Here is a 57,671-nt window from a genome sequence, read left to right as displayed (position 1 = left end):
GGTCATGCCGAAGGCTTCGAGCGCTATGTCAAATCGGACCGTGTCTCGGCCCAGTTGAAGACAGTGCTGCCCGATTGCGACCTCATCGTCGGCACCGAGGAAGAGATCATGATCGCGTCGGGCGCCGACGACTGCCTGAGCGCGCTGAAGACGATCCGCTCGCTGTCGTCCGCCACCATCGTCTTGAAGCGTGGCGCCATGGGCTGCATCGTCTATGACGGACCGATCAGCGACGATCTCGAGGACGGCATCGTCGGCAAGGGCTTTCCGATCGAGATCTACAATGTGCTCGGCGCCGGCGACGCGTTCATGTCCGGCTTCCTGCGCGGCTGGCTGGGTGGCGAAGACCATGCGACGGCCGCGACCTGGGCCAATGCCTGCGGCGCCTTCGCCGTGTCGCGGCTGCTCTGCGCGCCGGAATATCCGACCTTCGAGGAGCTGCAGTTCTTCCTCAAGAATGGCAGCAAGCATCTCGCCTTGCGTAAGGACGAGGCGATCAACCACATCCATTGGGCGACGACGCGCCGGCGCGACATTCCCTCGCTGATGGCGCTCGCCTGCGACCACCGTGTGCAGCTCGAGGATGTGGCGGCGAAAGCTGGCGCCAATCCGGCGCGGATCGAAGAATTCAAGGTGCTGGCGGTCAAGGCGGCAGCGAAGGTCGCCGCCGGCCGCGACGGCTATGGCATGCTGATCGACGAGAAACATGGCCGCAAGGCGATGTTCGAATTCGCCCGCCATCCCTTCGCCTGGCTCGGCCGGCCGGTCGAACTGCCCGGCTCGCGGCCGCTGCGCTTCGAATTCTCGCAGGACATCGGCTCGCAGCTCACCGAATGGCCGGTCGATCACTGCATCAAGTGCCTGTGCTTCTATCATCCCGACGATCCGGCAGCCTTGAAGGAAGAACAGCAGCAGAAGCTGCGCGCGCTGTTCGAAGGCGCGCGGAAAGTAGGCAGAGAACTTCTCATCGAGATCATTGCCGGCAAGCATGGCAAGCTCGACGACACGACGATCCCGCGCGCGCTGGAGGAACTCTATGGGCTCGGCATCAAGCCGGACTGGTGGAAGCTCGAGCCGCAGGCGTCGAGCGGCGCCTGGGCCAAGATCGAAGCCGTCATCCTGAAGCACGATCCCTGGTGCCGCGGCGTCGTGCTGCTTGGGCTGGAAGCGCCGCAGGACGAGCTGGAAGCGGCTTTCGCAGCCACCGCCAAGGCGCCCATCGTCAAGGGTTTTGCCGTCGGCCGCACCATCTTCGTCCACGCTGCCGAACAATGGCTGGCCGGCAAGATGTCGGATGAAGAGGCTATCGCCGACATGGCGCAGCGCTTCGAACAGTTGACCGAAGCGTGGCTTGCCGCGCGCGGCCGCAAAGCGGCATAAGAAGCGCGGCACAACGACTGCGGAGGAGACACCATGAGCAAGACAATCCGCCTGACGATGGCGCAGGCGCTGACCCGTTTTCTCAGCAAGCAGATGACCGAGATCGACGGCAACAAGGTCCCGATCTTCGGCGGGGTCTGGGCGATCTTCGGCCACGGCAATGTAGCCGGCATAGGCGAGGCGCTTTATCAGGTGCGCGACGAATTGCCAACCTTCCGCGCCCACAATGAGCAGGCGATGGCGCATGCTGCGATCGCCTACGCCAAGGCCAACTTCCGCTGTCGCTTCATGGCCGCGACCTCTTCAATCGGTCCTGGTGCGCTCAACATGGTGACGGCCGCGGCGCTCGCCCATGTAAACAGGTTGCCCGTCCTGTTTCTGCCCGGCGATGTCTTCGCCAACCGCATCCCAGATCCGGTGCTGCAGCAGGCCGAGGACTTTTCCGACGGCACGGCGACGGTCAACGACTGCTTCCGTCCGGTGTCGCGCTATTTCGACCGCATCACCCGGCCGGAACAGGTCATTCCGGCGCTGGGCCGAGCCATGGCTGTGCTGACCGATCCGGCCGAGTGCGGGCCGGTGACGCTGTCGCTGTGCCAGGACGTGCAGGCAGAGGCCTATGATTATCCCGAGAGCTTTTTTGCCGAGCGGGTCTGGCACCAGCGCCGGCCGCGGCCGGACCGCCACGAGCTTGCGGCTGCTGTCGCGGCGCTGAAGGGAGCAAAAAAGCCGCTGGTGATCGCCGGCGGCGGCGTCCTCTATTCGCAAGCCTCCGACGAGCTGGCGAAATTCGTGGAGAGCGCCGGCATTCCGGTCTGCGAGACGCAAGGCGGCAAATCCTCGCTGCCGGACGACCATCCGCTCAACATGGCGGCGGTCGGCGTCACCGGCACTTCCGCCGCCAACCGGCTGGCCGAAGAAGCCGACGTCGTGCTTGCCATCGGCACGCGCCTGCAGGATTTCACCACTGGCTCATGGGCGCTGTTCAAGAATTCGGGCAAGACCATCATCGGGCTCAACGTGCAGCCCTTCGACGCCGGCAAGCACCGCGCGCTGCCGCTGGTCGCAGATGCGGCCGAGGTTCTGGCCGAACTCGGTGCGGCGCTGAAGGGCTGGAAGGCGCCGGCGACCTGGACCGACAATGCGGCCACCGGCAAGAAGGCCTGGCAAGCCGAGGCGGCAAAAGTGACAGCGTCGACCAATGCCGCCTTGCCGTCGGATGCGCAGGTGATCGGCGCCGTGCAGCGCGCGATGGGCTCCGGCGTCACGCTGCTGCATGCCGCCGGCGGTCTGCCGGGCGAGTTGCACAAATTGTGGCAGGCTGGCGCGCCCGGCTCCTATCACGCCGAATACGGCTTCTCGACCATGGGCTACGAGATTGCCGGCGGGCTGGGCACCAAGATGGCGAAGCCCGACGAAGAGGTCGTCGTCATGATCGGCGACGGCTCCTATCTGATGCTGAATTCCGAGATCGCCACCTCGGTGATGCTCGGCCTGAAGCTGACCATCGTGCTGCTCGACAACAGGGGCTATGGCTGCATCAACCGGCTGCAGATGGCGACCGGCAGTGCCAACTTCAACAACCTCCTGAAGGACGCGCGTCACGAAGTCCTGCCCGATATCGACTTCGCCGCGCATGCGGCGAGCATGGGGGCGATTGCCGAAAAGGTGCCGTCGATCGCCGGATTGGAAAACGCTCTGGAAAAATCCACGAAGAACAACCGCACCACGGTGCTTGTCATCGACACCGACCCGCTGGTTTCCACCGATGCCGGCGGTCACTGGTGGGATGTGGCGGTGCCGGAAGTATCGGCGCGGCCGCAGGTTAACGCGGCGCGCAAAGCCTATGATGAGAAGCGGCAGATGCAGACAATCGGCGATTGATGTAACGCGGCCAAGCCCCTACCTCCGCCTTGTGGGGAGGTCGGACCGAAGGTCCGGGTGAGGTCCGGCGCCGCACCCCCACCCGCTGCTTCGCAGCGACTTGCCGGGGCGAGCCACGGGTCTCGCCCGTCCTTCGGACCCCCACAAGGGGGAGAGTGAATACGAACTGAAACTGGAGTGACGACTTGAAAGCCAAACTGGGCATGTCCCCCATTGCGTGGTGGAACGACGATCTCGCGGAACTCAGCGATGACGTGTCGCTGGAGGAGTGCTTGCGCCAGTCGCGTTCGGCCGGCTTCACCGGCATGGAAATGGGCCGGCGTTTTCCCAACGACCCCGATGTCATGCTGCCGATCCTCAAGGCAGCAGACGTGACGCTGTGCGGCGGCTGGTTCTCCGGCACGCTGGTCGATGGGGGGATGGCTGACAATAAGGATCGCATCCAGCCGATGATCGACCTGTTCAAGGCGGTGAACGCGCCTTGCATCGTCTATGGCGAGGTCGGCCGCTCGATCCAGGGCGACCGCTCCAAACCGCTGGCCACCAAGCCGAAGCTGTCGGACGACGAGATGAAGGCCTATGCGAAGCGCCTCACCGAATTCGGCGAATGGTGCGGCGAGCAAGGCATGCCGCTGTCCTACCACCACCACATGGCGGCGGTGGTCGAGACCGAGCCGGAGCTCGATGCCTTCATGCGCTATTCGGGCGAAGGCATTCCATTGCTGCTCGATGCAGGCCATCTGGCATTCGCCGGCGGCGACGTGCTGCGCGCCATCGACAACCATCATAAGCGCATCAGCCATGTTCATGTGAAGGACGTGCGCATGGGCGTGATCGAGAAACTCGACCGCACGAAACAGTCCTTCCTCGACGCGGTGGCGCTGGGTGCCTTCACGGTACCGGGCGACGGCTCGCTGGATTTCGGCGCCATCGTGCAGCGCTTTGCCGACCATGGCTATGAGGGCTGGTTCGTGGTCGAGGCCGAGCAGGATCCGAAGAAGAACCCGCCGCTCAGGATGGCGCAGGTCGGCTACAAGGAATTGATGCGCGTCATGACCGCCGCCGGCTACACGGTCGAAACGCAAGGCTTTCCAAATTTCTGATCAAGGGAGGCCTGATGCGATGGGTTCCCGGCGAAGCCGATTGCTGTAGATTGGCCCGATGAAAGATTACGAACACCCCTTCTTCCGGCCTTTGTGGCGGCGTGTCGCCGTCGTCGCGGTCTGCGTCATCTGGTCGATCATCGAGTTCGCCACCGGCACGCCGTTCTGGGGCGTCATCGCGCTTGGTTTCGCCGGCTACGCCGTCTGGCAGTTTTTTTACCTCTATAAGCCGGCCGACGAGGGCAAGGCCGAGGCCGAACCGAAGGAGTGACTGATCGCATGCGTTGGCGATTAGCTTGCGGCGCTTCTCGCTTCGTCATCCTGGGGCGGAGTAAGGAGCGAAGCGACGCAGCGCAGACCCCGGGATCCATGCCGCGACATCAAAACAGCCGCCGCGGTGCAGAATTCCGTTCCGCTGCGCTCTTGGACTGAGGTTACGGCATGGATCCTAGGGTCTCCGCGACGGAGCTTCGCTCCTGCTACGCCCTAGGATGACGAAGTTGGGAGACTTCGGCCAATTCTCGAAGATTTGCGATAGGAGAGACACAATGTCGAAGCTGCTCGTCAAAGCCAATAAGGGCCATGGCCGCGTTGCCCATGTGACGCCGGAGAACGCCAGCTGGACCTATGTCGGTTTCGACCTGCATCGGCTGAAGCCCGGCGAGAGCGCTTCCGGAAAAACCGATGATCGCGAAGTCTGCCTGGTGTTCGTCACCGGCAAGGGCACGGCTTCCGCCGGCGACAAGGAGCTCGGCCTGCTCGGCGAGCGCATGTCGCCCTTCGAGGGCAAGCCGTGGTCGGTCTATGTGCCTGAGGGATCCGACTGGTCGGTGACGGCGGACACCGAGCTGGAACTCGCCGTCTGCTCGGCGCCGGGCCTTGGCGGCGGCCTGCCGGTTCGCGTCATCGCGCCGAACGATCTCGGCCAGGAGGTGCGCGGCAAGGGCACCAACACGCGCTACGTCACCAACATATTGCCGGAGGGCAAGCCGGCCGATTCGCTGCTGGTGGTCGAGGTCATCACACCCGGCGGCCATACGTCGAGCTATCCGCCGCACAAGCATGACCAGGACAATCTGCCTGAGGAATCCTATCTCGAGGAAACCTACTATCACCGTCTCAACCCGCCGCAGGGCTTTGCCTTTCAGCGCGTCTACACCGACGCCGACAAGAATGGCCATCGCGCGCTCGACGAAGCGATGGCGATCGAGGACGGCGATGTCGTGATGGTTCCCAAGGGCTATCATCCCTGCGCTGCCTGCCACGGCTACGACCTCTATTATCTTAACGTGATGGCCGGACCGAAGCGGACGTGGAAATTCCACAATGCGCCTGAGCACGAATGGCTGATGAAGGCCTGATCGATCGTCTCTTCCGGGTAAAGCTGTTGGTCCAACCCGGAAAAAACGTCGGCTAAAGACCGGAAGGCTCGATTTGCCTTCGAAAACCCGTCAAAGCTTCGTCAATCCGTCATGGAAATCACCTATGGCAAGGGACTGACGAGGACTTCCTCATGCGCTACGCCCTCTATTTCACCCCCCGGCAGGACGAGCCACTGGCGCGGATCGCCGCCAACTGGCTTGGCCGCGACCCATTTGGCGGCGCGACAACGCCGGCAAAGGCGGTGGCCGACCTGTCGGCGGCGGAGGTTGCTTTCCACACAGCTTCGGCGCGCCGCTATGGTTTTCACGCGACGCTGAAAGCCCCTTTCCGCCTGGCCGCCAGCGAAACCGACGCCTCGCTGCGCGCCGCACTCGACCATTTTGCCGAGGCGACGCCGGCGGTGAGCATCCCGCGTCTCATCGTCAGCCAGATCGATGGCTTCTTCGCACTGGTGCCGGAAGGCCCGCTGCCGGCGCTCAACCGCTTCGCCGATGATGTGGTGCTCGGCTTCGACCGGTTTCGTGCGCCGTTGACCGAGGCGGAAATCGAGCGGCGCAGCCCGGATTCGCTGAAGCCGGCCGAGTTCCGCAATCTCTGCCAATGGGGCTACCCCTATGTATTCGAGACCTTTCGCTTCCACATGACGCTGTCCGGCCGAGCGGGGCCACAGGAAAGCCCTCGTTTGCGCGCAGCAATCGACAGTCTGTTTGCGCAGGTGCTGCAACAGCCGCTGCTGGTGGATGCGCTGACGTTGTTCGTCGAAACCGAACCGGGCGCACCGTTCATGGTGCTTTCGCATCATGCGCTCGGGCGCCGCCCGGCCAGAAAAACTGCCTGACACCCAGCCGGAATAACCCCAGCCGGAATAACCAAGGGCTGCCTGAAATGACCGCCGAGACTGTTCTCCACAACGCCCGCATCGTGCTTGCCGACGAGATCGTCGAGGGTTCGCTGGTGCTGCGCGACGGCTTTATCGCCGGTATCGACGCCGGCGCCAGCCAGACTAATGGGAGCATGGCCGGCGAGGATATGGGCGGCGACTACATCATTCCCGGGCTGGTCGAGCTCCATACGGACCACCTCGAAGGCCATTACGCGCCGCGGCCCAAGGTGCGCTGGAATCCGATCGCCGCCGTGCTCGCCCATGACGCGCAAGTGGCGACCGCGGGCATCACCACCGTGCTCGACGCCTTGCGTGTCGGCATGGACGAGGACGCCGACCTGACATCCGCCGACATCCGCAAGCTGGCCGATGCGATCGAGGACAGCGTACAGCAGGATCGTCTGCGGGCCGACCACTTCATCCATCTGCGCTGCGAGGTTTCGGCGCCGGACTGCCTCAAGGCGTTTGCCAATTTCGACGGCGACGAACGGGTGAAGCTGGCATCACTGATGGACCATGCGCCTGGCCAGCGCCAGTTCGTCAATCTCGAGACCTATGCCTATTATTACCAGCGCAAGCTCAAGCTGACCGATCGTGACTTCAAACTGTTCTGCGAAAAACGCATGGCGGAATCGGCGCGCAATTCGGTACCGAACCGGGCAGTGATCGCCGCCGCCTGCCACGAGCGCGGCATCGTGCTGGCAAGCCACGACGACGCCACGCTTGGCCATGTCGGCGAGGCGATCGAACAGGGCGTGCGCGTCGCCGAATTCCCCACCACGGAGGAAGCCGCGAGGGCCTCGAAAGAGGCTGGGCTTGGCGTGCTGATGGGTGCGCCCAACGTCATGCGCGGCGCATCGCATTCGGGCAATGTCTCGGCCCGCACGCTGGCCAGCGACGGCCTGCTCGACATCTTGTCGTCCGACTATATCCCCTTCAGCCTTATCCAGTCGGCGTTCTTCCTCGGCGACGTCGTCGACGGCATTTCCCTGCCGCAGGCGGTCGCCATGGTCTCAAAAAACCCGGCCGAGGCGATTGGCCTGACCGACCGCGGCGTCATCGAGCAGGGCCGCCGCGCCGACCTCGTGCGCGTGCGCGTCGACGACCATGTCCCGGTTGTACGCACCGTCTGGCGCCAAGGACGCCGCGTCGCATGATGGTCTCGGCATCGATCGAGCGTGAATTGTCGGCCGAGACGTTTCCGATCCGCGATGGCGTCTTCGTCGCCGTCGTCGGCCCAAGCGGCGCCGGCAAGGACACGGTGATCGGCTTTGCCCGCGCCTGCTTCACTGACGAGACCCGGCTGGAGTTCGTCCGCCGGGTCATCACCAGGCCGAGCGATGCCGCCAGCGAGGATCACGACACGCTGGCCGAGGCCGCTTTCGTGGAAGCCGAAGCCGATGGCGCCTTCGCCATTTCCTGGGAGGCGCACGGCTTGCGCTATGGCATCCCCGTCGATGTCGACTGGTCCGTCGCCAATGGCCGTGTCGCGGTTGCGAATGTGTCGCGCGCGATTATCCCGACGCTGCGCGAGCGCTATGCCAATCTGGCCATCGTCGAGATCACCGCCTCGCCTGAAGTGCTGGCCGAGCGGCTGGCGATGCGCGGCCGCGAGTCACGCGGCGAAGTGCTGGCGCGGCTGGCGCGAAGCGCCAATGTCACTCTGTCCGGCCCTGGCGTCACCTCGATCGACAATAGCGGCCCGCGCGACGCGGCCGGCGAGCGCTTCGCCGAGGTACTGCGCAAGGCGATGGCCTTTTCCGATATGTCGGGGCTGATCTAACCTGCTTCGAGCCCGGCCTATTCCGCGGCCGCACCAGCGGCGCTTTTGCGAGTGGCGTCGACCATCAGCCGCCGTTCCCGGAACACGCCCCATTGCTGGTCGACCAGCACACCGATGAGGATGACGCCGCCCATCACCGCGAAGTTGAGCGAGGACGGGATGCCGAGCAGGTTGACGAGGTTCTGAAGCTCCTGCAGCAGCACCGTGCCAAGGATGACGCCGATCAGCGAGCCCTCGCCGCCGCGCAGCGAGAAGCCGCCGAGCACGGCCGCCGCGATGGCGTAAAGTTCGTAGAACTGGCCGTGGCTGGCCGGCGAGATCGAGCGCGTGTACATGGCGAAATAGATCGCCGACAGCGCCGTCAGCACGCCGCAGATGACGTAGGCGGCCATGACGACGCGGCCGGTGCGGATGCCCGAATATTTCGCCGCCTCCTCGTTCTTGCCGATGGCGTAGAGATAGCGGCCGAACACCGAGCGGTGTAGCACCACCCACATAACGATGGCGATGACGATCAGCGCGATGAAGCTGTTGGGAACGCCATATGAACGCCCGGCGGTGAGGAATTCGAGGCTCGGGAAATTCTGGCCGAAAGCAAAGCCGGCGGTGCCGTCGGCGGTGTAGAAGCGGGCGACGCCGCGGTAGATCAAGAGGCCGCACAGCGTGACGACGAACGGCTGCAGCTTGAGCCGCGTGATCAGCCAGCCATGCACCAGGCCGATGATGGCACCGAGCAAGAGGATCAGCACGAAGGCCAGCGGCCAGCCCACCTCGCGCACGGCGATGAAGTCGATGAACAACGTCCCCAGCAGCGCAACAACCGAGCCGACCGACAGTTCGATGCCGCCTGTGATGATGACGAAGGCCTGGCCGATCGACAGGATGCCGAACAGGCCGATCAGGTTGGAGGTGTTGGCGAGGTTGATCGGCAACAGGAAGCGCGGATTGATGATCGCCACGATGGCACCGACCACCAGGATCAGGATCAGCAGGCCGAGATCTTTCTTGCTCATCGTCTTCTCCCCATGCTGAGCGGCCCGCGCTTGCGCGAGACCCCGGCAAAACCCTATTTCGGCTGCTTGCCCACCGCCAGCAGCAGCACGTTTTCCTGGCTGAACAGGTCCTTGTCGAGAATGCCCGAGATCTGGCCTTCATGCATGACGGCGATGCGGTCGGACACGCCGATCACCTCTTCCATGTCGGAGGAGATCATCAGCACGGCGACGCCGGCATCGGCCAAAGCGCGCATCAGCCCGTAGATTTCCGCCTTGGCGCCGATGTCGATGCCGCGCGTCGGCTCGTCGAGGATCATTACTTTCGGATTCATGGCCAGCCATTTGCCGAGCACGACCTTTTGCTGGTTACCGCCCGACAGAGTGCCGGTGCGCGTCTGCACGGACGGCGCCTTGATGCCGAGATCCTTCTTCTGCTTCTCGGCGGTGGCAATCTCGGCACTTGTGGACACCAGCGAGCGGCGCGCATGCGCCGGCAGATTGGGCAGCGAAATATTCTGGGCGATCGACAGGTCGAGCAGGATGCCGGTCAGCTTGCGGTCTTCCGGCACCAGGAAGATGCCATGTGCGACGGCATCGGCCGCCGAGCCCAGCACAAGCGGCTTGCCGTCGAGCTCGAGCGCGCCGCCAAGGCTTGAGTCGATGCCGAAAAACACCCGCGCCAGCTCGGTGCGGCCGGAGCCGACAAGGCCGGCAAGGCCGAGGATTTCGCCGCGCCTGACGTCGAGATCGACCGGCCGGCCGGGATAGGCAGGGGTGCGGATGGCCTTGGCCGAGAGGACGGTGGCGCCGGGCGCGCGCGCGGCCTCGGAGGCCTTTTCACGCTCCTTCAGCATGCGGCCGATCATCAGCTTGACCATCTGGTCGTGGCCGATGTCGCTCTTCGGCAAGGTGCCGGCCAGCATGCCGTCACGCAGCACGACGACGCGGTCGGCGACGCGCTCGACCTCGTGCAGGCGATGCGAAATGAAGATGACGCTGATGCCGTCGGCCTTCAGCGCCTTGATGACGTCGAGCAATTTGTCGGTCTCGGCGAGCGGCAGACTCGATGTCGGCTCGTCGAGGATGACCAGCCGCGCCTCGATCGACAGCGCCTTGGCGATCTCGACCATTTGCTGCTGCGCCAGCGACAGGGTCGCAACCGGTGTGTCGGCGGAAAAATTGGCGCCGACGCGCTTCAACAGCGGCGCCACCATGGTGCGCAGTTTTGCGCGGTCGACGAGCTTGAACGGCCCGGCGCGCAACGGCTCGCGGCCGAAGAAGATGTTGGCGGCGACGTCGAGATTGTCGAACAGATTGAGTTCCTGGTGGACGAAGGCGATGCCCGAGCCCAGGCTGGCTTCGACCGTCAGGCCCTTGTGGGCGGTGCCGTCGACCGTGATCGTGCCGGTGTCCGGCGTGGTGACGCCGCCGAGGATCTTCATCAGTGTCGATTTGCCGGCGCCGTTTTCGCCAACGAGGCCGATGACCTCGCCCGGCCTGACCTCCATGGAGAAGCCATCGAGCGCCACGACGCCCGGATAGGTCTTGCGCACGCTCTCGAGGCTGAGGAACGGGGTGGTTGTAGCGATGGATGTGTCGGAATAGTTCATCATGCCTGACAGCAGTTGGCGGGCTGACCTTGTGGCAGACTGACGATCCTCGCGCGGTTCGTCAATGCGAGCAGCCGGCCCAAGCGAAGTTGAGCCGGCTGAACTGCTTCAAGTTTTAGTTTCCAGACATTGCCTTCAGGTTGGCGGCATAGGCGTCGACATCATCCTTGCCGATGATCTTGGTGGGAACGATGATGAGGCCGCCTTCCGGGATGCCCGACTTGTCGCCCTTGAGATAGGAAGCCATCAGCTTCATGCCCTGATAGGCCCATTCGAAGGGCTGCTGCACGACGGTTGCGGCAACTGTGCCTTCCTTGACGCCGCCCAGCGTGATCGGATCGTCATCGAAGCCGACGACGGTGATCGAGCCGAGCTTGCCGGCGTCGCGCAGCGCTTCATAGATGCGCGGCGTGTTGTAGGAGTAGAAGCCGACCATGCAGGTGACGTCGGGGCTGGCGACCAGCGCGTCCTCGACGTTCTTCTTGGCGCGCGCCTGGTCGATATCGTCGCCGCGCACGTCGATCAGCTCGATCTTGGTGCCGGCCAGGCCGTCCTTCATGCCCTGGATGCGCTCCTTGGCATTGTCGGCGCCGAGCAGGCCGACGAAGCCGAGGCACTTGCCGCCATTGGGCATCGCCTTCTTGGCGATTTCAGCCGCCTGCTTGCCGGCATCGACGTTGGACGAGCCGATATAGGCAACGCGCTTGGTCTGCGGGGCGTCGCTGTCCGTGGTGAACAGAGCCGTTTCCGAAGCGATCTTGTTGAGCCCGTCTGTCGAGGTCTTGGGATCGACGGCCGAGACCATGATGCCCTTGACGCCAGCCGTCACGAGATCGTCCATCAGCCGCTGCTGGATGGCGACCGAGGACTGCTCGGGATATTTGAGTTCGAGATTGTAATCCGGCAGTTCGCCTTGCGCCTTCTTGACGCCGGCTTCGGCGGCCTTCCAGAAATCGGAAGCGCCGTTGACGACGAAGGCCAGCGTCGGCTTGTCGTCGGCGCGCGCGATTGCCGTGGCCGACAGGCCGAGCAGCAGCGCCGCGGTGGCCACGGATGCATTTCGTATCAAAGATTTCATGTTCAACCTCCCATTTGGTTTAGTCATCAGACAGACTGGTCTTAGTCACCTGAATTTGCCGTTTGCAGCTTGGACGCCCCTCCTCCTCAAAGGGTTTCCGGCAACGAAAGAATGGCGCCCTTCCAGCCACGATCATGGACCTTAGAGACTCATCTCTCGTTCGTAAATAGTCCGATTTGTCTGACATATCGTATGCCCGAGACAAGGCTCGCGGAGATGATATCCGCTCGCCATCGGCCATTTGCACACACTGCAGCCGGGCCCGGACCCAGGCGGCCCGGACGCGACAAATTGACGGTACAGCGCATTCTTGTATTAGTAAACAGTATTAGTTTCGAGGTGGCATCCGGGACGGGATTGCGGTTTCGCGGCGTATCTGGCGCGAGCAGTCGCCTGGCTGCAACAACGCCCGGACTTTGTGGCGCTTGAGTTGTGAGTTGTCCAGATTCGCATGGCGAGTGGACCTCAAGGTTGCTAATACATATAAATGAGTTGTGGCGATTTCTATAAGCCGACAACGTCCACGCCATCTTGGCGGCCCGACAGGCCGTCGCCAGACAGGCTGAGGGAGCGACATGAGCGATAGTCCGGCCATCGACAAAGCGAGGCGCCGCAAGGCGGTGGCGAAGGGCGCAAGAGGTCGTGTCACCATGACCGATATCGCCAGGGCAGCAGGCTGCTCGCAGGCGACCGTCTCCTTCGTGCTCAACAATTCGCCAGGGATCAAGCTGTCGCAGCAGACCCGCGAACGGGTGATCGAGGCCGCGCGGACCCTTGGCTATACGGCGCCCGCCTTCTCGGCGCTTCACCCGGCGTTGCCTGCCTTCGAGGAGCCCGCCTTCGAAGGACTCGACGGTGTGATCGGCTTCGCCGTCGACCAGCTCGCCACCAGCCCGGAAGCCGTCGTCGCCATCGAGGGCGCGCGGCAGGCCTCGTGGAATGCCGGAAACGTGCTCTTGGTGGCGCAGACGCTGGGCGATGCCGTCATGGAGCCGCGCGCCATCGCGGCACTCACCAAGCGGGGCATTTCGGCGCTGATCTACATGACTATCTTCACCCGCGAGATCACCGCGCCCGATTATCTCTACGGCCTCGACATCCCGGTGATCCTGCTCAACTGCTACACATCAGACTACGCCTTCCCGGCCGTGGTGCCGAGCGAGATCGCCGGCGGCCAGAACTCGACCCGGCATCTGATCAGCCACGGCCACCGCCGCATCGCGACCATCACCGGCGAGCCGTGGATGCAGGCGGCACAAGACCGGCTGAAGGGCTATCGCCGCGCACTCGCCACCGCCGACATCCCGTTCGATCCCGAGCTGGTGGTCGAGGGCGACTGGTCGGCCAGTGCCGGCTATGCCGCGACCGTCAAGCTCTTGGCGCTGAAGGACCGTCCGACCGCCATCTTCTGCCAGAACGATCGCACCGCGATCGGCTGTTACGAAGCGCTGAAGGAAGCCGGCCTGCACATCCCCCAGGACATCTCCGTCGTCGGCTACGACGACGAGGAAATCGCCCGGCACTTGTTCCCGCCGCTGACCACCTCGATCCTGCCGCACATGGCGATGGGCCAATGGGCGATCGAGCAGCTGGAGGCGCCGGCGGTGCCGGGGCGAGGACGGTATCCGATCACCAAGCTGGAGTGCCCGCTGGTGGAGCGGGAGAGTGTGCGGGCCATGGTGGCCGTGTGATAGGAGATATCGCATCGCCGACGCGGCTTCTCGGACACGCTGACGACGTAGTTTGTTACCGGTTTGTCGGTCATGGCTTCCCTTGGTGAGTTGATAAAATAAAGCCCGCGCCTCTGGCGGAGAGCGCGGGCCGATCGGGGCTGTCGCCCCAATCTTCAGCAGGCGATGGAGGGCACCGCCTGCCGCACACATCAACATTTAGAAACTGCTAATGTTCCATCGAGGCTGTTTGATCGAAACGAAATCCGCTTCCAATCGCGGTTGTCGCTTCTCGGCATTGTAGCGGAACCCCACGGCCATACGACCGTTTTTCCACCAGAGAAACGAAGGAGTTCGCCACCATGGACTGGAACCGCGTCGAAGGAAATTGGAAGCAGGTCAAAGGCAAGGTGAAGGAACANGAAGGAGTTCGCCACCATGGACTGGAACCGCGTCGAAGGAAATTGGAAGCAGGTCAAAGGCAAGGTGAAGGAACAGTGGGGCAAGCTCACCGATGATGATCTCGATCGCATCGCCGGCAAGCGCGATCAGCTCGAAGGCAAGATCCAGGAACGCTACGGCTTGGCGAAGGATCGCGTACGCCGAGACATCGACGAATGGTACAGCCGACAAGGCTGGTAGACAGCTTTGAGCCAATCAATTTTGAGGCGTTATGGATTGCGCCGCTTTCGTTGGAGCGATCTCGACGATGCACGCGGTTCTCGACCGCCACGGGTTTGGTCGAGCGCCGTAAATTTTTGCCAGTCGCTGCCTGATTGCCTGCGAGCAGTCGACCGCCAAGGGCGCTTCAACTTGCGCCGAGCTTCGCAAATCCACATCGTGGCTAGCGTTCGAAGGGTTCGCCAAGCGAGGCGACGCCGTTCAGCCTGAGCAGGCGGCGGTCCGCCGAGATGATACCGAGCACGACGATCGTAACGAGATAGGGAAGGCTGGAAAGCAGTTGCGACGGCACGTCCAGACCGGTCGCCTGGGCGGCGAGGCTCATCAACGAAACCGCGCCGAAGAGGCAGGCACCCAGGAAGATGCGGCCAGCAAGCCAGGTGCCAAAGACAACGAGTGCGATCGCGATCCAGCCACGTCCGGCAATCATGCCGTCCGCCCAAAGGGGCGTGTACACTGCTGCCGCATAGGCGCCGGCAAAACCCGCCATCATGCCACCAAAGGCTATCGCCGCGACACGGATTGCGATGACCGGATAGCCGATGGCGTGGGCAGCCTTGGGATTCTCGCCGATTGCCCTCACGACAAGGCCGACCCTCGTATAGGCAAACATCGCCCAGATCGCGAACGTCACGGCAAGGGAAAGCCATACCACGACGTCCTCGACAAACAGCCTGCCGACTACCGGGATTTCCGAGAGGCCGGGAAAGGCAAGTTTCGGCAGCCCCTTGACCGTCAGGCTCTCGTAGCTTTTGCCGAACAGCGCCGAAAGGCCCTGGCCGAGGATGCCGATCGCAAGGCCTGTGGCGACCTGGTTTGCCCTGAAACCGAGTGCCAGCGCTGCAAAGACGAGGGACAGGACGGCGCTGCCGAGACCGGCGGCGACGAAGCCCAGCAAGTGTCCACCGCCATGGTAGACAACGATGAACGCGAGCACCGCGCCGAGGGCCATCAGGCCCTCCACGCCAAGGTTAAGGACGCCGGCGCGCTCGACCACCAGCTCGCCGAGTGCGGCAAGCAGAAAGGGGGTTGCGGCTGCGAGCATCCCCGAAATAATGAACTCGACGGCGTTCATGGCTGGCTCCAGAGATGAGGGCGGCGCCACTCGATGCGGTAGCGCACGAAGGCCACAGCGACGAGATAGGCAAGCAGCAAGCTGCCTTGGAAGACCCGGACGGCGGCGATCGGCAGGTTTGCCGACACCATCGCATCGTCGCCGCCGATATAGAGTACGGCCATGAAGAGCGCAGAAAAGATGATGCCGATCGGATGCAAGCCGCCGAGATAGGCGACGATGATGGCCGCATAGCCGTAGCCGGTCGAGATCGAGCGCTGTAACTGGCCGAGCGGCCCCGCGACTTCCGCGGCGCCTGCCAGTCCCGCCACGAAGCCGCCGATCAGAAGCGACAGCCAAATCGCACGCGCTTCGCTAAAGCCGGCGTAGCCGGCCGCGCGCGGGGCAAGGCCGCCGACCTGGAGCTTATAACCCATGAAGCTTCGCTGCATGAAAACCCAGGCCGCCAGCGAAAGCGCGAGTGCGATGAGCAGCGAGACGTTGACGCGGGTACCCGCGATCAGGGTCGGCACCATCGCGTCGTTCTGAAACATCACGGATTGTGGGAAATTGAAGCCGGCCGGGTCCTTCCAGGGGCCGAGCAGCAGGTAGTTGAGGACTTGCGCGGCAACGAGGCTCAGCATCAGGGAGACCAGGATCTCGTTCGCATTGAACCTGACGCGCCAGAAGGCGGTGATAGATGCCCAAAGCGCACCTCCGAGGGCCCCGAGAAGCAGCATCAACGGCCAGATCCACTGCCCGGTCACCTGCGGAAACCAGACAGGGATCGCCGAGGCGAAAATAGCGCCGAGGATGAACTGGCCCTCCGCGCCGATGTTGAAAACCTTTGCGCGGAAACCGATCGCCAGCCCCTGCGCGATGAGGAGAAGAGGCCCGGCCCTGAGCAGCACCTCCGCGAACGATGTCCAGGAGAGGAACGGCTCGAGAAGCATCGCGTACAGCACGGTCGCCGGATCGCGGCCTATCAGCGCATAAAGGCCCACATTGAGGAAGATCGCGATGCCAAGCGCGGCAACCGGGGCCAGCATGGCCGCGACGAGCGAGGCATGCTCCCGGCGGACGAGCGCGGGGAGGAACGTCGCGGCCGAAATGTTCATGCAGGAACCTTCTCTGGCGAGGCATGAGCGCCGATCATGTATCGGCCGATGTCTTCGGGGCGCGCGTCCCGCGTGACCAGAGGCGGACTGAGCATGCCATGATGCAGCACCTGGATGAAATCGCAGAGCTCGAAGAGTTCCTCGAGTTCCTCGGAAATGACGAGGATCGCCATGCCCTCGTTGCGCAACGCAATGAGTCGCCTTCTGATGGCGGACGCAGCGCCGATGTCTACGCCCCAGGTCGGCTGCGCCACGAAGAGCAGTTTTGGCGAGAGCATCATCTCGCGACCGACGATGAATTTCTGCAAGTTGCCGCCGGACAGCGAGCCCGCTTCGGCAGCCGGGCCGGAGGCGCGGACGTCGTGCTGGCGGATGCATTCGCTGGTGAAAGCCGTCGCTCCGGCGTTGTCGATGAGGCCGTGCCTCACGAGATCGAAAGGATGGGCGGTAAGAACGGTGTTGAGCACGAGCGACATTTCAGGGACCGCGCCGCGCCCGAGCCGGTCTTCGGGCACGAAGGCGAACCCGAATCTCCTGCGCGCCGCCGCATCGAGTGTGCCTACGTCGCGGCCCATCATGTAGATCCGGTCGCGCTGTTCCTTCAGCATGGCTTCGCCCGAGATGAGCGCGGCAAGTTCGCCTTGGCCATTGCCCGAGATTCCGGCTATGCCAAGGATCTCGCCCGATCGTACCGTGAGGCTGATACCGGAGAGCGGCGTGGCAAAGGGGTCATCCGGCGTGTAATCCATGCCTATTATTTCCAGCCGCTTCTCCCCCTCGGGCATGGCCAATGCCGGCATCACCTCCGGCATGTCGCGGCCGATCATCATGCGGGCGAGGTCGTGCGTATCGTGGTCGCGCGGGTCGACGGTGCCAGTAACGCGCCCTCCACGCAGGATGGTCGCCCGGTCGCAGATCGTGCGAATTTCCTCCAGCTTGTGGGAGATGAAGAGGATGGACACGCCGCGATCGCGAAGGCGCCTGAGCGTGTCGAACAGCTTCTTCACCGCCTGCGGCGGCAGCACCGAGGTCGGCTCGTCGAGAATGAGCAGCTTCGGGTCCGTCATCAGGCAGCGGATGATCTCCACCCGCTGCCGCTCGCCGACCGAAAGCGCGTGCACATCGGCGAGAGGATCTACTTCAAGGCCAAAATCTTGGCCGAGGATGCGGATGCGCCCCGCCAGCTCCGCCTTGCTGCCGGGCACGACGAGCTGGATGTTCTCGACAACCGTCAGCGTCTCGAACAGCGAGAAATGCTGAAAGACCATGCCGATGCCCCTGCGCCGTGCCTCGGCCGGCGAGGCAAGGCTCAGGAGCTCTCCGTTCCAGACGACGGTGCCCTCGTCCGGTTGTTCAACGCCATAGATGAGTTTCATCAGCGTCGATTTGCCCGCCCCATTCTCCCCTAGAATCGCATGGATCGATTGGGGCGCCACGTCCAGATCGATGGCCTGGTTGGCACGGATCTGGCCGTAGCTCTTCGAGATGCCGCGGAGCGACAGAAGGGGCGGGGTCATGACTTACTTGGGCAGCGGTGTGGTGACACCCTTGACGTGCCAGTCCATCGCGACGATCTCAGGATCCGCTATCGTCGCACCGGCGGCGGCGGCTTCGCTGCCATCGGCCTTGGAGATTGGGCCTGTGAAGGGCGAGAAGCTGCCGTCGGCGATCTTCGCCGCCACTTCCTTGATCTTCGCCATCGTGTCGGCTGGGACATCCGAGTTCCAGTCCACGACCTCTACCACCTTTTCGGCGACGCCAAGGAAGGCGTTGGCGCCCTTGAAGGTTCCGGCGATATGGGCATCCACGGAAGCCTTGAAGAAGGGCGACCAGTCCGTCGCAATGCAGCCGAGATATTTCTTCGGCGCATATTTCTTCATCGACGAATTGAGGTTGAACGCGTAGACGCCAGCCTCCTCGCAGGCCGAGATGACCGAGGGCGTATCCTGCGCGTTCGAGAAGATCACGTCGCAGTTCTGTGCCATCAGCGCCTTGGCGGCTTCCTGTTCCTTGGCCGGGTCGAACCAGGAGTTCACCCAGACGACCGATACCTCGATAGCGGGATTTACGGTCTGCGCGCCGAGCGTAAATGCGTTGATCGAGGTGATCAGCTCCGGAATGGCGAAGGCCGAGACCGAGCCCAACTTGCCGGTCTTGGAAAGAGCTGCGGCGGCCATGCCGAGCAGGTAAGTGCCCTGGAAATACTTCGCCGCGAAGGGCGAGAAATTCGGTGCGGTCTGGAAGCCGGAGGCATGCAGCACAGTGACTGAAGGATCGCGGCGGGCGATCTGCAGTGCGCCATTCTGGTAGCCGAACGAGCCGGCGATCAGGAACTTGTTACCGTCGGCGACGGTCTTGTTCATGATCCGGTCGGCGTCCGGCCCCTCGGCGATGTTCTCGATGACGGTGATCTTCACCTTGTCGCCGTATGCGGCCTTGACCGGCTCGAGGCCGGCGGCGAGCGCATGGCCCCAGCCGACATCGCCGACCGGCGACGGGAGCACGAGCGTGATACCCAGCGGTTCGTCGGCCGCAAGGGCGGGACGGCCGCCAAGCGCGCCGGCAAGCCCCGTCGCGGCAAGGCCCTTCATCAGAGTTCTGCGAGTCAGGTAGTTCAGCATGTCAGTTCCCCTTTTTTAAGTTATCAGAATTCCACCGTAGCAAGCGCGGCTTCCGCGTCCGCGGCAAGCCGGGCCTCGTCCAGCCCGGCAAACGCACCCTTTTCCCAGACGATGCGGCCGTTGATCATGGTCATGTCGGTTGGCATGCCGATGCCGACCTTGGCAATCAGGCTCAACGGATCGTGGCGCGTGCCGACATAATCCATGCGGCGCGTGTCGATCGCGAAGAGATCGGCGGCCATGCCGGGCGACAGTCGGCCGATGTCCTTGCGACCGAGAAGCGCGGCGCCGCCCGTTGTCGCATAGCCGAGGAAATCGGCCGGCGCGGGCACCGGATGAGCGCGCGTCGAGGCCGCCAGGCATTGCAGCATGTAGGCGGAATGGATGCATTGCATGAGGTTGGAATTGTCGTTCGAGGCGGCACCGTCGCAGCCGAGACCGACGCGCAGGCCGAAGGCGGACATGGCGGGAATATCGGTCACCTGCGCACCCACCAGATAGACCGGCTCCGGGCAATGCGAAACGCCGGTGCCGCTCGCCGCCATCAGCCGTAGTTCGTCATGCGTCAGCTCCCAGCAATGGGCATAGAAAGTGTCTTGGCCGGCAAATCCGAGTTCCTCGAGATAGTCCACCGTGCGCATGCCATGGCGGGCTTCGATGACCGGGCTTTCGCCCTCGCCGACATGGGTGTGCATCTGCAACCCGCGATCACGCGCCAGCGAAACCGATTCCACGAAGGTTTCGCGGTAGCAGTTGACCGGCTGGCAGGGAGCGACGACGACCTGGCGCATGCTGAAGGGGCTGGTGTCGTGATAAGTGTCGATGAGGCGAGCGCAGTCGGCGATGAATTCGTCCGTGGTCTCCAGCATCTCGTCCGGAATGGTCGAGCCTTCCGACTTCGGCAGCGTGTTGCCGCCGCGGCCTGCGTCGAAACGCATGCCGAGAAGGTCGGCTGCTTCGAACTGCCGGTCGATGAGCCGCTTTCCGGCATGGCGGGGAAAATTGTACTGGTGGTCGAAGGCCGTGGTGCAACCGTGCTTGATCATCTCCGCCATCGCCGTGATCGAGGCGTGGTAGAAACAATCCTCGTTGAGCCGGGAGAAGATCGGATAGATCCGGTCGAGCCATTCGATGACCGACAGCTTCGTCCAGTCGAGCTCGGCACGGTTGCGCACGAAGCACTGAAAGAAATGATGGTGCGTGTTGACGAGGCCGGGATAGACGAACCAGCCGTCGGCGTCCTGCACGATGGTGCCGGCCGGCAGTTCGCCTCTGTGCAGGCCTTCCCCGATTGCCTCGATCCGCGGCCCATTCGTCAGCACATCGACATTGCGCCGGACGCTCGGACCCTTGCCCTCATCGGTGATGACCGCCGCGCAATTCTTCAGGAGATAGCCGGTCATCTCACGCCTCGTCCGGGCATGGTCGCGGTTCGGGCTTCAGCTCGTGCAGCCGGTGGATACCGGGCATTTCGATGAAGTTGTCGAGGCTGCGGAGCGCTCGCGACCAGAGCCGGATCGTGGGATACGGGTCGAGGGAAACGCCTCCGTCGGGCGCCAGCGCGACATAGGGAAAGCAGGCAATGTCGGCAATCGTCGGCCGGTCGCACGCGAGAAACCGATTGCCACGCATTTTTTGTTCGAAGAGGCCGGCTTCCAGTTCACGCAGTGCCGCTATGCCATTGGCCTGGAGCGCACCGATGTCACCGGGGCGCAGCAGCATCTCGTGCAGGCGCGCGCCGCCGAGGCTGGCGGTCAGCCTGTGCGAGAAGGAAAGCCATTGCTGGATGCGCGCCGTCTCCTCAGGGGCGCCGCTGCCGAGCCAGGCCGGTGCTGCCTTCGCGGCGAGATAGCCAAGCATGGCGGAAGATTCGGTCAGGATCAGGTCACCGTCTTCGAGGATCGGGATGGAGCCTCCCGGATTAAGCGCCATGAGCTCGGGGCCGCGATGCTCGGCGCCGGGATGGAAGTCGACCGGACGGATTTCGAGCTTCACGCCCGACAGCGCTGCCATCAGGCGCACCTTGTAGCAACTTGGGGAGAGGACGTAGTCGTAAAGCCTCATTGTGCCACCAACTGCGCGCCGTAGGTATAATTGTGGCGTTTCAGCCAGCGGCGATAGGCGACCGAAGTCAGGTCGGCGCGCGTCGGGATTTCCATGCCGGGATCGAGCGGCAGAAGCCGCGGGATCTGGTTTTCGAGGATCGAGCGGTCCTGCAGGAAAATCGTCTGCTGGAAATGGATGAGGTCGGTCAGTGGGGTCTCGTCGTCGAAGAGCGCCATCCACGGCCAGACGTCGCAGAGGTCCTCCGCAAGCGGCTGGACGAACAGCGCGATGACATCCCATTCGCCTGGGCGCGGCGGGCAGGTCTTGTAAAGGACCGAGCAGGTCGGAGCCGGCACCCGGTACATATATTCCGTCGTGATACCCCCGCTCGCCGATTTCGCCGCCTGCGGCTGGTAGAACTTCACCTGGGTAGCCCAGACCTCGTCCTCTTCCTCGCGGATCTCAACCTTGTAGTCTTCGACCTCGGTATGCGGCTCCGAGCCGAGAATATCGGTATGGACGAAGGGGAAGTGTGCGATGTCGAGGAAGTTTTCGACGGCGCGGAGCGGCGAGCAGCGCACCCGCACCACACCGACATCGACGAAGCGGCGCCCGGGCTGGTCCGCCTCGGGAATCGGAAAGACCGGTTTCCTGGGTTCGCCGAGCGACGACCAGATATGGCCATAGCGCACCGAGACCGGCAGCACGCGCCCGTCTTCTCCTGTCACTTTCGCCGCGCCATTGGCGTCGAGCGCAACCTTGATCGGCGCGCCCATCAGGGTGGTCTCGCGCCCACCGCGGTCGAGCTGGCTGAAAAGCCCGACCGGATACCATTCGTCGCGCATCGCATCGTCGTTCATGGCACGGCCTCTTTCGCCTCGATCCGTTCGGCCATGCGCCGAAGGCTCTCGGCGGCTCGCGAGGCGGCGACGCGCTCGGACACACCGCAATCGGCTGGAACAAGGACATGGATCAGCGTCTCGCCGGTTTCCTGCGGGACGGGCAGCAGGCGGATTGCTGGCGCGCCGGGCGCCCGCCAGACGAATCCTTCCACGGCGGCCTTCGTACCGGTAGCCGCAGAAAGTGCCGAACCTCCGGCACGGACCGTCAATGAACGGAGCGGGACGTAACCCTCGAAAAGCGGTGGCTTGCCGTCGGGCTCTCCATCAGCAACCCAGACGATGCCGCCTGCCTCTTCGACCGACCGGGTCGCAACGCGAATCGTCTCCGGCGGCGTGAGGCTGGGATGGGCGGGAATGCGCAGGCACCGACCGGCCTGCGAATAGGTCCAGCCGTGATAGATGCAGGAGAGCGCCTCGCCGCGCACGAAGCCATGGGAGAGGCGCATGCCGCGGTGTGGACAGCGATCCGCCGATGCCGCCAAGCGCCCCGATTGGCTTCGCCAGAGGGCAATGGGACCGGCGAGCGTCCGCGCCGGCATTGCCTGTCCTGTCGGCAGATCCTGGGAAAGGGCGACCGGCACCCAGGTGTCCGTCTTGTCGGACAGCATGACCTTACTTTCCGTACTGATACCACTGTTTGCCGGCCAGAGATGCCAGCGCAAGGAGTTGGCGAACCGCTCGATAGTCTGACGTATGCATAATTATTTCGCAACTGCAACATTGATTAAATTAAGTGCAGACGGACGGTAACCACGCGCAAAGCCATGTGTTTTTTGCTCGACAGGCGCGCGGTCGATCGTCTCGACCCAGACCTCGATGGGCCCTAGCGAACACCCCATCTCCATCATGTCGATCAGTTCCGCCGCACCGGCAATATCGAGCTCGATGCGATCGGTACTTGCATGAGTGACATGGTGCGCGAGACCAAGCTTGGCCGCATGGCGCATGATCCAGGGCACGAAGGACGCGGGTTGGAGCTGGCCGCGAATGGTCATCCGCTCATGGTGCTGACCTTGCTTCATCATGACGGACCTCGCGGCTTTGGTATCATGGTCAGCAGCATAGCGTGAGACCGAACGGGCGGAAGTGGTAATCGACGCGTGCAATTGCAGCGGATCCATACGCGAACGGCTGCGAGGGGCGAAAGGGCATAAAAAGCCAAAGCCGATACTGGGAAATGGGGTCGGAGCCGCGGCCCGAAGGCGTGGCTGGCGCCGCGTCTTAGCTCGCGGTGCGAATCACGCCTTTTCGCGCATCGCTGATGGCGAGCCAGATGGCCGAGACGGCGAAATAGAAGGCGCCGAACGCCGCATAGGGGGCGATGTTGGCGATGCCGACCGGGTCTGGTCCATCAAGATCATGAAGACGCCTGCAAGGGCGGACTGGGCGCCGCTCAGGATCATCGCCCACTGGGCGCCGAAGGATTTCCAGCGACCAACGGCGGTGGCGAGTTGGAAGATGCCGGAGAAGCCGGCCCAGATGCCGAAGACGATCAGCACGCTGTGCATGCTGCTGCGAAGCGCGACAGCGACGGCGATCGCGGTGAGAATGCTGAAGATGAAGTTGAGCAGCTGCGATTTGTTGCGGCCGAGGCCGCCGCTGCGCTGGGCATCGATGAAGTTGGCGAGCGCGTCCCAGGCCGGATAGCCGACGAGCATGATCGCGGCGAGCGGTGGCACGCTCTTGGCGACCGAGAAGGCAATCACGACCCACGCCGCCGAGAAGGCGAACCGGGTGAAATAATAGCGCTTGAGCCAGCCCGAGGCCGACGGGGCGGGTCGGTGTTCGATCGTCTGCGTAACCATGTCGAGTCTCCTATTCATTGCCTACCAGCTAGAAGACGGATCGTCGGCACGGAAATCGTTTGTTCAAATACCAGCAATCCAGCTCGGATATTCCTCGCAGGAATCCCTTGATCATCAGTCCCTTGCCGCGAGGCGCCGAGTTCGTCTGTAATCTGCGAACCCCCCGCAAGATCGGCAGAGAAGGCTCCGTGCTAACCAGGTGGTTTATTTGCATTGGTGCTCGAACGGACCTAAAAAGCTAGAAACCCTCGCTCTTATCGGCACATATTGGGGGATCGGATGCATCTTCGAGGGCTCGATCTCAATCTTCTGGTTGCGCTCGATGCGCTCCTCACCGAAAGGAATGTCACCCGCGCCGCGGAGCGCATTCACATCTCTCAGCCCGGGATGAGCGCGGCGCTGCGGAAGTTGCGCCACCATTTCGCCGATCCGCTGCTAGAGCAAATCGGCCGCAATCTCGAGTTGACCGCCAGGGGCCGCGCGCTCGCCGACCCTGTCAAGACTATTCTCTCTCAGGTCAGCGAGCTTAACGATCAGCCGACCAGCTTCGATGCGTCGGCCGCGCGACGTGTTTTTCGGATTTCTGCGACAACCTACTGCTGCGAGCTTCTGGCCACGCATTTGATATCTTCGCTGCGGGAGATCGCTCCGCTGATCAGCGTGCAGTTCGAGGAGCTGTCGGCGGATACCGCAGACCGCATTCTGGACGGTCAGATCGACTTCGCGATCACAATCTCAGCCAGACTGCTCGACAAAATGCAGGCCTATGACGAGTTCATACGGTCGCAGAAACTATTCACTGACAAGTTCGTTGTGGCGATCTCCAAAGATAATGCGCACACCGCCCAGACCATCACTTTCGACGAGCTATGTGTGATGGGATATATCGAGACTCGGTTTGGCGGGGTGATCGCTGGCGTCGCTGAGCAGCTTTGGCGCCAGCAGCCTAAGCAACCGCACACATGCGGGTGGCTGCCGAACTTCCATCTCACTTTGAATACGGTCGGCAGGACTGATATGGCGACGATCCTGCCGTCGCTGCTGGTTGCGATGCAGAGCGACCGCTACAATGTGAGGGCGCTTCCAGTGCCCTTCGACATGCCGATCATCGAGGAACGTCTCTACTGGCACCGGCGGAACGACAGTGATCCCGGCCATCTATGGATGGAACGGACGCTCGAAGAGGTCGCTGCCAGTTTCATAACTTGAGAACTGACGATCACGCGACGCCTCAGCGTGATCTTCCAGAGATCATCGCGCCAAGCGAAAGCTTGTGCGATATTGCCGCCGACTGCCGCATCACCACCGTGGGGTCGAAAACCGCCAATTCGCCAACAAAGGTCAAAGCGGCCAGTAGTCCGGCAAGCTGAGTTATAGCGGTGTATAATCGCCATAGTCCGGTGGATTTGGACAACAACCCTGGAAGCCGAGCCGGGGGCTAGCCGACAACAACTCGCCATCGGTCATGCGCGCACTCGCGTCTGTCAGTCGCCAAGTCTCCCCCCGCGATGGCCCGTCATCATCCGGGAAGCATACATCGTGGGCGAGCGCTTACCCGGCATATTGGCTTCGAGAACGATCTGCTCGACGAACCCCTGGTTCGTTTCGAATTCAATGCACTGATCAAGCTTGTCGACTATCCAAAGCATGTATCTGTCCCCCACATTCGGCTTTTTCTTGTCATAGCCGCAATCGTCGAGTGGAATTTCTTGAGGAAAGGCCGAGATCAGCATTATTTTCGGTTTTGGTAAATCATAGCACTGTCCTTCATAGGAATAACCAACAATAATGCCACAGGAAAGAAATTTCCCTTCCCTTGCTGCCTCTTCGAGTGTTACTAATGTTGATAAAGCAATTTTTCCAAACTTTCGCGTGTCGAGTACAATTTGGTACGACATTCCTGTAGGTAATGGAAACGGCGGTAATGTAATAAGATTCTTGAATATTTCTTCATCAGATAATATATTTCTTCCTTTGCCTCTTAATTCTTCTACGATTTTCTTAACTTCTGCGTTTGCTTTCTCATCTTTTTTGGGATCGCCCGTCGACATGTTTGACGAAATACTTGTATTTTTTGTGCCGACGGCCTTTGAGTTCCCTGGGAACACGAGACCGCCACTCCCGGGGATGCCGTAGAGCCTTACTTGGCTGGCGTTATATGCGCCATCGGGAAAGGTCAGTGTCGGTCGGTGAAAATCGTCGCTCATGTCGTTACCCTCCGTTGCAATCACCAATTCATAAAATTTCCCGCCATCTGAAGTTCTCTTCGAAGCTTGCCGCTATCGCCGGGCGGATGCGGTCGGACACTTCGATGATGGTGGAGGCTGCGATTGCGAATGTGAGATGGTCGGCATCGAGGCGCGTCCACGCGCGCGCGAGCGAAAGCGCGACATCGTCGCGCGCCTTGACTAGCTCGGTCTTGAAAAGGAACGGACTGGCCCGGAATGCATCGCCCGTAAAGTTAGAGATGCGCCGCATGTCGGCTTCACTAACCTGCCTGATGTCGAAGCGAAGCAGGCGCTCGTCGGCCAGGCCCTGCCGCACCAGGCCGGCATGGTAGAGATCGACCAGGGTATCGAACACCGCTCCCGTGAATGGGCGAGACCGGTCATGAATCTCTTCGGTCACTTCCGTCATCTTGCGCGAGTTACTGGCGAGGCGGATCTGTCGGTCGCCCGTCAGTTCGGCGATGCGGTTGAGCTCGTTGAGGACAAGCAGGTTTGCCTGGCTGTGCCGTAACAATCGATCCATCCCGGTGTCGAAATGCAGGAACGAAAGCAGCGAAATAAGATCGGCGTTGGCTTCGTGGAACGGCCCGAAATCGCCGTCCTGCAGGCCCTGCGTGGGCACTCCGAAGAGAGAAAAGAGTATGGAGTGACCCATTTCATGCGCGATCACATCGAAGTTGAGGGCGTACGGATGGCCGCTCCCGTCGGCTCCACGCTCGCGGCCAAGCTCCAGATAGCCATACCCCGATTGCGCATTCTCCCAGTCAACCCAGGGAATGATCTCAAGCCGCTCGTATGTTTCGGCGAAGTACCAGATAATCGGCTTGCCCAGATAGCTTTCCCAGATGTCCAGCACCCGGCTCGCAGCCGCGAACGCATGCGCTGCCAGGAACTGGCGCGACTGAAGAGCGAGGTGGTCGAAATGACCATCAACGCCGGGCTCGGCGGGTGGGAAATACGCGCCGACGAAGGGCGGCAGGTAGGGATACCCGTACGGCTGCTTGTCCAGCAAGGGATCACGCACGTATATGCGATGATCCTCCGGGCCCGGATGGATCAAACCAGGCGATGTTGAAATCCAGACCGCCTCGGGTTGCTCGTACCCAGAAACGTGAGGCGCTTGTGGGTATAGCAGGAAGCGTGTTCCAGCCGACATCCCCGCCCGACCGGCGACATCGAGCGCGTTCACTTGCGCGGCCCCTCTCATGGTCGGCGACACTAGCACGAAGCCTGCATTTCGTAAATTGCACCAGGTATCACCGGCAACTCTGTCGTCAGATTGCTAAGCCGGCGTCCTCCAGATCTTGGGCAAACGCGACCGTCATTCTGAAATTCCTCAATTCCGCCGCCACCAATGCATTTTCTTGCACAAGTTGCAGAGCTGACAGTGCATCGCGTTTCTTTTGCTGAATGAAAGCTCCTGCGAGATTTGCCGGCAGGCTTCGATATCATGGTCACTGGCTTCCCGTAGTGCCTCGCGGACCATTCGCGACAGCGTACGTTCCCTAAAATTGAGGTTCCGCGCCGCATTCTCAAGCCTTCCTGACAAATCGGTGGAGATCAGGTTCCGCCTCCAAGCGGCGCGAACGGTCATTCGCAAATCAACCAAAGCGTGCGTTAGGGGCGAGAAATTCACCGCCTTCGGACCGTACAGCACTGCCACTGCGTCATCAGGCAGGAAAGCAAAGCGGCGGTACCATCGATAGATAAGGCCAACGCCGTGCATGTATGGGTAAAGCTCGGCGGCTCGCAAGGCTCCCATGCTTCCAGCACCAATCACCGGGATGGCCTGGCTGATCGCCCACAGTATCTCCTTGTGCCTCACTGCCGGCTCAGCCTGGAAGGCGCCGTCTATGATGACAATTGCAGCCGGGTCATAACGCTGCACAGCAGCTATGATCGAGCCTTGCACCGCGGGCGCCAGGCAGATCACGTCGGCCACTTGCTGTGCCTCTGGGTGCGATAGCGTGGGGCCGGTGAAAACGAGCCGAGGTCGCATCCGCTCACTCCACCAAAGGGTACAATTGGGGGATAACTATCCTGACGGCCGACAGTCGGTTCCAAGGGCTGGTGTTGAGGCGGATCAGATACACGGCGTTGATTCCGCTTTCCTCCAGTCTCGCGAGAAGGCTACCAAGCAAGGTCTGCCCGCCCGCCACTCGATAGGCAGGCTGACGGGTGAAGCTCACATCCTTGCGGCCGCCGGTGATCAGCTGGCGGTGCGCCTCGATAAGCTGCCAGTCGGGATATTTCGGATAAGACGTCCGTGTCATGTCATCGCGTGCACCCGAGATTGCCGCAAGCCGCGCCTGCGCCGCCTCGTGGATCGCTTGGACGGCGGCTGCCGCCGGATCGAATGCAGCGGCCGAGCCGTCGGCTGGCAGATGGAGCAATGCCGTCTCGCGAGGATTGCTTTCCATCAGATGGCACCAAATCACAGGCAGGCCAACAGGCGACGGCGCAAGCCAAAGGCCGACGATCATGTCCTTTCGTGCAAGTTCATCCAATAGGGCCAAGACCCTTGCGTCATCGATGGTCGCTGGATCGATTCGCTGGTGTTGCAGAAAACCATGTGTCTTGAGAGCGCGGGCGATGGCATCGCGTTCGACGCATTCCAATATTCCGTGTGTGATGGCGTCTGCTTCATCAAGCGCGGCCGCCAGTCCGGTTGTCGTTGGCGTGAAAATTCCGTCACGGGGGCTGGGCGGTACGAGATAGGCCGTGTGCACCAATTCCAGCGGAACGAAGTCGCGGCCGCCGCCCAGCAGGTTCTCCGCCTCTACCCAAGCGTTTTCTCGGCCGCGCCAATCAGCAGGTGCGGGCTCTCGCAGCCACGTCTCAAATCGCCCGTAGGGTATTCCGAGTAACTTGGCCGAAGCGTAAGCTGCATCAAGATGTTCGATGCGCTCGGCGAAAAAGCTCTCAGCGGATTCCAAAATGGCCGATATGGCAGCGCGAGCCAGGCTGGCACCCTTTCCCTGCGCGACCGCATTTGAAAACGAGAACGGCCTCGTTGCCTGCACGACCGGGATGCCGACACGGTCCAGGCCGGTAATGTCCGCAATACGGGTGATGCCCAACGTTTGTCGCATCGACATCAGATAGGTCAGCGCTTCGTCTGCCGGAGGACCAACGCGCTCATATTGTTCCACTATCGGCTGGCCCGCAGTTCCGGCTCAGGGTTCACGACCAGCGGTTCGCCGGGCTCAACCGACTTCCTTGCCGCTTCGACACGGTCGTTGTAGCTCCGAAGCAGTACGGGCGAGAGATTTGACGCGCTGAGCGTCTCGTAGGCCGCGATGAGGATGGGCACGGCATTTTGCTCGGCTGCAGTATTGAGGCTCTTCTCAAGGGCAGCCGCCACCCGGCTGGCTGCCGCCCTGTCAAGGACGAGCAGTTGTGCAATTCGCCGATGTAGTTCCGCCAGCCAATATCGGCTGCCACCAGCCTCGGCCTGCACCACCGCCGAATGAAGCAGCGCAAGCGCATGACCGATCTCACCCGAGCGCGCGAGAAGTTCCGCCAGCATGCCGCAATAGACGGGCTCGTCCTCGGGTGTCTGCACTTGTCCATGCAGCCCGAGGCCCTCACGCATCTTGTCCTTGCCCCGCTCAAGTTGGCCAGCGTTGCCATCGCACCAGCCCTCGAAGATCTGTGCCGAGACGACTATCGAAGGCAGGTGATGAAGCGCCGTCAGCTGTCGCAGATCCTCAATCACGTCACGCAACGAAGCGAAGTCGCGGCGATAGCAACTCAGCATCGCGTCGTTGATACAGGCATGCGCAATGCTGCTGACATGGCCAGTCTGCTGCGCCAAGCGGCGGGCCTCCGACATGGAGCGGAGAGCGCTCGTCGCTCGTCCCGAAAACCACAGCGACAGTGCACGATGCGCCAAGCCGCATACGCGCGCGTCGTGCCCCCCAAAACGCGTGGCATTCGCGTGCCCCTGGCTCACGTCATAGAGCGGCAATCCAGCATCAATCGCGGCTATGCATCCACCATGGTCTCCGCGATTGAAATCGACCGCCCACAAGCAGTGCCTAGCCTGGAGCTGAATCTCGGGGTCGTTAACCTCCTTCAAATCATTGACGACAGCCTGCGCCCGCTCGCCATCAACGACCGAACCCGTGAACCACCAACCCCAATAGATCGGGAACCACTTGGCGCGCTCCGCTATCGGCCGACGCCGTGCGATCTTTACGCCGTCGTCATAGAGCCTGCGGGCGTGTTCGGAATTTGGCCCTTCGACGGCAGTCAGTATCGGCCCGAGCACAACCATCGCCGAGAGCCGCAGCGCATCCCGTTTGTCATGATCAGAAACCTGCCCGCAAAGCGCGATGGCATGCTCGAGCAGCTGCCTTGCCTCAGCCATGGCCGAGCGGGACGAGCTTTCCATGCCGGCATTGACGAACTCGCCGATCGCTTCGTCAAGCAGGCCGCCTCGCTCAGCATGATCGGCAAGAGCTGCCGTTGTTAGCCAGCCAACGAGGCTGCGGTTGCCGCTAGCCACCGCGTAAAGACGCTGATGCAGAGTCTGCCGCCGTTTCCGCAGTGTTCCATTGTAGATCGTCTCTTGGATGAGCGTATGCCGAAACGCGTACACTGTCGCCGCTGCGTGCCTGGCACGTACGAAGCCTGCCTCGGCCAGGGCATCGAGTGCCGCAGAGATCGTGCCCCGGTCAAATTCCGGCAAGAGCGCCGACAGCAAGTCCAGGCTGAATCTGTTGCCCGCGACGGCGGCCGCTCGCGCCACCTCGCGGGCGCGGCCGAGAGGCTCCAGCCGGGCATCTATCACTGTTTCCAATACCGCCGCGCGGCCGAGCGAAACGCCCTGTGGCAGCTGCTCCGTACCGCTAGCGGCATTCTCCGCCATCCATTGGCAAACCTCCTCGATGAACAGGGGTACACCGCCGGTGACGCGCTCGACCAACTCTATCAACTCAGGCGCAGGCGCTCGCTTGCCTTGAGGCCACATCGTTGCGATTGCCCGCAAGGTGTCGGCATGCTCAAGGGGAGCGAGCAGGACATGCTTGCTTCTTTCGTCCAGCCAGTCGCCAGATCCCGGCCTCGTCGTTGCGATCAAGAGCACGGGGGAACTCGGAACCAGCTTTGCAAGTTCACCCAGCAGCTGCTTCGACGTCAGGTCGATCCAATGAATATCTTCAACGATCAACACCACTGGGCCACCGGCGCACGTTGCTTGTAACGCATGGCGCGCGGCCCAATCGGCCTTCTCCCGGATTGCTTCCGGGCCCATCTCATGGAAACCGGACCCCGCGCCTTCCACGCCGAGCAGAAAAGAAAAGATGTCGACGACTTCGGCGTCGTGAACGTCATGTGCGGCGAACGCCTCGGCTAGAAGCGCGGGGGTGAGTGCACCGCCGTCGTCGAAATTGCCCAGCATCGCCTGCCGCAGTGGATACAGCGTCGAACGCGAGTCGCCTGGCATACATTGGAAGAGGAGCAACCTGTTGCGTTGGAAGCGCGTTCGCCGACGCACCTCGTGCAGGATGCGCGACTTGCCAATGCCGGCTTCGCCCTCGATCACGATGACCTGGCCACGTCCCGAAACAGCTTCATTCCAACATTCATGTATCAGCTCGGCCTCGTCCGTGCGGTCGATCAAGGGGCTGGTGAGGCGTCCGAACGCGAAGAAACGGTCTACCCCCCGTTTGTGGCTCAGCGCCTGCCAGACCTGCTCGGGGTGCGCGAAGCCTTTGATGACGTGAGAACCGCAGAAGCTAAATACGTGTGAGCGCCGTGTCAGATTGCGCGTCTCGTTGCACACGACGACGGTATCTGGCCGGGCGATTGCCTGCAGCCTGGTTGCCAGCGCGAATGCAGGGCCGGTTACCGTGTCTTGCCCTACAGCGGTGTCGCCCTTCAGGATTAGCGTCATCGAGGTCGCCACGCCGACCCTTACATGCAGGTCGCTCCTCCCTTTTTCCGCGGCAAGGAGCTTGCACGCCCTGACGATCTCAAGTCCGGCGCTGATTGTCAGCGACGCCGCATCCTTCGCACCCAGATCGACTGGGAACACGGCGACGCCGCCGTCGCCGACCTCGACCCTCACGGTTCCGGAGCACGATACGATTGCTTTCTTGGCGGCCATTTGAAACGCCAAGATAAGTTCCTCAAAATCTTCGATGCCGAGCAGGCCGAGCAACTCGGTGGAGCCTACAAGATCGTAGCAAAGGGCGGTTAATACGCGCCGCTCGTGACGGGACTCGACGCCGTCGTCCATCAACCCCCTGCCGATCGGAAGGCGCGAGCCAGTCCCCGCCTTCGGAACATCAACTCGGCTCTTATGCGACATGTCACCCTCGCTGACAGGGCATACTATCAAAAGTATGACAGAGCACAAATTACAGAGCGGCGATCGCCGGAACCTGCGACGGCTGCTCAGGACCTCTCGCCTGCCTTCAGCTCGCGGCCCATGTTTTTCATCGCCGTCATGCGCTCGGCGATGGTACCCGTCGCCTCTTTGTGCGCCAGCGCAGCGCCTGCAATAAGCACGGCTGCTAACGTCATGGCCGCGAGCTTGAAAACCCAAACCTCCCGTCCACGAGGGTGACCTGCCACTGCGTTAAGCGGCAGGTCTTGCTTGGACTACTTCACTGGAATCATCAGGTGTGCGTAGGGCGTGTCGGGGAACATGACATATGGCTGTGTCTGGTTTGGTTCGTGGGGATATAACGCCATGATTTCCGGTGCGTTCATGATCATGACATGGGGACCGTCATATAGCCATTCGGCCCCTTCCGCCGGCTTGGTTGCAAAGGGGTCGGTATTGCTGGCTGCATCGCCGCCCTTCAGCATGTAGGCAAAAGCGACCTTGCCTTTCGGTGGCTCGCTCTTTGACATGATCGCGTGCATCCACGCCATCCCGTTCTCATCTGTGCACATCGGGTCATCGGCGGGAGTTCCAGGGNCGCTCTTTGACATGATCGCGTGCATCCACGCCATCCCGTTCTCATCTGTGCACATCGGGTCATCGGCGGGAGTTCCAGGGTCGTCCGGGATGCAAGTGAAGCCGTTCGTGCCCTTCCTCAACGTCTTCATCTCCCAGTTCACGACGGCGGCGTTTTTGCCGACAGCCTCCGGTGCTGCCGTAATCGCATTCTCAATCAACTGCTCATCGCTTTTGTCAGCCGCAGGTGCGGGGAATGCCCAAGCGGCGGCAATAGCTGCCAAAAACACAGGGCTTGAATGGATGCGCATTTCCTCCTCCTTAGCGAGCGCAGATTTTGCCGGCGAGTTCGCAACGAGCACAGCTCCCGCTCTTTGGAGTTGGCTGCTGCCCTAGGATCTGGAACGCGCCGCATACATAAGATACTCCTCATATTACCGGGGGTCACTCAGGATGTGACGCCGGTCCGCCTGACGAGCGGCCGCCCGTCAGGCAGCCGGCCGGATGTTTTGGTTCACCCGGAAGAGGTTGTTCGGGTCGTATGTCTTCTTCAGCGTAGCCAGGCGCTCGTAGTTGTCTCCATAAGCAGCCTTGAGCCTTGCATCGCCCTCGTCATCCATCATGAAGTTCAGGTAGGCGCCACCCAGATCGAACGGATGCACCGCCTCCCAATAGGCCTTGGTCCAGCGCGTCACCGGCCCCGCTTTCTGTGGGTCCGGATCGATCCCTGCGATAACCATCGACCAGGTCGCATCACGGCAATTCCAAGCTGTCTCGTCTTTGCCGATTCGATGAACGGCGCCATCGATCGGATAGAGATGCATGAGCGATAGCTCGCTCGGCGTCTTCGCCGCCTGCTTGAGATGAGCGTCAATCGCCGCGTCAGACAGTGTCTTGACGAAATCGCCCCGCCAATACCACTGCATCCCCTTCGGGTAGAGCCCGTCGAACATGCTCTGCACGGCGGGATAGGGCATCGTTCCCATCCAATTGAACCAAGGCGCAGGGAGCGCATCGATGAGCGGGGCCAGCGCCTCTCTACCCTTTTCCTCCGGGCCGCTATAGCAACACATCAGGAGACACATCCGCTTGCCCCAAAACTCTTCCGGAAACGGCGCGCTCGAGAGGATCGTCTTGAGCCCGAGGAAGATCCCGAGTTCCTCGGGCGCGTCCGGCAGGAACTCGCGATAACGCTGCATGATGGTACGGGCGTGTTGTTGATCAAATGCGATCGGCCCCGCAAAGACCATGTTGACCCGGTGAAGCTGGAACACAAAACTTGTGACGACGCCGAAATTGCCGCCACCGCCACGCAGCGCCCAGAACAGGTTGGGGTCCCGTTCCTTGCTGGCAGTGACGAAGCTTCCGTCGGCAAGCACGACATCGGCCTCGATCAGATTGTCGATGGTCAAACCGTATTTGCGCGTCAGATAGCCGTGGCCGCCACTCAGCGTCAGTCCGGCGATCCCAGTGGTCGAGATGATGCCCGCCGGGACAGCCAACCCAAAGGCATGGGTGGCGTGGTCGACGTCGCCCTGAGTGCAGCCCGCGCCTACCCGCGCCGTACAGACGTCCGGATCGACGCGCACGCCTTTCATCGCCGACAGGTCGATCACCAGACCGTCGTCGCAGCTCCCTAACCCCGGTCCGTTATGGCCGCCGCCACGTACCGCAACCAGCAACTTGTTGTCGCGACCGAAATTCACCGCTGTGATCACGTCGGCGACGTCAACGCAGCGGGCGATGACCAACGGTCGCTTGTCGATCATGCCGTTGTAGAGCTTGCGGGCCTCGTCATAGTTCGCGTCGCCGGTGCGGATGACTTCGCCCCGCAGGCTTGCTGCGAATTTGGTGATGTCTTCGTCGTTCATGGCATTCCTCCCTACCGAAACCTGTCGGTCCGGTCGATGGACGCTAGCCCATCCGGTGCTCGCAAAAATGTCACATCGTCCAATTCTGTTGCCCGATCGTTCAGAGTAGGATCGCGCATATGCGCGCTTGCTCATATGGCCGTATTGCTGGATAGTTCGGGATGTCCGGCCGAAAAATTCGTCATTCAGGGAGTAGTCGATCGTTTCCGGAGGTGTAGTGCATGGATGTCCTTTCCGATGTGCTCCGAGCCGTTCGCCTGACGGGTGCGATCTATTTCGACATCGACGCCAGTTCTCCCTGGGTCGGAGAGTCGCCGGGTACCGCCCAGATTGCCGCCGCCATCATGCCGGAGGCCGAGCACGTCATTTCCTTTCATGCAGTGATGTCTGGATCGTGCTGGGCCGCGCTGGGAGACGATTCTATGCCTCCGGTACGGGTTAACGCCGGCGATATCGTCGTCTTCCCCGGAGGTGCCCCGAATGTCATGAGTTCCTCGCCGGGGACGCGGGGCAAAGCCAACATGGCAATGTACTACCGGCCGGTAGACGAGAACCTGCCGTTCGCGGTGATTCATGGCGGTGGTGGAGACGAGCGGACCCGGTTTATTTGCGGGTACCTTGGCTGCGATGCGCGTCCCTTCAATCCCCTGCTCGCCGCGTTGCCGGCCATACTGTGCGCCCACAAACCTGCCGACGGCAGCAGCTGGGTTACTGACCTGTTTCGCCAGGCGTTGGCTGAGGGTGGCAGCGGGCGCGCCGGTGGCGAAACGGTTCTCGCCAAGTTGAGCGAATTGATGTTTGTCGAGGTCATCCGCGGCTATCTTGAGACCCTGCCCGAGGACTCGCGTGGATGGCTGTCCGGCCTTCGCGATCCGCACGTCGGCGAGGCGCTCCGACTCATTCACGCACGCCCTACGGAGGAATGGACATTGGACCGTCTCGCCCGCGCCGTAGGGCTCTCGCGCACTGCTTTTGCGGGCCGCTTTAGCCACTACGTCGAGGTCTCGCCCATGCAGTATCTTGCGCGCTGGCGTCTGCAGCTGGCGGGACGCCTGCTCGAACGGCCCGATGTCAGCATCGCGCAGGTGGGAGCTGAGGTCGGCTACGAGTCGGAGGCCGCGTTCAATCGCGCCTTCAAAAAGTTCGTCGGCATTCCACCTGGTACCTGGCGCAAGGGACGTTCGGGTTTGCTGAAAGCCCAAAAGTTGGCCTCTGTCGTCGTTCAGTAGGCAAAAATGGCGCGTGTTCACGGCTCGGGCTGCGTGCCAAGCCGACGTCGACGCAGAGCTCGAATGCCCGTTTCTGCCGGCAACCAACCGGCCGTCAGCGGACAGCCCAATTACTTGATCGATTCCAGCTTGGCGACGGCGGCCGTGAAGCCGGCCAGCGACACCGGAATGGTGACCGGCTTGCGAGTGACCGATTCCATGCCGATGTTCAGATTTGTGCCGGACTTCATGGCCTTGACGAGGTCCGCCGACAGCGGCGTGGCGGCATAGGCGCCGTTCTGGTCGCTGGTCTGGATCGCGAGGATCGTCTTCTGGGCCTGGTCGATCTGGAAGGAGGCGCCGGACGGCAGGAACAGCCCGTGCGGCAAGGCAAGCAGCATGGCGAGGCCACCGTTGCCGCTGTCGCGGCGCACGGTCACGGTCAGCACGCGCTGTCCGGTCTTGGCTTCGGTCAGGTTCTGCGACACCTGGCATTGAAGCTCGGCGTTCGCAGAGCCGCTGGAGCAGTTCACCGCCCACGGATTGGCATCGGAAGGTTTCGGCTGGGCCGGCTTGGCGTCTTCGGCAAGGGCCGGTCCCGCTGCCGCCAAGGCCAGCCACAGGGCGCCGCATCCCGCCGCCACGCCAAGTAGATTAGCTTGCGCTAAAATAAATACCATGATCTTTTGTCGGATGCCTTGCATGTTTCCTCGCCCCACCAGGTATTCGCCTCGGTAGGGCTTGATACAACAGTCGGGACGGTTCCGAAAGCTGGGCCGGAGACAAGAAAGCCGACTAAGATACTGTGACCTTTCGGGCACACCACGCGACTTTGCAGGAAACTTCTAGAAATTGAAGGGCCAGAGACTCGCTATACAATAGAATTCGAGTAAGAATTTACACGGGGCACGTGTAGTCCCGGAAGGACTCGCCAGGGATGGGAACTACCGAGAATTCTCGGCAAGTTGGTGGGGCGGCGGCGCATGGGGAGGATTTCCACGTGCGCGCCGGCTATCGCAGTTCACGAATTGCAAGGTATCTGTGGAAGACGACGGCGCTTACGACATTGGCGATCGGCCTTTCCGGCATGGCCGCCCATGGCGACCCGAACGGGCTGTGGCAGCCGCAGATCCGCGCCATCATCGGCGCCGACAACAATGGCGGCAACGCCGCGCTCGAAGGCTTCATCCCGCTCAAGCAGACGGCCGAATCAGTGCTGTTCCTGGATGTCCGGGCCAAGCATGATTTCAAGGACAGTTTCGGCCAGGATGTCGGCCTCGGCATTCGCCGCATCGTCAACCCTGACCTGATGATCGGCGGCTACGCCTATCTCAACGTCGAGAACTATAACTCCCACCAGTTCACATCAGCCACGCTGGGCGCCGAGGCCATCACGCCGCATTTCGACGCGCATGTGAACGTCTATCTGCCAATCAAGGGCGACCACACCGATCACTCGTCGAGTTCGACGCTGTCAATGGTCGGCAACCAGCTGTTGGAGCAGATTTCGGTCTTCGACCATCGCGACTACGCGGCATGGGGTATCGAAGGCGAGATCGGCGCGCAGGTGCCGGTCAACCTACCCGACAAGCATTCGCTGCGGCTGGACATCGGCGGCTATCGTTTCGAGGATCCGCACGACAACGACCACAGCGTCACCGGCGCCAAGGCGGGGTTCGAATACACGATCGGCGATGTCTTCGGCAGCGGCACCGAACTGGTGCTCGCCGGCGAGGTCCGCAACGACAATCGCGACGACACCCAGTTCGCCGGCAGTGTGCGGCTGAACATCCCGTTCAATCCAGGCCACGGTTCGGACAATGCCGACGACGGGGCCGACAGCGGGGCCGACAGCGGGCCGGAGCCGGTCTATCCGGTCAGTGAGGGGCTGCGCAAACGCGTCAACGAGCGGGTGCGCGGCGATATCGGCGTCAGGATCCAGTCGCAGGAACTGAACGGCGGATCGACGACGCGCGTCGCCATCAACGCCGCCTCCAATGCGGCCTTCGGAAAATTCTACTTTGCCGATGGCGGCTTGGCGGGCGCAGGCACCCAAGCCGATCCGACAACATTGGACGATGCCGTCACCAAGGCCGGCGGCGGCGGGTTTGTGGTAGCGCTCGGCGGCAACGGCAATTTGACAACCGACGGTGTGACGCTCGCCGATGGCCAGACCGTCATCGGCGGCGGCGAAAGCGTCACCGCCAAGCTTTTTGGCGGCGGCACCAGCACCTTCAACCTGGGCGGCAGCGACGGCACGATCCAGGGCACCAACGTCGCCAACCCGGTCATAACGCTGGGCAATGGCAACACGCTCAACGGCATCACCATCACCGGCGGCGGCGATGGCATCCTGGGCGACAACATCACCGGCGCGACGGTGACCAATGTCACGGTCACTGGCGCGGGCGGCAACGGCGCCGACTTCACGGGCAGCTCGACCGGCATCACCGGTTCCAATTTCACCGCGACCGGCAACGGCCTCGACGGCCTGCACATCGAAGGCGACGGCACCTACAATTTTACCGGCACGACATTGCTGCAGGGCAATCTCGACGACGGCCTCGATATCACCGGCAAGGGCACCTACACCTTCGCCATCATCAACGCGCAGGACAATGCCGACCGCGGCATAACCGCTCAGGGCAGCGGCGGCACGTTCACCACCACTGGCGGTGCCATCTCGGGCAATGGCGGGATCGGCGTCTTCATCGACCCGATCACCGCGCATGTGGTGCTGGATTCGATCGACCAGAACGGCGGCACGTCGGGTGTCGTGCTCGAGAATGTTTCGGGCAGCTTCACCGTCAATGGCAAGACGACGATCTCGAACACGGCCGGACCGGCGATCGCCATCTCGGATTCGCCGGCGGCGATCCGCTTCGGCGACGTCGCCATCTCGGCACCCGGCGGCGACGGCATGTCGTTTGCCGGTGCCAATGCGGCGGTGGTCGCCGGCAACATCGTCATTTCCGGCCTGGGAGTCGGCCAAGCCGGCCTCGACTTCTCCGGATCCAAGACCAATTTCACCGCGCAGTCGCTCAACATCACCGGCCCCGGCGCGGTCGGGTCGATCGGCATCGACCTTGCGTCGCCGAGTGCGGGCGGGGCGACGATCATCATCACCAATGGCGGCTCGATCGCCGGTGTCGACACCGGCGTGCGCTTCGGCATATCGGGGTCGCTGGCCAATTCGGCCAATGCCGAGTTCACCTTCGGCGGCGGCTCCATCGCCGGTATCACCGCTTCGCTCGACGCGCGCGGCCTGAACCAGACGCTCGGCCACTATGCGTTCGGCTCGACCACGTTCAGCGGCGCACAGCTGTTCGATCAGCAGAACGTCATCTTCGTAGGCGCCTCGGCGACCGGCACGGGCACCGGCTCCTCGCTGTTGGACCTGGCCTCGATCGCGACCGCCGACGCCAACACCGACGCCAACGCGATCTTCGTGCTGGTCAATCGCGGCACGGCCATCGACGACACGAACGGCTTCTCGCTCGGCGCCGGTCAGACGCTTGCCTCGTTCGGCAACGGGCGGACCTTCTCGCTCGGCGGCATCCCGGTCAATGTGACCGGCGACAATGTCACCCATACCGGCGCCATCTCGGATGCCGGCGGCGCGGCGACGCTGACCAATTCCGGTGCCGGCGATGTCGTGACGCTGGCCGACAACAGCTCGCTGCTGGACTTCAACGTCTCCGGCGGCAGCGCCAATGGCATCTACGGCAGCGGCGTCAGCAATGTCACAATTTCAGGCGTGTCCGTTTCGGGGGCTGGTCTAAACGGCGTGGTGTTCGACGGCACCAACGGCGTCACTGCTGCCAATTTGAGCTCAAGCGGCAACACCGATGCGGGCCTGTCGATCCAGGGCGACGGCACATATGCATTCAACGGCACGACGATGCTGTCGGACAACGGCGACAACGGTCTGTTCATCGTCGGCGACGGGACATACGCATTCCAGACGCTGAACGCGTCCGGCAATTCCGGCTTCGACGTCAACGTCCTCTCCACCACCGGCACATTCAGCACCACCGACGGCACGATCTCCGGCAATGGCGCGGCCGGCGTCGTCTTGCTCGGCGGCAATATCGACGTGACGCTGACCAGCTTGACGCAGGACGGCGGCGGGTTCGGTGCGATGTTTGCAGGCGTGTCGGGAAATTTCGCCGTTTCCGGCGCAACGACTGTCAGCAACACCATCCTCGGCGGCATCGGGATCTTCGACAGCACCGCCGATTTCACGTTCGGAGCCGTCGACATCTCGGACATCACCGCCCCGGGCGGCGTCGGCATCTTCGTCCAGAATTCCGGTGGCGCGGTCGCTTTCGGCGGGCCGGTGACCCTGACCCATATCGACAGCGAGGGCATCCTCGCCACCGGCAACGCCGGCGCGATCACCTTCAGCGGCCCGGTCAGCATGACCGATCCCGGAGACGGTATCTGGCTGGAAGACAACACCGGCGCCGTTTCGTTCGGCGGCGCGGTCACCATCGACCAGCCGCTCGGAAACGGCATCGACGTCGTCGGCAGCAACGGCACTATCAGCTTCGGCGACATCGATATCACCGGCCTGTGCAACTGCTCCACCGCGCTCGACATGTCGGGCAGCACCTCGACCTTCACCGCCGCCACGCTTGACGTTTCCGGCACCTCCGGCGGCACCTCGCTTGGCATCGACCTGTCCGGCACCAATGGCGGCTCGGTGACCATCGGCAGCGGCGTCATCTCCGGCGTCGACACCGGCGTCCAGCTGGGCACCAACGGCTTGGCCGGAACCACCGCCAACACGGCGTTTTCGTTCGGCGCCGGGCCTGGCACCAGCTCCATATCAGGCACGACGGCGTCGCTCGACATGCGCGGCCTGTCGCCGGGCAGCGGCACCTATGCCTTCAACACCACGGCGTTGAACGGCCCGCAGCTGTTCGACATCGCCAATGTCATCTACGTCGGCGCCGCCAACACGGGCCTCGGCGATGGCTCCAGCGTCAACGACCTGATCAACGCCACCACGGCCGACGCGCTGGCGGCCCCGGCCAACACCATCTTCGTTCTGGTCAACAACGGGGCCGGAAACATCGACACCGATGCCGACGGCTTTACGCTGGCCGACGGCCAATCGATCGTGTCCTTTGCCAATGGCGCTTCCGTCAGCCTTGGCTCGCCGCCCGCCAATGTCACCGGTAAGAATGTCATCAGCGGCACGCAGGTGCAGGACGACCCCTTCGGCAATGGCGGTGCGACGCTCAACAATGCGGCCGGCAAGACCATCGACCTGGCCAACGGCAACGTCGTCGAGAACCTCACCGTCAGCAGCTCCGGCTTTGCCATCTACGGATTGGGCGCTAACGGCGCAACGATCAACGGCGTGACGGTCAGCAGTGCCGGGATAGGTCTTTTCCTCAATAGCGTGACGGGCACGGTCTCCGTCGACGATCTTGACATCCAGAACGCAAGCCAAACCGGCATCGCGCTAGCCAATTCGAGCGCGACGGTCAATTTCACCGGCAGCACGACGATCGCCAATGCCGCCAATGTCGGGCTGTTCGCCAATGATTTTGACGGCACGGCCACCTTCGACGACCTCGACATCAGTGGCGGCGGCGGGGGCGTCGCTATCTGGACCGGCTCGAGCGGCACGCTGACTTTCGGGGCCGCGAGTTCCATCACCAACACGGGCGATGTAGCCTTCAACATCAACGTCGCGACGCCCAACGTCACCTATAACGGTACGATCAACCAGGCGACGGCGGCCAACGCAGTCAAGATCTCTGGCCTGACCGGCGGCAGCGCCACTTTCGCCGGCAAGATCACCGCGAGCACCGGTGCGGCCAACGCGATCGACTTGAGCGGCAATGGCAGCGCAATCAATTTTACCGGCGGGCTCGACCTCACTACCGCCGGCGGCGATGGCATAAACATCAGCAACAATGCCGGCCCGGTGACGTTCTCGGGCGTGACCACCGTGACGCTGGGCGCGTCCGCCAACACGGCCGGCATCAAATTCAGCGGCACCAATGCCAACGTCCTGTTCGGCCCCACGACCATCAACAATGTCGGCACCAACCAGACCGGCATCGACTTCAGCGGATCGTCCACGACCGCCGGTTTCGGCCTGACCACGATCACCGGCACCGGCGACTTGACCTCACGCGGTATCGACCTGTCGTCGACGACGGGCAATAAGACTATCACCTTCCTGCAAGGTTCCAAGATCGACAATGTCGGCATCGGCGTCGACCTGTCGTCGGGCCTCAGCACCGCGACCACTGCCAACGCCACCTTCACCTTCGGCGACGGCGATTCGACCGACGGGCTGGAATCCTTCATCATCGCGGCATCCGGCGGCTACACCGTCAACACTGTCGGGCTCGATCCGACGAAGGGCAGCTATGATTTCGACGACGTGTCCTTCACCGGCAGCGCCAATCTGGCCACGGCGCCCGGTTCGGTCACCCTGGTTTCGCAATCGGGCGGCTTCATCGCGGCCGGCACGACGGGCAATCTCAGCACGGGCGTCAACTCCATCTCGCTCGCCGCAGCCGATGCGCTGACCGGCGCGCAGAACTTCGTCTTCGTCGGCACGATCGATCTCGGCGCCACCGCCTTCACGCTCGACTCAGGACAGACCATTGCCGGCTTCGGCAATAGCAGCGTCGTTTCGACCGGCACGATCCAGCCGGCCAATGTCCAGGGTAATCTCGGCGCCACCGGGGGCAATATCACCGGCGACGAGGCCGTGGTCAGCGGCACGGCCAATCTCATGGAGCTGCTCGGCGACAATGCCGTGCGTAACACCGCCTTCGACTTCAGCGGCGCCACCGGCGCTGCCTTCCTCATCGACCAGGGCGCGGTCGGCTTCAGCAATGCCAGCGGCATCACCATCGAAGGCGTGACGATCAGCAATGTCTCGGTGGGCCAGAGGGCCGTCCAGGTTGCCGGCCTTGATGGCAATCTGTCGGTCATCAACAACAACATCAACGTCGCCGGTACCCTGCTCGACGTGAATGGCGGCACCGGCACCATCTCGGTCTCGCGCGGCTTCCTGCCCAACGCCGGACCGGCAGGCACGCTGACCGGCGGCGGCATCAATATCGCCAACCGCACCGGCGGTTCGGTGACTTTCACCGACCAGGTCACCATCAATGGCGGCGGCGTGGCGATTTCGAGCGGTAGCGGGGCGGCGGCGGTCAATTTCGACGGCGGCCTCGCCATCGCGGCATCGACCGCCACCGGCCTCAGCCTTGCCGGGCTGAACAGCCTGACCGTTGCCGATGCCGGCACGACGACGATCGACGGGACCGGCCAGACGGCATTGTCGCTGCAGGGCACACTCGGCGCTGGCGGTGTCCATTTCGACAGTGTCACTTCGACCAACGCGGGCACACAGGGCGTGCTGGTCAGCGGCGCCAGCGGCGGCGCGGTCGATCTCGACGCGGTCAACGTGACAACTTCCAACGGCGCCGGCATCGAAATCCTCAACTCGGCCGGCACCTACATGTTCGGCAACACGACGATCGACAATTCCCAGTCGTTCGGCCGCGGCGTCAACATCGAGAACGCAACCGGCGTCACGTCAGCCACCTTCGACGGCACACTGGCGATCACCACCGGCACCGGCACCGGTTTGCGTGCCGTCGGTGGCGCCACGCCCGCCAATACGAGCCTGAGCTTCACGGGTGGCGGCATAAAGACCATCACCGCGCAGGCCGGCGAGGCCGTCGACATCACTTCGGCAAACGTCAACGGCACCTTGACCTCGACCAGCGCCTCCTTCGGCGCCGGCCACGGCATCAATCTGCAGAATCTGACCGGCACGCTGAACCTTGGTGCCGGCACGCTGAACAACTTGGGCGCCGGCGCCGCCTTCAATGTCGGTTCGGGCACCGATCTCAGCGGCGGCAACGCTGATATCTCCTACGCCGGCACCATCGTCAGCGCCGGATTGGGTGCAGCCGTCTCGATCCAGGAACTGACCGGCGGCTCGGTAACGCTCTCGGGCAATCTGACCGATACGAACGCTGCCGGCGGCGGCAATATCGTCGTGGCCAACATCAACAACGGCACCGCGGCAAATGTCGCCTTCTCCGGCCTCAGCAAGCAGATCAACTCCGACACGACCGACGCCGTTGACCTGGCTGGCAATTCGAACGGCACTGTCGACTTCACCGGCGGCCTGGCTATCGGCACCACCAGCGGCTACGGCTTCAGCGCCAGCGGTGGCGGCACCGTCAGTGTGAGCGGCACGGGCAACGTGCTGGGGACGACCAGCGGCACCGCATTGAATCTCAACGGCGTGACAGTCGGGTCCGCGGGGCTGAGCTTCTCCTCGGTGTCCACCACCGCCGCGGCAATCGGCATTTTGCTGACCAACGTCTCATCGTCCGGCGGCGGCGCCGTCGCTCTCGGCACGGCCAACCTGAACGGCATCACCCTGGCCGGCGTGGATGTCACCGGCACGCTCGGCGCGGCGCTAAGCTTCGACAGCCTGAACATCGGATTGAGCGGCCCGTTGGCCGTTGGTTTTGACCTCAACAGCTCGATCATCAACGCACCGATCACAGCCGATGATTTCGACGTCGGCGCGGCGGCAGCCGGCAACACAATCGGCATCGACCTGCGCGGCGCCACGGGTGGCCAGATCGTGCGCCTCGGCGACGCCGTTGTCGGCGGCGCCAGCTCGAGCATCTCCGGCGTCAACACCGGCGTGTACCTGAACAGCGCCACCAACCTTGCCTTCACCTATGGCGACGGCGAATCGGCGATCGACCAGAGTTCGACCATCGGCGCCACTGTCGGCATCGACGCCTCCAGCGCGCCGACGCTGGGCACCTATAACTTCCAGGATGTCAACTTTGCCGCCAGCCCCGGCCTCGGCTTCGGCGTCGGCAAGATCTATTTCGTCGGCGCCAGCGCGACCGGCGACGGAACCGGCCGCGATCAGAACAATCTTGCGACGCTTTCCACGGCGGAAGCGGCGGCGGTAACGAGCGATGTCCTGGTGCTGGTCAACGACGGCGGGACCATCACCGCGGCCGGCAGCAATGCGAACGACACGCTGGTGCTGGCCACCGGCGAGCAGGTGCGCGGCTTTGGCAATGGCAACATCAATCTGGCGATGACGGTGCCATCCACCATCCAGCTTGCCAACAACAACATCTCGATCGTCGACGCCACGGCCGATGGCGCCGCCACGCTGACGACGAGTGCCGGCAGCAATGCCATCACGCTCGGCGCCAGCGGCAACTTCATCGACGGCTTCACCCTCGACGGCAGCCCCGCAGGCGCGGCGCGGGGCATCAAGGACAATGGCGGCGGCGCTTCCGGCAACATCATCAGCCACATGACGATCCGGAACTTCGCCACCGCCGGCGTCGAGATCACGCCGTCGACCAGCACGGCGATCGACCATGTGACATTCGCCGGCAACGCCACCGACGTCATCGTCAACGCGCTCAACACCACCATCACCAATGTCAGCAGCACCGGCGCTACCGGGATCGCCTTCGATATCCGCAACACGACCGGCACCACGACGCTGGCCAACCTCAACGTCACCACGGCGTCGACCGGCACCGGCATCGTCTTCGGCGGGGGGACCGGCCCGCAAGGCACGATCACCGGCGCCAATGTCGATGTCACGGGCGGCGCCGGCGGCGGCATCAAGGTTACCGGCGGCAACGCTGCCATCGCGTTCGATGCGGCGAGCTTCGTTGCCAGCACGTCGGGTGGCACGGCGGTCACCATCGCGAACCGCAGTGGCGGCAGCTTCGCCTTTGCCGGCGCGGTCGTGGCGAATGGCGCGGCGAGCGGCATCAGCGTTTCCGGCGCGACGGCCGCCAACACGGTCAGCTTCACCGGCGGCCTTGATTTCGGCAGCAGCTTGGTGCTGACCGGCACCGCCGTTTCGATCGACAACAATGCCACCGCCTCTACGGTCAGCTTCTCCAACCTCGCCATCGCCACCAACGGCACGACCGGCTTCAGCGCCAGCAATGGTGGCACAGTCAACGTCACCACCGGAACCGTGAGTTCCACTGCTGCAGAGGCCGTCGCGGTGAACGGTGTTGCTGCCGGGGTCACGTTCACTTCGACCAATTCGAGCGGCGGCGTCAATAATGTCAACCTGACCAACGTGACCGGCACCGTCGCCCTCGGCTCGGGCACGCTGACAGGCGCGACGGGCACATCGTTCGATGTCAGCGGCGGCAGCGCCACCGTCACCTATGCCGGCACCATCACCCAGGCCACCGCCGGCCAGCGCATGATCGCCATCGCCAACACGACCGGCGGCGCGGTCAATTTCACCACAGCGGTGGCGAACGGCCTCAACAACTCGGCCACTACCGGCACCGGCATCCTGATCGACGGTGCGGCGGGTAACGTCACCGTCAACAATGCGAGCCTGACCGGAGCGCGCGGCATCACCATCCTCGGTGACGCTTTGAACAACGCGACCGGCACCTTCACCTTCAACAATGTCGCCATCCAGACCGCGGTCGGGGCGACGAACCACGCCTTCGTTATCGATGGCGATCAAGGCCTGCCGCCCAACAACGACGTCAGCGCCGTCGTCAACCTGAACAATGTCGACATCACCAACCCTGGCGGCAATGTCGTCAACATCCAAGGCATGAATAGCGGTTCGGTCACTTTCGACGCTGCCAGCACGATCACCCGGACCGACAATGGCCTGGGCATCCTCGCCACCAGCAATGGGGCTGACACGATCACTTTCGGCGGTGCGACAAAGACGCTGACCACAGGCGGCAACAATGCTGTCAGTCTGACCAACAATGGCGGAACGGCGATCAACTTCACCAATGGCGGGCTGGCGATCAACACCACCAACGGCACCGGCTTCAACGCCGTTAGTGGCGGTACGGTCTCCGTGACGGGCGCCGGCAATTCCATCACCACGACGAGCGGCGTCGCCATAAACCTCGACACCGTCGTCGTCGCCGGCGGCGGCGTGAATTTCGCCACGACCAACAAGACGCTGGCCCTCGGCACCAATGCCGTCATCCTGGATACCGTCACCGGCGGGGCGATCGACCTGGGTACCGGCGCGCTACTCGGCGGCGGCGCGACAGGCATCAACGGCGCCGTAATCCGTATCGGCGATGGTCTCGGCACCGCCAACAGCGGCGGCACGGCGGGCTTCACCTATGCTGGCACCATCACCAGCGGTTCGGGCGAGGGGGTCGACATCCAGGACCGCGCGGCGGGCGCGCAGGACATCACCCTGTCTGGCAGCATCGCGCACAACGTGGCCGCCCAGACCGGTATCCTGCTGGACGACAACGCCGCCGGCACCATCACCTTCTCGGGTACGTCGAAGTCGATCAGTTCGACGACGGTCGCAGGCGTCAGTCTGACCGACAACACCGGCGCGACGATCGACTTTGCCGGCGGTGGGTTGGCCATCACCACAACCAGCGGCGCTGGCTTCAACGCCACGGGTGGCGGCACGGTGGCGGTGCAGGGCACCGGCAACACGATCACGTCCACAACGGGCACGGCGCTCAACGTCGCCAACACGACGATCGGCGCGAGCGGGCTGACCTTCCGGAGCATTTCGGCCAACGGTGCCGTCAACGGCGTCGTGCTCAACAACACGGGCTCGGGTGGATTGACGGTGACCGGCGATGGCGCCACGTCAGGCGGCCTGCTCGTGCTAAACGGCACCGGCGGCACAATCCTGAACACCACCGGTGACGGCGTGGTGCTGACCAATGCATTCAACGTCAATCTGCACCAGATGAACATCGCCAATGCCGGCCTAGATGGTGTGCAGAGCATTGGTGGCGGCAACATCAAACTGTCCGCCGTTAACATCACCAGCCCGGGCGCATCCAATCCGGCATCCGATGGATCGAGCGGCAATCCGGCAGGCTTTGGCGGCGGCAATGGCTGGTTCGCCCAGAACATCACCGGCACCAACGCCTTCGATAACAACTCAAAGGTTTCCGGCTGGCAGTCGTCGCAATCGAACGGCGTGCTGCTCTACAACACCAACACGAATTTCACCTCGTTCACTGTCGACCATGCACTGTTCACCACTTCGGCTACGGGCGCGGACGGCTTCCTTGCCAACCTGTTCGGGACGACTTCAGGCACGGTGAACGTGACCAGCAGCGAATTCACGCTGATCGATCAGGACGCTGTGCAGATCAGCAACCAGGGGTCCGGCATCGTCAACGCTATCGTGCAGAAGAACAATTTCCACGATGCTGACAACACCGGCGGCGACGGCAATAACACCCTCTATCTCAGCAATTCCGCCAACGGCATTCTCAATTTCACAATTGGCGGGCCGACCGTTGCGGACGGCAACACCTTCCACAACCTGGCAAGATTGACGACCTTGGCCGGCGTCGTTCAGGTTGACGCCGCCGGTGGCGATGCCTCAACCCCGGATGGTGGGCAGATCAACGGCTCTATCCGCAACAACACCATCAACAACGACGCCGGCTTCGTTAATGGCCGCCGCGCCATCGACGTCCAAGTCGAGGCGGACTCGCACGATCTCGGAAAGATCGCCGTTGCGATATCCGATAACACCATCAACAACGTCTCCAAGCAAGCCGTCCACGTTTCCATTGTCTCGGTTGGCGGCGGCAGCGTGACCGATGCCAATTGGACAATCCAGAACAATCATCTCGGCGACACCTCGCCGGTGGGCACGGAGGGCAATACCGACAGCAGCTCGGCCATCGAGTTCGAAACGAATTTCGACTCATTTACGAGTGGCGCCGACATGGTCAATAATTTGCTGATTCAGGGCAATATTGCCGTAAACAACGACAGTGCCGCTACAGGCGGTACTCTGGACATAACCAACATTGGTGGGACGGCGGCGTCCGGAACGACTGCCGTTCTGAATGCCACGATTCTCAACAACGTATTTGTTAACAACAGCGCGACCGGTCACGTTCTCGATGTGGTGAACAGCAGCGCCGGGGACGGCGAGACGCTTAACTTCAACATATCGGGCAACAACACCACACTGGGCGGAGCGGCGCTCGGCGAAATCCGGCTTAGGCAGTTGAACGGAACGTTCAACATTCAAGGCGGCATCGCCGCGGTAAGTACCAACAACAACGGTGATACGGTCACAACAGGCGGCTCGTTCGGAACTATCGGTTCGGTCGCGCTGCCGACTCTGCCGACCGGCGGTTTCTGAGAGACGGCTCGCGTCACATCACAGTGTCGTCTGCCGAATAGTGGTTTCAGGCAAGGCAAGGGGGGCAGCATGGCTGAACCGTTTTTATCGGAAATCCGTATGATGTCTTTCGTGTTCGCACCCAAGGGGTGGGCGTTGTGCAATGGTCAGCTTTTGCCCATCAACCAGAACCAGGCGCTGTTCTCGCTGCTTGGCACCACCTTTGGTGGTGACGGTCGCGTGAATTTCGCCTTGCCGGACTTGCGGGCGCGCATGCCGATGCATGTCGGCAGCGGCCACACGCTGGGCGAACGGGGCGGTGAGCCGAGCCATACGCTCTCGGTAGCGGAACTGCCCCAGCACACGCACATGGTCAATGCCAACAGCAATCCCGGAGGGGTCGCCAATCCGAATGGAGCGATACTCGCCAAGGCGCCCGCCAATACCTATGGCATAGCCACCCAACTCATCGCCATGGCGCCGGCTGCCGTCTCCAACATCGGCGGGACTCAACCGCACACCAACATGCAACCTTACCTGACGCTGAGTTTCTGCATCGCCCTGCAGGGCATTTTCCCCTCGCCGAATTGACGGAGACGCACCATGGCACAGCCTTATGTTGGTGAAATCCGCATGTTTGCCGGTAATTTCGCGCCGGCCGGCTGGTACTTCTGCGAAGGACAGCTGCTGCCGATCTCGGAGAACGAGACTTTGTTCCAATTGATAGGCACCACTTATGGTGGCGACGGCCAGAGTACGTTCGCCTTGCCCGATTTGCGCGGGCGCCTGCCTGTCCATCAGGGCAATGGTCTCATTCTGGCCGAGACCGGTGGCGCCGAGGGGGTTGCGCTGACGGTCTCCCAGATTCCGGCGCATTCGCATCCGCTGCTGGGATCTGTGGCGACAGCAACGTCCCAGCTGCCGGGCAGTTCGGTATTGGCCAATACGCAGGCTCAGACCTACTACAATTTGGCTGACAACGCGTCGCCCATGGCGGCGAATGCCATTGCGGGGGCGGGCGGCAGCCAGCCCCATGATAATTTTCAACCCTATCTCTGCGTCAATTTCATCATTTCACTGTTCGGGATTTTCCCGTCCCAGACTTGAGAGGACGTCATGGCCGATCCATTCGTCGCCGAAATCCGTATCTTCCCGTTCAATTTCGCACCCAAGGGATGGGCCTGGTGCGATGGCCAACTTCTGCCGCTGTCACAGAACACCGCGCTGTTTTCCCTGCTTGGCACCACCTATGGCGGCAACGGCAAGTCCAATTTCGCCTTGCCCGACCTCCAGGGCCGCGCGCCAATGCACCCGGGACAAGGCCCTGGCCTATCCTTGCACGACCTCGGTGAGACCGGCGGCTCGGAAACCACGACATTGCTCGAAAGCGAGATGCCGTCCCATTCGCATACCATGCTGGGATCCGAGGATGATGGTAGCTTCAAGACCCCGCAAGGGAATTTCCTTGCGGCGGGCAACCAGATGTATCTCGGCTCAAACCCCGCCGTGAATGCCCAGCTTGCACCGGAAGCACTCGCGCCGGCCGGCGGCGATCAGCCGCACAACAATTTGATGCCCTATCTGACTTTCTATTTCTGCATCGCGCTGGAAGGCGTTTTCCCACCGAGAACCTGAATTCCGAACCAACAGGGCAGGACCAAGACCATGGCCAAGAAAGCAGAACCAAAGTCGAAAGCCCCCGCCGCGAAGATGCCGGCAGCGCCGAGAGCGGCTTCCAAAGCCAGGGCAGGCGGCGGCCGGCCCAGCGTCCCGCCCGCCTATCAGCACATGCCGGCCGGCGCGGCGTTCTTCGAGCTGTCGCGGCTGATGGTGGTGGGCATCGATTCCGCGGCCGGGCGCCTGATCCAGAAGGCTCAAGATGCGCCGAACGGCGCATGGCCGGCGGCCTGGTCGATCATCGCTCCAGGAGCCTGGGTGATCATGACCGCCGGCCTGACCAAGGACGGTCGGGTGGCGGTGATCGCGCAGCCGTCTGGTACCACCAAGCTGTCCTTCATCACCGAGGACGCAAACCAGATCGGCCCGATCGACAAATGGACCGCGCCGATGGACATCGGCGCGCCGCCCGGCGCCACTTCCTACCAGAAGCTTTCGATGGCCAACGATGCCGATGGTCGCATCGAGGTGTTCCTCACCGACAATCAGGGCCGTATCTGGTGGATCTACCAGAATCCGGACCAGATCGTGCAGGTGCAGAAAACCATCACGCCGCCCGGCTCGACGACGCCGATCGTCGTCACCGTCGACGTGCTCGCGCCGCCCGCCAAGATGTGGAGCGATTGGATCCAACTGACCGGGCAACTGGTAGCGATCACGGCGATCCGCCAGGCCGACGGCCGCATTGCGCTGTTCGGCATCAATTCGGGCCTCCATCTCTATCGCTGCCAGCAGGCGAAGCCGCAGGCACTGAAGGTCGCCGACTGGACGCAATGGGTGCAGATCGACACCGGGCAAACCGGTGGGTTCATCGAAATGGCGCCGGTGGTCGGCCCGCTCGGCGCCACCAATCTGTTCGCCTTGACCCAGAATGGCCAGGTCTTGCACACGCGCCAGAAGCCTGCCGGATCGGACAGCTGGACGCAGTGGGCAACGCCCGGCTACAGCAGGGTGTCCAAATACACACTTGCCGCGGGCATCCAGGGCGACGGCGACATCGTACTGGTCGCATCCGACCAGCAGCTTGTTCACTCATTCAACGCCCAATATGATGCCGTCACCCAGAATTGGTCGGGATGGCGCGACTTCAGCATGTCTTCGCTGCGGACACGGCTCTCGCTCGATTACAATGCCGATGGCCGGCTCGCTTTGTTCAGCCTGCTGCTCATGCCGGACGGTACGAACGGGCTGTGGACGATCTCGCAGATGGGCATCGACAGCTCCGAATGGGAGTATGGCTGGACGACGCTTGCCGACAACAATCTCAAGCAGATTGTCGTGGTTCGCGACCTGACGCCGCCGGTCTGACGGTTGATTTCCGGCAGCGTGACAGAAGCGAAGCAGGCACAGCCCCGTCCAGTCTGGCCCCGGTCTGATAAGGCCGGGCTCGGCTTCCGTGCGGCGACGGCGGCGGATCTGCCGTTCCTGTCGCGGCTCTACGCCTCCACGCGCATGGAAGAACTCGCGGTGACGTCGTGGACCGATAGGCAAAAGACTGCGTTCCTCGACTTGCAGTTCCAGGCGCAGCATGCGCATTACCAAAGACACTATCCCGAGGCCGACTGGCTGGTGGTGGAACGAGCCGGACAGGACATCGGGCGGCTCTATATCGAGCGCTGGCCGAGCCAGCACCGCATCATCGACATTGCGTTCCTGCCGGCGCATCGGCGCAAGGGCTACGGCGCGGCGCTGCTGCGGGATCTCGTCGACGAGGCATGGTTAGCCGGCAAATCAGCCTCGATCCACGTCGAGAAGAACAATCCGGCGAAGCGGCTCTATGTCGAGCTTGGCTTCGCGGTCGTCGAGGACAAGGGCGTCCATGATCTGATGGCCTGTGCGCCGCCGGGTGGTGAGGCAGCTGGTATGTGACCGGAGGAAGCATGCTGGGTTGCAGGATAGTTCTGCCGCGTACTGTCCCGCTGACGTCAACGTTCAGCGCCGCAGCGCAAGCGTCGCCTCAGAAAGCTAGCGACGCCTAATTGAACACCGCCTCGTAAAGCCGCCCCGCAGCATCGGCCGCCACCGGCACGATGAAGATCTCGTGGGTGCCGCTTGTGCCGCTGAAAAGATAGGTCGCCTGCGGCAGGGCGATTTCGCGCGGGCCCCTGAACAGCAGCGAGAAACCGCCGCCCGGGCGCGGGCTGGCGGCGATGGGGTTGACCGCGCTCAGCTCGAGCGGGATCTGCTGGCCCCCGGCTTCGATGGTGAAGATTTGTCCCTGTTCAAAATCCGCTACCGACGCCATGCAAGCCTCAATTTGTCCACTGCCGGCGGCACTGTCGCCGCTTCGCCGCAAGCTGTCCAGAGGTGGGCAGGCGGCCGGGCCGTGCCCGCAAGACAATTCGCCGCCGCAAACCCAAAAATACAGCACCGCCTGTCCTTTTATGCGCGCAAGAGACGCTGTAGTACTTTGTTCGCGCGCGGGATTCTTTTCGATCCAAGATCAGCGCAAACAAGACCGGATCCCGGCTTTGGGACCATTGGCGGCCGGATCGGCTTGCGGGAGACGGACGATGGCGGATGCAAAGACGGAAGTGGCGGGCGATGCGATGCCGCTGTTCTATTCCACGCCGGAGGCGCTCAACCCGGTGCGGCACGGCTCGCTTGGCCTGACCGCGCGCAGCGACTTTTCGTTCGCCCGCTCGGCGCACGCCATTCCGGTGGTGGCGTCGGAAATGCCGGCGGCGATGCGCTCCTACCCGATCGTCTTCATCGGTGCCGCCAAGGCGCCGGTGATCATCACCGGCGTGCGACAGAACGAAAACCTGTTCGTCGATGCCGACGGACGGTGGACCGGGCCGCACTATGTTCCCGCCTATGTCCGCCGCTATCCCTTCATTCTGGCCGACGACCCGAACGCGCCCGGCCGACTCACGCTGTGCGTCGACCGGGCAAGCGAGCGCGTCGTCGACCAGCTCATGGCGCCATTCCGCGACAACAAGATCGCGTCGTTCTTCAGCGGCGCCGAGGCGACCGAGGCGACGAAGCAGGCGCTCGCCTTCTGCGATCAGTTCCAGATCGATTTCAGAGCCACCCGCATCATGATCGACAGGATCGACGCGCATGGCCTGTTCGCGCCGCGCCAGAGCAAAGTGACGCTGGAGGGCGGCGAAGTGCTCAACCTCACCGATTTCCAGGTGATCGACGAGCCGGCCTTCAACAAGCTGAGCGACGAAGCCTTCCTCGACCTCAGAAGGTCAGGCGCGCTCGGCCTGCTCTACTGCCACCTCGCCTCGACCAACAGCTGGACGTCGCTGGTGCACCAGGCATCGCTGCGAACCACGAAATTGCCGCCCGTCAGGCCTTGAGGTGGAGTGTCACCAGCACGAAACATTCCCCACCTTCCTCGAAGCGGGCCGTTACACGCAGCCAGTTGCCGAAATGCGTCAAGCGCGCCATCGCCATGCCGTCGCGTCGGTTGGGCATGCGGAACTCGGTGCCCTCCGGCAACCACCGCATCCCGTCCGGCGAGATTTCGACTCGTGCCATCGGCACGGGACCGCTAGGCTCCTTCAAGGCCCGAACGAAGAAAATCGCCTCGCGCGCCCATCCCGCCTCATAAGGTTCACTGGCGGCCTCACCGCTCCATCGCTCGTTGCGCGCGACAATGGCGGTAATGCTCTCGGGCAGCATCAGAAATCCCCCGAAAGAGGAACGCGCGCTTGGCGACGTCGGTCTCGGCGAACACGCAGAAATTGAGCATGCACCAGAGGTTCTTCATGGCCGGAATGTGAATCGACTCGAAACCAGACAAATCGAAGCTGCGGTCGTTGCAGCGCAGGGCGAGCGCCCGCATCGACTCCAGGTCGAAGTCGAAACACAGATAGGTCCAGTTCACCTTCGTCGGGATCTCATTGTAGCAGAGGCTCTGCGCGCCGCCGGCAATGTCGATCCAGCCCTCCGGCGAGAGATGGTAGTGGCTGATCGTCTTGTTCTCGGTGCCGAGCGGGATAATGCGTTCCGTTTCACGCTTGTATTGCCATTTTTGCAGATGCTGGCCGTCGAGCGCATTGAGGAAGCGCAGATGCGGCATGACCCTGTCATCGCTGTTGTCCCGGTCTCCGCCTTAGAGATCGAACAGGAAGCCGACCGAACGCACTTCCGTTTCCGACAGCTTCAGTTCGGTGGCCTCCGGCTTGAAGGTCGTGGCAGCGCCAGGAGCGGAAGCTTAGCAGGGGTCACGCCAGCGCCCAATTAGCGTTACGAAGCAGACCTTCAGCCTGGAAGCTGGGCCCGGCTTGCCACGTGGCATATCCAGGAAGCGCGTCCCCCTCCTGAACTAGGCACCGTTTTCGGCTCTATGCTATGCTATACCTGCACGACGAGCCCCTTCCTTGATCGCAGCGAGGGCAAGAGGATTGGTGACAGGATAGGTTCGGATGAAGTTCTCGACGGTGAACCTTGGAAACTCGACGGCAATCCGCCTGGCGATCGACTGCGCCTGCGCCGGCTCTTCGAGCAGCGCGTGGCACAGGGCACGGAACATCAGAGTGACGGGAATATCCGGCGGACTTTGGCACAGCGACGACAGACTGTCGGCATAGCGACCGGCGACGAACCGCGCCCGGGCGAGCTGCGCGTAGTACCAACTCGGAGCCTGCGGATTGAGGCGAAGCGCCCGTTCGGCAAGAGCACAGCCTTCTTCCGGGTTTCCACACACGAGAGCTCGGCTTGAGGCAAGCATCGACAGCACATCGGCGTCATTGGGTGCCAGGGCCAGCGCCCGGTCGTATTCCTCTGCGGCCCCGCTGATATCGCCGTCAAGGGCGCGGAGAGCGCCCATGTAAAGGCGCGTCATCGGATCGGTAGGGTCGAGCGCCAAAGCCGTTTCCACGCATTCTCGCCAGCGCTCGACCGAAGCGGCTGAATCTGGCGTGAAGGCATTGAAGGCATCGACCGCATGTGCCAATCCCAACGTCATCCAGGCCCGCGCGAAGCCGGGGTCAAGTTCCACGGCGCGGGACAGCATGCGTATGGCTTCTGCCCTCGCCTCGGTCGTGAATCTGTCGTGCAGTTCCACCCCGAGTAGATAGCAGTGGTAAGCACCCAGGCTCGAGGGAGGCTTCCGCCGAGCCACCTCGCGCCCGAGATTGGCGAGCTTGCCGAAAGTACCTGCCAGGGCATTGATGACGTTCTGTGTGATGCTGTCCTGCATGAGAAAAAAATCATCGGTCGACTCATCGAACCGCGCCGACCAAAGGTTGGCTCCGGTCCGGGTGTCCACCAACTGCACCGCGACGCGGACACGCTGTCCGATCGCCTGGAGGGTGCCTTCCAGCAGATAATCGGCGTTCAGTTCCCGTCCAACCGAGCGTGTGTCGCTCGCCCGTCCCCGATAGGACTGCATGGTCTGGCGCGAAATGACCGCAAGGTCGGGATAGCGCGCCAGGTCGCCGATCATGTCGGCCGACAGGCCGTCTGCCAGCCGCGTCCAGCCGTCGTCGGCGCTCAGGTTTTCGAACGGCAAAACCGCAATTACCGGCGGCTTACTGTCGTCGCCGGAAGAAGGGCCGGGTTTGGCACCGACGATCTTGCCCGCAGTGGCGGGGTCGATCAAGACACGGTACACGCAAACCGGTTCGGCGATACTTTTCATTTTCTGCTCGCCGAGTGAGGCAAAGCCGATCGGCACCTTTCCCCTCACATGGTCGCAGGCGGTGGCGGAAATCGCGATTCCTCCAGGTTCCGCCAGCCCTTGCAGCCGATCGGCGATGTTCACGGCATCGCCGTGGATGTCGTCACCCTCAACGATAACATCGCCCAGATTGATGCCGATGCGGAAATCAAGCCGCCGTTCTGGCCGCGTGAGAACGTTCACCTCCGCCTTCTGTTGCTGGATTTCGACCGCGCAGCGTAGGGCGTCGACCACACTGTGGAACTCGACCAGCATCCCATCTCCCATGGTTTTCACCAGTCGACCATGGTGCGCAGTGATCCTTGGCTCGAATACTTCGTTCAGGTCGGTTCGGAAAAGTGCACGCGTACCCTCGTCGTCGATCTGGCTCAAGCGGCCATAGCCGACAACATCGGCAATCAGGACGGCTGCGAGATGACGTTCCATCCCCCATTCCTTCGCGGATTGTTACCCGCTTTCCAAGCTTACAGCAGGTCGCAGGTTGATGCCATTGCCGCCGCCCCTGAAAGACAGCTTTTCGGGTCTGTGTATCTTGCTGCATGAGAGCCCGAATGTCGGACAGGGTCATGATCTTCGATCACATGGCATGTCCGCTTCCGAGCCAGGATTCCACGCCGTGAATGACCGGTTAGGTGAGTTCACGTCGATTCATGTGAGCGCCTGAATGTCCGCTTCCCACATTCCAAGCGTCGAAGCCACAGGTCCGCTTTGGCTCCGCCAACGGACGGTCCACTTTCCTCTGACGGCCTGGCAGCAGCCCGGTCTGCCCATGGCGATCAACGATGCAGCCCTAGCCGCTGTCGTGCGTTCCCCACGGAGACTGGCACTATTGTCGGGACAGCCCTTATGCTCCGCGCTGTCTACCAGGGGAGATCTTCTGCACGACTGAAGAACCGGCTTTACTCTTAGCGACAAGAAACTTGCACCACATTCGCCAATCGGCCTGTGACATGTGGATTTAGTCGTCGGCGTCGAAGAACT

43 protein-coding genes and 2 pseudogenes (1 of these 45 running past the window's edge) are annotated in these 57,671 nt (G+C 62.6%); 19 read left to right on the top strand and 26 right to left on the bottom strand.

The genetic code is table 11. The annotated features are described in order from the left end of the window. The 8 genes from iolC to phnN all read left to right on the top strand — a co-directional run. Positions 1-1,380, top strand: partial view of a 5-dehydro-2-deoxygluconokinase gene (gene iolC, locus X744_RS144885; protein ID WP_023761911.1) — the 3' portion only. 555 nt of this gene lie to the left of the window's left edge; the window shows 1,380 of its 1,935 coding nt (coding positions 556-1,935); the start codon falls outside the window, past its left edge; it ends in the stop codon at positions 1,378-1,380. Positions 1,381-1,413: 33 nt separating this feature from the next. Next, positions 1,414-3,264 carry a 3D-(3,5/4)-trihydroxycyclohexane-1,2-dione acylhydrolase (decyclizing) gene (iolD, locus tag X744_RS144890; RefSeq protein ID WP_023761910.1) on the top strand — a complete coding sequence of 617 codons (1,851 nt, stop codon included), beginning with the start codon at positions 1,414-1,416 and terminating at the stop codon, positions 3,262-3,264. Between the two features lie 185 nt (positions 3,265-3,449). After that, positions 3,450-4,367 carry a myo-inosose-2 dehydratase gene (iolE, locus tag X744_RS144895; RefSeq protein WP_031260951.1) on the top strand — a complete coding sequence of 306 codons (918 nt, stop codon included), beginning with the start codon at positions 3,450-3,452 and terminating at the stop codon, positions 4,365-4,367. A gap of 58 nt (positions 4,368-4,425) precedes the next feature. Beyond that, a complete protein-coding gene (locus tag X744_RS144900) occupies positions 4,426-4,638 on the top strand; it encodes a hypothetical protein (protein WP_023761908.1) in 213 nt (70 codons plus the stop codon). A gap of 277 nt (positions 4,639-4,915) precedes the next feature. Further along, positions 4,916-5,728, top strand: a complete 813-nt coding sequence (iolB, locus tag X744_RS144905) for a 5-deoxy-glucuronate isomerase (RefSeq protein ID WP_023761907.1) — start codon at positions 4,916-4,918, stop codon at positions 5,726-5,728. Between the two features lie 152 nt (positions 5,729-5,880). Beyond that, the gene (locus X744_RS144910; protein ID WP_023761906.1) at positions 5,881-6,588 is read left to right on the top strand and encodes a DUF1045 domain-containing protein; all 708 of its coding nucleotides are present in this window, start codon (positions 5,881-5,883) and stop codon (positions 6,586-6,588) included. 47 nt (positions 6,589-6,635) lie between these two features. After that, entirely contained in the window at positions 6,636-7,790 is a 1,155-nt protein-coding gene (locus X744_RS144915; protein WP_023761905.1) for an alpha-D-ribose 1-methylphosphonate 5-triphosphate diphosphatase, read from the top strand. Beyond that, complete coding sequence (phnN, locus tag X744_RS144920; RefSeq protein WP_023761904.1) at positions 7,787-8,416, top strand: phosphonate metabolism protein/1,5-bisphosphokinase (PRPP-forming) PhnN; 630 nt, start codon at positions 7,787-7,789, stop codon at positions 8,414-8,416. The genes X744_RS144915 and phnN overlap by 4 nt, the downstream gene beginning before the upstream one ends. A 17-nt stretch (positions 8,417-8,433) precedes the next feature. Here the strand turns inward: phnN and X744_RS144925 are convergent, their stop codons facing one another. The 3 genes from X744_RS144925 to X744_RS144935 all read right to left on the bottom strand — a co-directional run bounded on the left by X744_RS144925 (position 8,434) and on the right by X744_RS144935 (position 12,099). Next, positions 8,434-9,429, bottom strand: a complete 996-nt coding sequence (locus X744_RS144925) for an ABC transporter permease (RefSeq protein WP_023761903.1) — start codon at positions 9,427-9,429, stop codon at positions 8,434-8,436. 53 nt (positions 9,430-9,482) lie between these two features. Next, the gene (locus tag X744_RS144930; RefSeq protein ID WP_031260948.1) at positions 9,483-11,021 is read right to left on the bottom strand and encodes a sugar ABC transporter ATP-binding protein; all 1,539 of its coding nucleotides are present in this window, start codon (positions 11,019-11,021) and stop codon (positions 9,483-9,485) included. A gap of 115 nt (positions 11,022-11,136) precedes the next feature. Continuing rightward, positions 11,137-12,099 carry a sugar-binding protein gene (locus X744_RS144935; RefSeq protein ID WP_031260946.1) on the bottom strand — a complete coding sequence of 321 codons (963 nt, stop codon included), beginning with the start codon at positions 12,097-12,099 and terminating at the stop codon, positions 11,137-11,139. A gap of 575 nt (positions 12,100-12,674) precedes the next feature. On the opposite strand from X744_RS144935, the gene X744_RS144940 reads away from it, so the two are divergent. Then, the gene (locus X744_RS144940) at positions 12,675-13,790 is read left to right on the top strand and encodes a LacI family DNA-binding transcriptional regulator (RefSeq protein WP_023761900.1); all 1,116 of its coding nucleotides are present in this window, start codon (positions 12,675-12,677) and stop codon (positions 13,788-13,790) included. Between the two features lie 417 nt (positions 13,791-14,207). After that, positions 14,208-14,411 (top strand): CsbD family protein, encoded by a 204-nt coding sequence (locus X744_RS144945; RefSeq protein ID WP_023761899.1) that lies wholly within the window; start codon positions 14,208-14,210, stop codon positions 14,409-14,411. Positions 14,412-14,613: 202 nt separating this feature from the next. On the opposite strand, the gene X744_RS144950 is transcribed toward X744_RS144945, so the two are convergent. From X744_RS144950 to X744_RS05610, 10 genes and pseudogenes are all read right to left on the bottom strand, one after another. Further along, complete coding sequence (locus tag X744_RS144950) at positions 14,614-15,525, bottom strand: ABC transporter permease (protein WP_023761898.1); 912 nt, start codon at positions 15,523-15,525, stop codon at positions 14,614-14,616. Next, positions 15,522-16,622 carry an ABC transporter permease gene (locus X744_RS144955; protein WP_023761897.1) on the bottom strand — a complete coding sequence of 367 codons (1,101 nt, stop codon included), beginning with the start codon at positions 16,620-16,622 and terminating at the stop codon, positions 15,522-15,524. The genes X744_RS144950 and X744_RS144955 overlap by 4 nt, the downstream gene beginning before the upstream one ends. Beyond that, complete coding sequence (locus tag X744_RS144960; RefSeq protein ID WP_023761896.1) at positions 16,619-18,139, bottom strand: ABC transporter ATP-binding protein; 1,521 nt, start codon at positions 18,137-18,139, stop codon at positions 16,619-16,621. The genes X744_RS144955 and X744_RS144960 overlap by 4 nt, the downstream gene beginning before the upstream one ends. Before the next feature lie 3 nt (positions 18,140-18,142). Further along, complete coding sequence (locus X744_RS144965; protein ID WP_198032272.1) at positions 18,143-19,240, bottom strand: BMP family ABC transporter substrate-binding protein; 1,098 nt, start codon at positions 19,238-19,240, stop codon at positions 18,143-18,145. 26 nt (positions 19,241-19,266) lie between these two features. Continuing rightward, positions 19,267-20,646, bottom strand: a complete 1,380-nt coding sequence (locus X744_RS144970) for an amidohydrolase (protein ID WP_023761894.1) — start codon at positions 20,644-20,646, stop codon at positions 19,267-19,269. 1 nt (position 20,647) lies between these two features. Next, positions 20,648-21,307, bottom strand: coding sequence for a glutathione S-transferase family protein (locus tag X744_RS144975; protein ID WP_023761893.1), 660 nt, complete (start codon positions 21,305-21,307; stop codon positions 20,648-20,650). After that, positions 21,304-22,149, bottom strand: a complete 846-nt coding sequence (locus X744_RS144980; RefSeq protein WP_023761892.1) for an aromatic ring-hydroxylating dioxygenase subunit alpha — start codon at positions 22,147-22,149, stop codon at positions 21,304-21,306. Before X744_RS144980 ends, X744_RS144975 begins: the two co-directional genes overlap by 4 nt. Beyond that, the gene (locus X744_RS144985; RefSeq protein ID WP_023761891.1) at positions 22,146-22,799 is read right to left on the bottom strand and encodes a Rieske 2Fe-2S domain-containing protein; all 654 of its coding nucleotides are present in this window, start codon (positions 22,797-22,799) and stop codon (positions 22,146-22,148) included. The genes X744_RS144980 and X744_RS144985 overlap by 4 nt, the downstream gene beginning before the upstream one ends. A 93-nt stretch (positions 22,800-22,892) precedes the next feature. Beyond that, positions 22,893-23,216 (bottom strand): acylphosphatase, encoded by a 324-nt coding sequence (locus X744_RS0138085; RefSeq protein ID WP_245266821.1) that lies wholly within the window; start codon positions 23,214-23,216, stop codon positions 22,893-22,895. A 196-nt stretch (positions 23,217-23,412) separates the two neighbouring features. Continuing rightward, positions 23,413-23,996, bottom strand: a pseudogene (locus tag X744_RS05610) (DUF308 domain-containing protein). Between the two features lie 267 nt (positions 23,997-24,263). Here X744_RS05610 and X744_RS144990 point away from each other — a divergent pair. Further along, positions 24,264-25,205: a LysR substrate-binding domain-containing protein gene (locus tag X744_RS144990; protein ID WP_198032270.1), complete on the top strand. Its 942-nt coding sequence runs from the start codon at positions 24,264-24,266 to the stop codon at positions 25,203-25,205. A gap of 275 nt (positions 25,206-25,480) precedes the next feature. On the opposite strand, the gene X744_RS1000000174030 is transcribed toward X744_RS144990, so the two are convergent. From X744_RS1000000174030 to X744_RS145010, 8 genes are all read right to left on the bottom strand, one after another. Then, on the bottom strand, positions 25,481-26,203 hold the full coding sequence (locus tag X744_RS1000000174030) for a hypothetical protein (RefSeq protein ID WP_156938613.1): 723 nt from the start codon (positions 26,201-26,203) through the stop codon (positions 25,481-25,483). Positions 26,204-26,231: 28 nt separating this feature from the next. Then, a complete protein-coding gene (locus X744_RS144995; protein WP_032908001.1) occupies positions 26,232-27,413 on the bottom strand; it encodes a hypothetical protein in 1,182 nt (393 codons plus the stop codon). Between the two features lie 147 nt (positions 27,414-27,560). After that, positions 27,561-28,166, bottom strand: a complete 606-nt coding sequence (locus X744_RS05625; protein WP_198032269.1) for a TfuA-like protein — start codon at positions 28,164-28,166, stop codon at positions 27,561-27,563. Positions 28,167-28,227: 61 nt separating this feature from the next. After that, on the bottom strand, positions 28,228-29,376 hold the full coding sequence (locus tag X744_RS01000000170210) for a YcaO-like family protein (protein WP_023761884.1): 1,149 nt from the start codon (positions 29,374-29,376) through the stop codon (positions 28,228-28,230). Then, positions 29,376-32,468, bottom strand: a complete 3,093-nt coding sequence (locus tag X744_RS145000; protein WP_050589586.1) for an AAA family ATPase — start codon at positions 32,466-32,468, stop codon at positions 29,376-29,378. The genes X744_RS01000000170210 and X744_RS145000 overlap by 1 nt, the downstream gene beginning before the upstream one ends. Positions 32,469-32,626: 158 nt before the next feature. Continuing rightward, positions 32,627-32,755: a hypothetical protein gene (locus tag X744_RS1000000176080; RefSeq protein WP_023761882.1), complete on the bottom strand. Its 129-nt coding sequence runs from the start codon at positions 32,753-32,755 to the stop codon at positions 32,627-32,629. A 78-nt stretch (positions 32,756-32,833) separates the two neighbouring features. Continuing rightward, a complete protein-coding gene (locus tag X744_RS145005; RefSeq protein ID WP_031260936.1) occupies positions 32,834-33,445 on the bottom strand; it encodes a hypothetical protein in 612 nt (203 codons plus the stop codon). Between the two features lie 177 nt (positions 33,446-33,622). Next, a complete protein-coding gene (locus X744_RS145010) occupies positions 33,623-35,005 on the bottom strand; it encodes an FAD-binding oxidoreductase (RefSeq protein WP_023761880.1) in 1,383 nt (460 codons plus the stop codon). A 221-nt stretch (positions 35,006-35,226) separates the two neighbouring features. Here X744_RS145010 and X744_RS145015 point away from each other — a divergent pair, with 221 nt between their 5' ends. Then, positions 35,227-36,234 carry an AraC family transcriptional regulator gene (locus X744_RS145015; protein WP_023761879.1) on the top strand — a complete coding sequence of 336 codons (1,008 nt, stop codon included), beginning with the start codon at positions 35,227-35,229 and terminating at the stop codon, positions 36,232-36,234. 110 nt (positions 36,235-36,344) lie between these two features. Here X744_RS145015 and X744_RS145020 read toward each other — a convergent pair whose 3' ends face one another. Further along, positions 36,345-36,893 (bottom strand): invasion associated locus B family protein, encoded by a 549-nt coding sequence (locus X744_RS145020; protein WP_245266820.1) that lies wholly within the window; start codon positions 36,891-36,893, stop codon positions 36,345-36,347. Between the two features lie 257 nt (positions 36,894-37,150). Between X744_RS145020 and X744_RS05655 the strand changes: the two genes are divergently transcribed. From X744_RS05655 to X744_RS145045, 6 genes are all read left to right on the top strand, one after another. Further along, positions 37,151-49,399 (top strand): inverse autotransporter beta domain-containing protein, encoded by a 12,249-nt coding sequence (locus X744_RS05655; RefSeq protein WP_156938612.1) that lies wholly within the window; start codon positions 37,151-37,153, stop codon positions 49,397-49,399. Positions 49,400-49,468: 69 nt separating this feature from the next. Beyond that, positions 49,469-49,969, top strand: a complete 501-nt coding sequence (locus X744_RS145025; protein ID WP_031260933.1) for a tail fiber protein — start codon at positions 49,469-49,471, stop codon at positions 49,967-49,969. A 12-nt stretch (positions 49,970-49,981) separates the two neighbouring features. Then, the gene (locus X744_RS145030; RefSeq protein ID WP_023761875.1) at positions 49,982-50,485 is read left to right on the top strand and encodes a tail fiber protein; all 504 of its coding nucleotides are present in this window, start codon (positions 49,982-49,984) and stop codon (positions 50,483-50,485) included. Between the two features lie 9 nt (positions 50,486-50,494). Continuing rightward, positions 50,495-51,013, top strand: a complete 519-nt coding sequence (locus tag X744_RS145035) for a tail fiber protein (protein ID WP_023761874.1) — start codon at positions 50,495-50,497, stop codon at positions 51,011-51,013. 30 nt (positions 51,014-51,043) lie between these two features. Next, positions 51,044-52,363, top strand: coding sequence for a hypothetical protein (locus X744_RS145040; RefSeq protein ID WP_023761873.1), 1,320 nt, complete (start codon positions 51,044-51,046; stop codon positions 52,361-52,363). Between the two features lie 18 nt (positions 52,364-52,381). Next, positions 52,382-52,924 carry a GNAT family N-acetyltransferase gene (locus tag X744_RS145045; RefSeq protein WP_245266819.1) on the top strand — a complete coding sequence of 181 codons (543 nt, stop codon included), beginning with the start codon at positions 52,382-52,384 and terminating at the stop codon, positions 52,922-52,924. A gap of 106 nt (positions 52,925-53,030) precedes the next feature. Here X744_RS145045 and X744_RS145050 read toward each other — a convergent pair whose 3' ends face one another. After that, entirely contained in the window at positions 53,031-53,300 is a 270-nt protein-coding gene (locus X744_RS145050) for a hypothetical protein (protein ID WP_023761871.1), read from the bottom strand. A gap of 268 nt (positions 53,301-53,568) precedes the next feature. On the opposite strand from X744_RS145050, the gene X744_RS145055 reads away from it, so the two are divergent. Further along, a complete protein-coding gene (locus tag X744_RS145055; protein WP_023761870.1) occupies positions 53,569-54,363 on the top strand; it encodes a SapC family protein in 795 nt (264 codons plus the stop codon). On the opposite strand, the gene X744_RS1000000176305 is transcribed toward X744_RS145055, so the two are convergent. The 3 genes and pseudogenes from X744_RS1000000176305 to X744_RS145060 form a co-directional block, all read right to left on the bottom strand. After that, positions 54,353-54,688, bottom strand: a complete 336-nt coding sequence (locus X744_RS1000000176305) for a hypothetical protein (RefSeq protein ID WP_031260931.1) — start codon at positions 54,686-54,688, stop codon at positions 54,353-54,355. The two genes, X744_RS145055 and X744_RS1000000176305, sit on opposite strands and share 11 nt — an antisense overlap. Beyond that, a pseudogene (locus X744_RS01000000170205) lies at positions 54,633-55,091 on the bottom strand (DUF6772 family protein); the annotation flags it as partial. The gene X744_RS1000000176305 and the pseudogene X744_RS01000000170205, both read right to left, overlap by 56 nt. 267 nt (positions 55,092-55,358) lie before the next feature. Further along, positions 55,359-57,116: an adenylate/guanylate cyclase domain-containing protein gene (locus tag X744_RS145060; RefSeq protein WP_023761867.1), complete on the bottom strand. Its 1,758-nt coding sequence runs from the start codon at positions 57,114-57,116 to the stop codon at positions 55,359-55,361. Between the last annotated feature and the right edge of the window lie 555 nt (positions 57,117-57,671).

Origin of the sequence: Mesorhizobium sp. LNHC252B00, from assembly GCF_000502955.1 — a bacterium.
GTDB lineage: Bacteria > Pseudomonadota > Alphaproteobacteria > Rhizobiales > Rhizobiaceae > Mesorhizobium.
Note: the sequence above shows the minus strand (reverse complement) of the source record. Positions and strands in the feature narration are given on the sequence as shown.

Coding starts and splice junctions, on each gene's coding strand:
- iolD (WP_023761910.1), top strand. CDS start 1,414: ATGAGCAAGACAATCCGCCTGACGATGGCGCAGGCGCTGACCCGTTTT.
- X744_RS144900 (WP_023761908.1), top strand. CDS start 4,426: ATGAAAGATTACGAACACCCCTTCTTCCGGCCTTTGTGGCGGCGTGTC.
- iolB (WP_023761907.1), top strand. CDS start 4,916: ATGTCGAAGCTGCTCGTCAAAGCCAATAAGGGCCATGGCCGCGTTGCC.
- X744_RS144910 (WP_023761906.1), top strand. CDS start 5,881: ATGCGCTACGCCCTCTATTTCACCCCCCGGCAGGACGAGCCACTGGCG.
- X744_RS144915 (WP_023761905.1), top strand. CDS start 6,636: ATGACCGCCGAGACTGTTCTCCACAACGCCCGCATCGTGCTTGCCGAC.
- phnN (WP_023761904.1), top strand. CDS start 7,787: ATGATGGTCTCGGCATCGATCGAGCGTGAATTGTCGGCCGAGACGTTT.
- X744_RS144925 (WP_023761903.1), bottom strand. CDS start 9,429: ATGAGCAAGAAAGATCTCGGCCTGCTGATCCTGATCCTGGTGGTCGGT.
- X744_RS144930 (WP_031260948.1), bottom strand. CDS start 11,021: ATGAACTATTCCGACACATCCATCGCTACAACCACCCCGTTCCTCAGC.
- X744_RS144935 (WP_031260946.1), bottom strand. CDS start 12,099: ATGAAATCTTTGATACGAAATGCATCCGTGGCCACCGCGGCGCTGCTG.
- X744_RS144940 (WP_023761900.1), top strand. CDS start 12,675: ATGAGCGATAGTCCGGCCATCGACAAAGCGAGGCGCCGCAAGGCGGTG.
- X744_RS144945 (WP_023761899.1), top strand. CDS start 14,208: ATGGACTGGAACCGCGTCGAAGGAAATTGGAAGCAGGTCAAAGGCAAG.
- X744_RS144950 (WP_023761898.1), bottom strand. CDS start 15,525: ATGAACGCCGTCGAGTTCATTATTTCGGGGATGCTCGCAGCCGCAACC.
- X744_RS144955 (WP_023761897.1), bottom strand. CDS start 16,622: ATGAACATTTCGGCCGCGACGTTCCTCCCCGCGCTCGTCCGCCGGGAG.
- X744_RS144960 (WP_023761896.1), bottom strand. CDS start 18,139: ATGACCCCGCCCCTTCTGTCGCTCCGCGGCATCTCGAAGAGCTACGGC.
- X744_RS144970 (WP_023761894.1), bottom strand. CDS start 20,646: ATGACCGGCTATCTCCTGAAGAATTGCGCGGCGGTCATCACCGATGAG.
- X744_RS144975 (WP_023761893.1), bottom strand. CDS start 21,307: ATGAGGCTTTACGACTACGTCCTCTCCCCAAGTTGCTACAAGGTGCGC.
- X744_RS144980 (WP_023761892.1), bottom strand. CDS start 22,149: ATGAACGACGATGCGATGCGCGACGAATGGTATCCGGTCGGGCTTTTC.
- X744_RS144985 (WP_023761891.1), bottom strand. CDS start 22,799: ATGCTGTCCGACAAGACGGACACCTGGGTGCCGGTCGCCCTTTCCCAG.
- X744_RS0138085 (WP_245266821.1), bottom strand. CDS start 23,216: ATGATGAAGCAAGGTCAGCACCATGAGCGGATGACCATTCGCGGCCAG.
- X744_RS1000000174030 (WP_156938613.1), bottom strand. CDS start 26,203: ATGAGCGACGATTTTCACCGACCGACACTGACCTTTCCCGATGGCGCA.
- X744_RS145000 (WP_050589586.1), bottom strand. CDS start 32,468: ATGGACGACGGCGTCGAGTCCCGTCACGAGCGGCGCGTATTAACCGCC.
- X744_RS1000000176080 (WP_023761882.1), bottom strand. CDS start 32,755: ATGACGTTAGCAGCCGTGCTTATTGCAGGCGCTGCGCTGGCGCACAAA.
- X744_RS145010 (WP_023761880.1), bottom strand. CDS start 35,005: ATGAACGACGAAGACATCACCAAATTCGCAGCAAGCCTGCGGGGCGAA.
- X744_RS145015 (WP_023761879.1), top strand. CDS start 35,227: ATGGATGTCCTTTCCGATGTGCTCCGAGCCGTTCGCCTGACGGGTGCG.
- X744_RS145020 (WP_245266820.1), bottom strand. CDS start 36,893: ATGGTATTTATTTTAGCGCAAGCTAATCTACTTGGCGTGGCGGCGGGA.
- X744_RS05655 (WP_156938612.1), top strand. CDS start 37,151: ATGGGAACTACCGAGAATTCTCGGCAAGTTGGTGGGGCGGCGGCGCAT.
- X744_RS145025 (WP_031260933.1), top strand. CDS start 49,469: ATGGCTGAACCGTTTTTATCGGAAATCCGTATGATGTCTTTCGTGTTC.
- X744_RS145030 (WP_023761875.1), top strand. CDS start 49,982: ATGGCACAGCCTTATGTTGGTGAAATCCGCATGTTTGCCGGTAATTTC.
- X744_RS145035 (WP_023761874.1), top strand. CDS start 50,495: ATGGCCGATCCATTCGTCGCCGAAATCCGTATCTTCCCGTTCAATTTC.
- X744_RS145040 (WP_023761873.1), top strand. CDS start 51,044: ATGGCCAAGAAAGCAGAACCAAAGTCGAAAGCCCCCGCCGCGAAGATG.
- X744_RS145050 (WP_023761871.1), bottom strand. CDS start 53,300: ATGGCGTCGGTAGCGGATTTTGAACAGGGACAAATCTTCACCATCGAA.
- X744_RS145055 (WP_023761870.1), top strand. CDS start 53,569: ATGGCGGATGCAAAGACGGAAGTGGCGGGCGATGCGATGCCGCTGTTC.
- X744_RS1000000176305 (WP_031260931.1), bottom strand. CDS start 54,688: ATGCTGCCCGAGAGCATTACCGCCATTGTCGCGCGCAACGAGCGATGG.
- X744_RS145060 (WP_023761867.1), bottom strand. CDS start 57,116: ATGGAACGTCATCTCGCAGCCGTCCTGATTGCCGATGTTGTCGGCTAT.